Here is a 57,369-nt window from a genome sequence, read left to right as displayed (position 1 = left end):
CGAGCGGCCAGAACTGGTGGGTGAACCAGATGCCCTCGGACACATGGAGCAGCGTGTTCGGGAACAGCACGCTCAGCTCGAAGGCGAAATCGGGCCGGTGATCGGGATTGATCGTCGGCGGCAGCATCGACTCGCCGCGCTGCGAGACGAGGCTGGCGCCGGCGATCCGGTTGGCAATGCCGGCCACCGGGGTCGGCTTGGCGTCGAGCGTCAGGCAGACCGCGCAGGTCCGATGCGGGCCCATCAGCTTGACGTTCTGCAGGCCGCTCGAAAAGACGTTGGGGAAGGAGCCGGCATGGATGGTGTCGACATGATAGGCCTCGGCGAAGGCGTCGTGCGCGACCTTCCAGTTGCACTCCAGCTCGGTCCGGTAGGTGAAGCCGAAGTCGAGCTCCTCGAACGGGAAGCCGCGGAAATGCTCGGCATAGTCGCCCAGGAATTCCGCCAGGCTGTGCTCGGGTTTCTCGGCGACGTTGATGAACAGGAAGCCTTCCCAGGTGTCGAGATGGATCGGTGCGAGGCCGTTCTCGCCCTTGTCGAAGCAGGAATAGAAGCGCTCCTGGCTCGGCACGCTGCGCAGCGCGCCGTCGGCGGCGTAGACCCAGCCGTGGAAACGGCAGGTGATCACGCCGGCCCGGTTGCGGCCGTAGGTCTCCTGTCCGCTCTCGGTGACGACGGTGTTGCCGCGATGCGCGCACATATTGTGGAAGGCGCGGATCTGGCCGTCCTTGCCGCGCATCACGATCACCGAGGTGTTCGCCGCCTCGATCCGCTTGACCTTGTAGTCGCCCGGGCGCGGAAGCTCGTTCGCGCGGCCGACGCACAGCCAGACCTTGCTGAAGATCTTCTCCTTCTCCTTCTCGTACCATTCGGGCGAGATATAGGGTTCGGTCGAGATCGGCCCGGAGCCGAGCTCCGGATAGGCTTCGAGCCAGCGATGTTCAGCGTTCATGGTTCACTCTCCGATGGTGCCGCGATCGGGCTCGCTCACTCGACGAAGATGTCGAGCGGGATCACGGCGGAAACGATGATGTTGGGGACGTCGACGAGCTGGCCGATGCGCAGGTCGACGGCGGCGGCGCAGATCGCATAGGCCTGCTCGCGGCTGTAGCCCCTGGTCTCGGAAATCCAGTCGATCATCCGCAGCAGCGCGTCGCGCGCCGCCAGGGTCAGGTCCTCCGACAGGTTGGTGAGGGCAGCGACCTTGGGGCTGTCGAGATAGGCGAGGTGGGGCGGCACCTCGCCCTTCTTCTTCACGGGCATGCCGACGATCGCGTGGAAGCGGCCCGGCTCGGTGTTGCGAAGCTGGCCGTTGCCGGTGACGTGCGGGAAGACGATGTTCTTGCCGCCGCCCTTGATCACCTCGCACTTCAGGGTGACGCGCGCCGCCATCTCGACCGCGGTGCCGCAGACCTCGCCGTCGCCCTGGGCGAAATGAATGTCGCCGGTCCACAGCCCCGCGCCGTCGACGAGCACGGGGAACAGCACGGTGGAGCCGACCTGCATCGCCTTGATGTCCATGTTGCCGCCATTTTCGCGCGGCGCCACGGTGCGCAGCCCCTCGGCCGCATAGGGCGCGCCTTCGGCGAACAGCGCGGCGGGGAGGGCGCGGGCCGGCTCGGGCATCAGCGCGAAGCCGCCGGCCGCCGCCAGCGCGCCTTCACGTTCGAGCGCGGCGGCGACCTCGGGCTTTCCGGGGAGCACGCCGATCGATCCGGGGAAGGCGCACATCGGCACGCGGACGCCGGGGATCTGGTCCGACACCGCGCAGAGCCGGTCGAGCTTCCAGTTGGCGATGAACGGCCCGGGGATGACGTCGCGCAGGAAGCCGAAGCCGGGGACGATGACGGTATAGCCATAGTCGTAGGGGGCGATGTCGACGATCGTCACCGCCAGCGCGTCGCCGCGCTCGGCGCCCTCGATATGGACCGGGCCGGTCATCGGGTGGACCCGGTTGAGGTCGCAGGCGGCGACGTCGGCCGGGGTGGTCGACCAGTTGAACTGGTCGTCGAAGGCGTCGCGGGTCTCGTAGACGATATAGTCGCCCGGACGGGCATGGGCGACCGGCTCCAGCGCCCAGTGCAGGCGGTTGAAGCAGTTGGGATCGTCCTTCGCCGTCGCCCCGCTGCGCTTGATTTCCACCGTGTTCGCCATCTGCTCCCTCGCGCTGTTCAGCCGTCCGCTATCGGATCGTGGGATGATGATGATCGGGGGCGGGCTCGGGCGGCTATCCCTCTGCCGAGCCTAGTAGCCAGCTACCGCATCAAAGCGGCCGCAATTCCCCTCGGCAGCGGCGCCATGACCGCGCGTATACCCGCGCGCGAGCAGCGATGGGCCCGGAAAATGGGCGTTTTTTCGCACTGTCATTCAATCGCGCTGTGGTGCTGCTGATCGCGCCCTGAGGCTAGCGCATCGGGGGTCCGATGATGTTGCATGCACCTGTCACCAACCTTCGGGTTTCGTGATGGACGGGCGCGCGGGGGCGTGACCCGGACCGGCCCCGAACAGGCGGTGCCGGCGGCAATCGGGAGGAAGGGAAAATGAACATGGCAAGGCAGAACGAGATGGGGGCGATCGTAGCGCCGCGGCGCGGCCGGGGCCTGCTGCTGATCGGCGCGTCGCTACTCGGGCTCTTGGCGCCGGCCGGCATGGCGAGCGCGCAGCAGGCCCCGGCCGAGGCCGCGTCGGCCGACGCGGTCGACGGCGTCGAGGTCATCACCGTCACCGCGCGCCGCCGCGCGGAATCGCTGCAGGATACGCCGATCGCGATCTCCGCGGTGACGTCCGAGGGGCTGACCGCCCGCGGCATCGACAACGTCACCCAGATCGGCGACTTCACACCGAACGTGAAGTTCAACAGCTCTGTGCCGGTCTCGGCCAGCAACGCGACCGCCGCGATCTTCATCCGCGGCATCGGCCAGAACGACTATCAGCTCTCGGCCGATCCCGGCGTCGGCCTCTATCTCGATGGCGTCTACATCTCGCGCGGGGTCGGCAACGTCCTCGATGTGCTCAACGTCGAGCGGATCGAGGTGCTGCGCGGGCCGCAGGGCACGCTGTTCGGCCGCAACACGATCGGCGGTGCGGTCAGCGTCGTCACCAAGAAGCCGGGGGACAAGCTGGCCGGCTCGCTGGAGCTGACCACCGGCCGTTTCAACCGCATCCAGGCGAAGGGATCGATCGACGTGCCGCTCGCCGAGGGTGTCTATTCGAGCATCGCCGGTTTCTATCACAAGCGCGACGGCTATGTGAAAGGCGTGGTCGCGGGCGCGCCCGACCTGGGCGACACCGACCAGCTCGCCGGCCGCTTCGCGCTGCGCCTCGAACCGTCGAGCGACGTCACCATCGACCTGGCGGTCGACGGATCGCGGGCGCGGGAGCAGTCCGCCCCCAACGTCGCCATCGCGATCGACGAGAACGCGCCCGCCGCGCAGGTGTGGAACGCGGCCTATTCCGGCGCGCCCGGCATCTGCGCCAACACCGCCGATCCGAGCCGCTTCACCGACCAGCGCTGCTTCAACAACCAATGGGTGCTCGGGCCCTATCGCCATGGCGGCACCTTCAGCTCGATCTCGGGCGTGTTCACCAACGGCAATCCCCGGCGCTACCAGTCGGCATCGGACCTGAACATCTGGGGCGCATCGGGCACGCTCGAATGGAAGATCGCCGACGGCATCTCGTTCAAGTCGATCACCGCCTATCGCAAGGTCACAGGCTTCTGGACCCGCGATTCCGACCATAGCCCGGCGACGATCGTCGAGACCAACAGCGACTGGAAGCAGGATCAGTTCTCGCAGGAGGTCCAGCTCCAGGGCGACGTCGCGGACGGCCGCTTCAACTGGGTGGTCGGCGGCTATTATTCGAGCGAGAGCGGCAACCACCGCGACCTCGTCAACATCGTCGACGCTGTGTTCCTGAGCGGCGCGGTGCTCGACGGCAAGAGCCTCGCCTTCTTCGGGCAAGGCACCTACGAGATCGTCCGCAACCTGAACCTCACCGCCGGCATCCGCTGGACCGAGGACAAGAAGACCTTCGGCAACGCCAACCAATATGTGGTGGAGGCGGGCTTCCTGACCGGGGCGCCGTTCAACCCGGACGGCTCGGGCCTGCAGAACGGCGATCCGCTGATGGGCCCGCTGGGACAGCGGTCGACGGTGAAGGACACCGCCTGGACGCCGATGGCCAGCCTGTCCTATCGCTTCAGCCCCGAGCTGCTCGGCTATGTGTCCTATTCGGAAGGCTTCAAGGGTGGCGGCTTCACCCAGCGCGTCTTCCCGCCCTTCGCCTTCATCCCGTCGTTCAAGCCGGAAACCAGCACCACCTATGAGATCGGCTTCAAGTCGGACCTGTTCGGCCGGCGGCTGCGGCTGAACGGCGCCGCCTTCCTCAACGACTATGACGACCTGCAGATCACCGTGAACGACCCGACGCTGGGCTTCGCGCCGATCATCCAGAATGCGGCGAAGGCGCGGATCAAGGGCTTCGAGCTCGAGATGCAGGCGCGTCCGATCGGCGGGCTGCAGATCGACGCGGGCCTCGGCTATCTCGACGCCAAGTACCGCCGGGTCGACATCCGCGCGCTCAACGCCGGCGTGACGACCTCGACCAAGCTGCAGAACGCGCCGAAATGGACGCTGAGCGCCGGCGTCGCCTACAATATCCAGGCGGACGGCATCGGCAGCTTCCAGCCGCGCGTCGACTGGTCCTATCGGTCGCGGGTCTACAACGACGCGGTCAACACCCCGCTGCTCGTCCAGGACGGCTATCATCTCGTCAACGCCTCGGTCGCCTGGACCGACGAGGACAAGCGCTGGGGCATCACCGCCGGCGTCAAGAACCTGACCAAGGAGGTCTATCTCGGTTCCGGTTATGCCGACTCGTTCGGTGGTCTGGTCGAGGGCGTCTATGGCCGTCCGCGCGAATGGTATCTCAGCGCGCGCTATTCCTTCTGATGATGACGGGGCGGGCTTTGCCGGGCCCGCCCCCTGTTTTTTTCGGAGCGTGGCGATGGAGACACTGGAACGCAGGATCGAGAGGCTGGAGGCGCTGCGGGCGATCGACGACCTGATCGCCGATCTCGGCCGGGCGTTCGACGCGGGGCCGTCGGCGGCGGCGCTGCGCGATCTGTTCGCCGACGATGCGGCCTTCCTGATCGATCGCTATGGCGAGCTGCGCGGGCGCGACGCGATCGCGGAGGGCGTCGCCGGCAATGCCGATCGGGGCTTCCGCTGGACGCTCCACTATCTGGTGTCGCCCAAGGTCGTGCTGGCCGACGACCTGCTGTCCGCCGATATTGAATTCTACCTCTGGGAGGTGGCGACCGCCGCGAGCGGGCGCGCCTATTGGATCGGTGGGCGCTATGTCGCCGAGGCGCTGGCCGACGGGCCACGCTGGCGCTTCCGGCAGCTCGAGCTGAAGGCCGAGCTGATCTCCCATTATCCCGATGGATGGTCGCCCAAGCCGGCGGCCCTGGCCGATGCCTGATCGGCCGATTTTGACGCAAGGAGAGCAGCAATGAACGCAGAGGATCCGACGCTGAGCCATATCGGCCGCTCGATCGCGGAGATCCGGGCCGAACTGGGCGTCGATCCGGTGTCGGTGGAGGCGATCCGCGACCCGACGGTCTACGAGCTGGAGCGCGAGAAGATCTTCCGTCGCGCATGGCTGAAGGTCGCGACCGCCTGGGAGATACCGGAGATCGGCGACTACAAGGTCAAGGAGATGCCGGTCGCAGACACCTCGGTACTGATCGTGCGCGGCAAGGACGGCAAGATCCGCGCCTTCCACAATGTCTGCACCCATCGCGGCAACAAGGTCGTCCCGAACAGCGATTTCGAGAGCTTCGGGCGTGCCCGCGCCGGGGTGGTCACCTGCCGCTTCCACGGCTGGGTATTCGGCACCGACGGCCCGCTCCGCTCGGTGCCGATGGAGGAGGGGTTCGGCAAGCTCGACAAGAGCTGCCTGGGCCTGCGGGAGATCGCCTGCGACACCTGGGAAGGCTTCGTCTTCATCAACTTCGCCGACCCGCCCGAGCAGAGCCTGCTCGATTATCTGGGCGACTTCGCCCGGCTGTTCGGCGGCTATCCCTATGCCGAATCGACCACCGTCTTCCGCTATTCGACGGTGCTCGAATGCAATTGGAAGGTCGCGCACCAGGCCTTTTCCGAGGGCTACCACGTGCCGACCATCCATGCCGGATCGCTGCCCGGCTTCCGCGGGGTCGAGCATACCGACTTCAAGCTGATGGGGCCGCACGCCTCCTCGACCATCTACGGCGCGGGAATGGACACCGCGGCGTCGACCGCCGCCTTCGCCGGGGTGCTGCATGCCAGCGAACCGCATCGGCCGCGTCCCGACCAGCTCCCGCCCGGGATCAATCCGACGCGACGTACCGACTTCCAGTTCGAACTGCCCAACCTCTTCCCCAACCTGATCATCCATCTTTCGGCAGGTTGCGGCTATCCGGGCATGTCCTTCTTCACCCACCAGTTCTGGCCGCTCGATCATGGCCGGACGCTCTGGGAGGGGACCAACTATTTCCGCCCGGCCCGGAACGCGGCGGAGCGGGTAGCGCAACTCCACGTCAACGCCCTCCATCGCAACGCATGGCTGGAGGATACCGCGACGATGGAGGACACCTTCACCGGCATCCGATCAGGCGTGATCGACCAGATGTATCTGATGGACCAGGAATTCCTGATCCGCCACGCCGTCCGCGTCCACGACGACTTCCTGACGGCCTGAGGAGCCTCGACCATGACCGAAGACAAGAGCCTTCCCTCGGGCTTCGAGCCGTTCGCCGACCTCGCCGCGCGCTGGGCGCGGCCGACCGAGGGCGAGCGAAGCCAGATTCGCTGGGCCGCTTCGAAGCAGGACTTCGCCGACTTCTACACGGCGTTCATGCCCAAGCTCGACGAGGCGCTGCGGCTGCTCGCCGACCAGCCGCTCGAAGGGCTGAGCGGCCCGATGGCCAATCTGTTCGAGCTGGTCTGCGCCTTCGCCGAAGCGACGCCGCACCACGAACTTTATGGCGGCAGCGCCGAGGTGCCGTTCAGCTTCTCCGCGCGGCGTTTCGTCCCCGCGCATCGCGACCGGCCGAGCGCCAGCCCCGTGCTGCGCTGACTGGCTCGCCCCCGTCCGTCATCGGCCGGGGACGATCTCCGCGATCTCCAGAGCCGCCGCCCGCGCGAAGATGTCGCGGACGAGCGGGTCGCGTTCCTGCGCCCGGATCGCGGCGTGGAACGGGATGGTGCGGTCGAGGTCGGGACGCAGCCGGACGAGCGTGCCGCGATCGAGATGGGGCCGCGCCATTATCTCGGGCACGAAGCTGATGCCGCCGCCCGACAGCACGATGTCGATCAGCGAACGGACGTTGTTGCAGCTGTTGATCGTCGCGTCGCCATGCCCCGCCGCTTCGAGGCTGGCGCGCGCGACGCCGTGGATCGGCGAATGGCGGTGGAGCAGCCACAGCGTGGGGCAGGGGCCGTCGAAGCCCTGGCCGCCCAGTGCGGGACTCGCGATCCACATCATGTCGACCGCGCCGATCGGGACGGTCTCGATATTGGGGCTGACGATCGGGCCGGCGAGGAAGATCAGGTCGCAATTGGCGCTGAGCAGCTTCTGCAGCAGGCCGTGCGACAGGTCTATCTCCATCTCCAGCGTCACGCGCGGCATATCGGCCTTCAACCCGGTGAAGAAGGACGGCAGGCACGTCGCCGCCGCGATCTCGCCCGCGCCGATCCGGACGATTCCCGACGCGCCCTCGAACCGGCCCGATTGCAGGAAGGTGCGCTCGATCGAGGTCCATAGCGGCTCGCACTCGCGGACGAATTCGCGCCCGCGCACCGTCAGCGCCATCGTCCGCCCGGCGCGTTCGAACAGCCGGAAGCCGATCTGATGCTCCAGCTCGCGGATGCGCGCGGACACGCCCGGCTGGGTGGTGTTGAGCCGTTCCGCCGCCGCGCCGAACGTGCCGAGACGGCTGATCCACAACAGCGTTTCGAGATGGTAGAGTGAGATGCGTCTCATAACAGATGGCTATGAGTAAACCAAGAAAACTACAATTGGATTTTATGATTTCGGTCCTCTAGCCCCGTGTCAGGGAGGAGCCTTCCATGACCAAGATTTACCCGAACGCCGCAGCGGCGCTTGAGGGATTGCTGTTTGACGGAATGACGATCTCCGCCGGCGGTTTCGGCCTGTGCGGCGTTCCGGAACGTCTGATCGACGCGATCGTCGCCTCGGGCGTGGGCGGCCTGACCGTTGCGTCCAACAATGCCGGCATCGACGGGGAGGGCCTCGGCAAGCTGCTGCGCACCCGCCAGATCAGGAAGATGATCAGCTCCTATGTCGGCGAGAACAAGGAGTTCGAGCGGCAATATCTGGCTGGCGAACTCGAGGTCGAGTTCTGTCCGCAGGGCACGCTGGCCGAGCGGATGCGCGCCGGCGGCGCCGGCATTCCGGGCTTCTACACCAAGACCGGCGTTGGCACGCTGGTCGCCGATGGCAAGGAGACCAAGGAGTTCGACGGCGAGACCTATGTGCTCGAACGCGGTATCCGTTCCGACCTGGCGATCATCAAGGGCTGGAAGGCGGACGAGAGCGGCAACCTGATCTTCCGCAAGACCGCGCGGAACTTCAACCATCCGGCGGCGACCTCGGGCAAGGTCTGCGTGGCCGAGGTCGAGGAGATCGTGCCGGTCGGCAGCATCGATCCTGATCACGTCCACCTGCCGAGCATCTATGTGAAGCGCATCGTCCTCGGCGCGCCCTACGACAAGAAGATCGAGTTCCGCACGACCCGCGCGAGGGAGACCGCATAATGGCCCAGGAAAACAAGGGTTGGGACCGCAACCAGATGGCGGCGCGCGCCGCGAAGGAACTCAAGGACGGCTTCTACGTCAACCTGGGCATCGGCATCCCGACCCTGGTCGCGAACAACATCCCCGCCGGAATGACCGTGACCTTGCAGTCGGAGAACGGCATGCTCGGCATCGGCCCCTTCCCCTATGAGGAGGAGGTCGATCCCGATCTGATCAACGCGGGCAAGCAGACGATCAGCCAGCTTCCCTCATCGAGCTTCTTCTCCTCGGCGGACAGCTTCGCGATGATCCGCGGCGGGCATATCGACCTGACCGTGCTCGGCGCGATGGAGGTGTCGGAGGGCGGCGACATTGCCAACTGGATGATCCCGGGTAAGATGATCAAGGGCATGGGCGGCGCGATGGACCTCGTCGCCGGCGTCAAGAAGATCATCGTCGTCATGGAACACACTGCCAAGGACGGCAGCCCGAAGTTCATCCCGGCCTGCACGCTGCCGCTGACCGGCAAGAACGTCGTCGACATGATCGTCACCGATCTGGCGGTGTTCCAGCGGCCCGATCACAGCTCGCCCTTCAAGCTGATCGAGATTGCTCCCGGCGTGACCGCCGAGGAGGTCGCCGCCAAGACGACCGCGCATTATCTGAGCTGAGGCGACCTTCCAAACCCCTCTCCCGCTAAGGCGGGGGAGGGCGGGATCAGGCGGTCTGGACGTCGAAGGCGAACCAGGCGCCCTGGCCGTGATCGTAGAGCTGCACGGCGCGGTCGGTCACCGTGACCGAATAATGGGTCGAAGAGCCGCGATCATATCCCTTGGCGGTCCGCCCATCGATCTCGATCGAGACGAAGCTCTTGTCGGCCGCATCGTAAAGCTCGGGCAGCGTCCCGCCGAACTTCGCCGAGCGATCGCCGTCGAAGCCCTGCAGATGCTCGCCCCGCGCCTCCGCCGCGATCCGCAGATGACGTCCCGCCGCATGATCGTAGATGCCGGCGACCTTGGTCTGGGTGATCAGGGCGTGGGCGGCTGCCGCCACCATGGCGCGTGTATGGGAAAGCATGGGGGCACCTGACATCCTCGACCGCGGGAAATCAAGCGGATGTAGGGCGCATTGGGCGTTTCTCGTTCGTCTACGCCGTTTTCCGCTTCAGCAGCGCGGAGCGCAGGCACTCGCAGACCGTCTCGTCGCGCTGGTTGATCAGGCGGTGACGGAAGGTGACGATGCCGGCATCGGGGCGCGAGCGGGATTCGCGCAGTTCGACCACTTCGGTTTCCGCGCGCATCGTGTCGCCGATGAACACCGGCTTGGGCATCACCAGCTTGTCGTAGCCGAGATTGGCGACGAGCGTGCCGAGTGTCGTGTCGCCGACCGACAGGCCGACCATCAGCGCGAAAGTGAAGGTGCCGTTGACCAGAATCTGGCCGAATTCGCTCGCCTTCGCCGCCTCCAGGTCGATGTGGAGCGGCTGCGGATTATGCGTCATCGTCGAGAAGAGCAGGTTGTCGGTCTCCGTGACGGTGCGGCGGACCTCGTGCCGCAGGCTATCCCCAACCTTCCATTCGTCAAACCAACGGCCGGCCATCGCGTATCCTCCCTCTGATCAGCAGAGGCGATGTATCGCATGCGGCGATGCCGGGAAAATCGAAATGCCGAGCGGCAGTGCATAGGCCGCGTCTATGGATACGGCGCCGTTCAGAGGTCTAACGCAGTAACGAGGATCTCGGCGCCCCTATCGCCGCGCGTGACGAAGCCCTCGCGCGCGAGGCGTATCGCCGCATCGCCGATCCTCTCCCGCTTTTCCTCGAGAATACGGTCCAGTTCATCATGGGTCGCGCGTCTGGCGAGCTTGAATATGGCGCCGCTGTCGAGTTCGACGATGGCGGGCTCACCGTCGAGCGACGCTTGGAAGCCGGGGGGACCGTCCCCTGCGAGACGGGAGCCGAGTATTAGAGACATGAAGCTCCCGGAGGCTGCGAGCGTGCCGTAGCGGCAATCTTTCGGTGCAGCCTTCGGGGCCTAACCCATATCGCCACCCGGGGTGTATAATCCAGATTAGTATCCAGGCCAGCTCCGCGTCCGTGTTCAGGCGGCATCGGGATCGAGATAGAGATAGGAAGCGTCGAACTGGCCCCGTGCGGCCAGCCAGTCGGGGCGGAGAATCTCGACATGGGAAGAACGGACGACGCAGAGCCCCTCCTCGCGAAGCTGCCGCAGGATACGGTTCATGTGGATGCTCGTCACCCCGCAGATCTCGGCGAGGTCGTTCTGAGTCAAGTCGAGCGCGAAGCGCCGGCCGTCGCTGAGCCCCACGGCGCGGAGCCGGGCGTTAGTCTCGCACAGGAAATGCGCGACCCGGCCCATCGCGTCGAGCCGGCCGAGCCGGAATAGCCAGGCGCGGTGCATCGCCGCGTCGAGCAGCGTCGCGAACCAGAGCTTGCGCGCCAGCGTCGTGTCCGCGACCAGCGCGTGTATCCGGTCGTGAGGCACGATCGCGACGCGCGCATGCGTCACAGAGGCGATGTCATGTTCGAGCTGGGACAGCGCATAGCTGTGCAGGTCGACGAAATCGCCCGGCAGGTGCAGACCGACGAATTGGCGCAGGCCGTCGCGGTCGGAAATGGTGCGGCCCATCAGTCCATCGATGACCAGGGCACTGTGGCGCAGCGTCTCGCCCGCCTCGACCATCACGGTGCGCGCCGGTACGATCTTGATCTCGCTCACGGCTTTCTCGATCGCGGCGTGCTCGGCGGGGTCGAGCATCATTCCCCGACGTCCCTTGAGGAACTTCTCCGTAATCATTCCGCGTGCCGTCACCCCCGAGCGCAAGGGCCGCCCGTCCGGCCCCGCAAGATCGATGGTGCTCCTCCTAATCCGGAACTTCCGGAATGAGATTGCCGTAGGTTAGTTTTGCGGAAGAATTGCAACTTCCTTGTAATCAAAGGGTTTTGGTTGGCGATGTTCACCGCCCGCGGATCGCCTCGCGGGCTCTTGGGAGCCGGGCGGGAGGCCATGCCGCATTTCTATTTCCACGTTTCCAATGGCACCGGGGAAACCCGCGACGAGGAAGGTGTCGACCTGCCCGACGTCGCGGCGGCCCATGCCCAGGCCCTGTCGGGAATCCGGTCGATCCTGCGCGAGGAGCTCGGCCGGGGGGTGCTGGACTTCGGCGGCATGATCCGCGTCACCGATCCGCAAGGGCGGCTTGTCCTGGAGGTGCCGTTCGACAGTGCGGTCGAGGTGCGGCATGATGACCGCCGCCGCTGAGCGGGACCCTTTTGCCGGGGCCGCGCCCTGGGCCGATCGCTTGCTGATGAAGCTACGGCAGCGTGACGATATCGACGCCGAGGAAGAAGCCGCGCTGCGCTCGATCATCGAGCCGCCGCAAGCCTATCCCGCGCGCCGGGTGATTATCGAGGAAGGCGAGCCGCTCGAGCGGTCGGCGCTTCTCGTCGAGGGGCTGCTCGCCCGGTTCAAGGACATGCGCGATGGCCAGCAGCAGATCAGCGAACTGCACGTTGCGGGCGACTTCGCCGATCTGCACAGCTTCACCCTCAAGCGGCTCGACCATGGGATATTGACGCTCACTCCCTGCCGGATCGGCTGGGTCGGCCATGACGCGTTGATCGCGATGTTCGAGCGCTTTCCCCATCTTGGCCGACTGTTGTGGTTCTCGACCAATCTCGACGCGGCGATCCATCGCGCCTGGACGGTGTCGCTCGGCCGCCGCGACGCCGTCGCACGGCTCGCCCATCTGCTGTGTGAGCTGCAGGTCCGGCTGGAGATCGTCGGGCTTGCCGATCCGACCGGCTATCCGTTGGCGCTGACCCAGAACGACCTGGCCAATTGCCTCGGCCTGACCTCGGTCCATGTGAACCGGGTGTTGCGCGAACTGCGCGAGCGAGAGCTGGTCACCTTTCGCGGCGGCCATGTCACCATCGCCGATCGGGCAGGGCTGTGCGACCTTGCCGAATTCAGCGCCGATTATCTGTTCCTCGAGAAGCGGCCGCGCTGAGCCGCGCCGGGATGGGGGTGACATTCGCCGAACCGTCGCCCTATCCTTCCACCCTGCAGGATGAGGACGGAGAAGGCGATGGCAAGGGGATTGGGACGCATCGGCATCTGGTCGATAGAGCTTCGTTTCGGCGATCCGATCGAGGCGGGCCGGGCGGCGGCCGAGCTGGAAGCACTCGGCTTCGGCGCGATCTGGGTTCCCGGCGCGATGGACGACCGTATTCTAGCCGATGTCGACCGGTTGCTCGACGCGACCTTGGCCGTCGCGATCGGTACGGGAATCATCAATGTCTGGAAGGTCGCCGCGGCCGATGTCGGCCGTTGGTGGCAGACGCTGCCGGCGGAGCGGCAGGCGCGGCTGATGCTCGGCTTCGGGGTCAGCCATGGGCCGGCGATCGGCGCGCAATATGGCCGGCCGCTCGCGACCATGGCCGCCTATCTCGACGGGCTCGACGCCGCAGGCGTGCCGGCCGAGCGCCGCTGCCTCGCCGCGCTCGGCCCGAAGATGCTCGATCTCGCCCGTGAACGAACCGCCGGGGCGCATCCCTATCTGGTCACCGCCCGGCACACGGCCGAGGCGCGCGATCGGCTGGGACCGGGGGCGCTGCTCGCGCCCGAGCAGGGGGTGATCCTCGAAAGCGATCCGGCGCGGGCGCGCGCGATCGGACGCGCGGCGCTGTCGAGCTATCTGAACTTCCCCAATTATCTGAACAACTGGCGGCGGCTCGGCTATAGCGAGGAGGACGTCGCCGGCAGCGACCGGCTGATCGACGACCTTTTCCTGTGGGGCGACCGCGATCGCATCGCGGCGGGCGTGCAGGCGCATTTCGACGCGGGCGCGGACCATGTCTGCCTGCAGCTCATCCGCGGCGCGGTCGGCAGCGACATGGCGATGCCGATCGAGGGGTGGCGAACGCTGGCGAAGATGCTGCTCTAGGACGGATCGGCGCGTGGAACATCGAGCGTTTCATTTGGCGCCCCTAGCTCAGTCCCTGCTAGGCTGACCGGAAAGTGCCTTACCGCTCATCCTGAGGAGGGACGGAGCCTGGCGAAGGCCCATATCGAAGGATATTTCCAGCCTTGAACGCCCCTTCGAGACAGCATTTCGACTAGGCTCAATGCCTCCTCAGGGCGAGCGGGGACTTTTGAGTCAGATTCTCAGGATGTGCGGGTTTCGATGCTCTAGCCTTCGAGGAAGTCGAGGAAACTGCTGACGGCGCGGCTGCGATGTCGTTCGCGGTGGAGGAGCAGGCTGAAATTGCGTTCGGGCAGGGCGCAGTCGAGCCGCTGGATCAGGCCGGCCTTGCGACGCGGTGCGGCAGCCGCGTCGGAGATCGGGGCGATCATCGCGCTGCCCTCGACCGCCGCCAGCACCGCGCCGTTCGACGGCAGTTCGAGCCGGATATCGAGATCGCCGATCGCCAGGCCATGATCGGGGAGCACCGTCGCGAAATGATCGCGCGTGCCCGAACCCGGCTCGCGCATCACCCAGACCGCTTCCAGCAGCTCCGCCCGGCCGATCGGGCGGCCGGCGAGGCGATGGTCGATCGCGGCATAGAGGCCGAGCCGGTCATGCCCGACCGTCCGCACGTCGAGCAGCGGATGATCGGTCCGTCCCTCCACCACCGCCAGGTCGGCATCGCCCGCGAGCACGGCTGACGCGGCCTGCGCGGTGTTGCCGTCGGCCATCGACAGGGTGATCCCCGGCCGCGCGGTGGCGAAGCGAGCGAGATAGCGCGGCAGCCAATAGGTCGCGACCGTCTGGCTGGCGGCGATGCGGACTTCCCCTCGGATCAGCCCCGACAGATCGTCGAGCAGCTGCCGCGCCTGCTCGGCGCGCGCCAGCACCGCCTTCGCCTCGGGCAGGAACAGGCGACCGGCGCTGGTCAGCTCCAGCCGCCGGCCGATCCGGTCGAACAGCCGGCTGCCGTGCCTCCCCTCCAGCGCGGCGACGGCGGCGCTGACGGCGGGTTGCGACAGATGGAGCAGGGCGGCGGCGCGGGTCATGTTCGACGCCTCGGCGACGGCGACGAAGATGCGGAGCTGGTCGAGGGTCATTCGATAAATTCAATCTATCGTTTCGCTCCAATCAATCGATTGGACTTGGGGGTTTGTCAAGCCGATCTATCAGGGATGATAGTTGGGCTTTCGACATCACCTCTCGGCCGGCTGCTGCCGGGCCTTGCTCTGAGCATCGCCGTGGCCGCCGCGGCGCTGTTGCTGGCGCGGGTCGAGGCGGTGGCGGTGGGTCATAGCTGGCTCGAACCGCTGGTGCTGGCGATCCTGCTCGGTACGGCTCTGCGCACGGCATGGACGCTGCCGGCATCGTTCGCGCCGGGCATCGATTGTGCGGCCCGCACCGTGCTGGAGGTGGCGGTGATGCTGATCGGTGCGACGATCAGCTTCGGGACGCTGATGGCGGCGGGGCCGGCGCTGCTCGGCGGGATCGTCGCGACGGTGGTCTGCGCGATCGGCCTGTCCTTCCTGATCGGGCGGGCGTTCGGCCTGCCGTCCAAGATGGCGACGCTGGTCGCCTGCGGCAACGCGATCTGCGGCAATTCGGCGATCGCCGCGGTCGCCCCGGTGATCGAGGCCGACAGCAGGGACGTCGCCACCGCGATCGCCTTCACCGCGGTGCTCGGCGTCGGCGTCGTCCTGCTGCTGCCGCTGCTCGCGGCGGTGCTGCATCTGTCGCCCGCGGCTGGCGGCGCGCTGGCCGGCCTGACCGTCTATGCGGTGCCGCAGGTGCTCGCCGCCGCCGGACCGATGGGCGGCGTCGCGGTGCAGGTGGGGACGCTGGTGAAGCTGACGCGGGTGCTGATGCTCGGGCCGGTGCTGTTGCTGCTGTCGCTGGTCGCGCCGCGTGCCGGGGCGGCGGCCGGTTGCCGCGCGTCGTTCGATCGAGGGCGCTTGGCATTGATCCTGCCCTGGTTCATCGTCGGTTTCTTGCTGCTGGCGGTGCTGCGGTCGGTCGGGCTGCTGCCGGCAGCAGCGGTCGGCGCGGCGGATCATGTCGCAGGGCTGCTGACGGTCGTCGCGATGGCGGCGCTGGGGCTAGGGGTCGACCTGCGCAGCGTCGCGGCGGCGGGCCCGCGCGTGACTGCGGTGGTAACGCTGTCGCTGTGCCTGCTGGCGGCGATCGCGCTGGGGATATTGTGGGCGACCGGGCTCGCCTGGAACGGTTGATGGAGCGGAAGGACGATGGATCGGTTCGATGCGATGATGACGGCGCCGCTCGGCCGCCGGCAGATGCTGGCGGGAACGGCGGCGATGCTGGCGGTGCCGGCCGGCGCGCAGGGGCTGGTCGACCTGCGCCTGCCGGGCGGCCCGTCGCAGCGGCCGCTGGCGGGCGGCTTTCCGGGCAAGGGCGAGATGATCGTCCAGCGCATCCATCCGCCGCTGCTCGAAACGCCGATGGAGGTGTTCGACAGCGACGTCTTCACGCCCAATGACCGCTTCTTCGTGCGCTGGCACTGGTCGGATTTCCCCACTTCGGTCGATGCCGGGGCGTTCCGTCTCGCGGTCCGTGGCCGGGTGCGCCGGCCGCTGTCGATCGGCCTTGCCCAATTGCTGCGCATGCCGCGCGTCGAGCTGGCGGCGGTGAACCAATGTTCGGGCAATTCGCGCGGCCTGTTCGAACCCCGCGTCCCCGGCGCGCAATGGGGGCATGGCGCGATGGGAAATGCCCGCTGGACCGGCGTGCGGCTTCGCGACGTGCTCGACCAGGCGGGGGTATTGTCCGATGCCGTCGCGGTCCGCTTCGCCGGGCTCGACGGTGCCACGGTGGAAGGGGCGCCGCGCTTCGAGAAGGCGCTCGCCATCGACCATGCCCGCGACGGCGAGGTCATGATCGCCTTCGCGATGAACGGGGAGCAACTGCCGCTGCTCAACGGCTTCCCGATCCGGCTGGTCGTGCCCGGCTGGTATTCGACCTATTGGATCAAGATGCTGTCCGACATTGAGGTGCTGTCCGCGCCTGACGATCGTTACTGGATGGCCAAGGCCTATCGCATACCGACCACGCCGGGTGCGGACATTGTCCCCGGTACCAAGGATTTCCCGACCGTGCCGATCGGCCGGATGGTGCCGCGCTCGTTCGTCACCAGCCTGCGCGAAGGGCAGGCGGTTCCGCTCCGCCCGACGATGCCGGTCGGCGGGATCGCGCTGGGCGGCGACCGGAGCGTCGCCCGGGTCGAGCTGTCGGCCGACGGCGGACGGAGCTGGCAGCCCACGAGGCTTGGTCCCGACCATGGCCGATACAGCTTTCGTCGCTGGGATGCGGAGCTCCCGCTGGCCGGGCCCGGGCCGCTGACGCTGATGGCCCGCTGCACCAACGATGCCGGGGAGGGGCAGCCGATGAAAGCGATCTGGAACCCGAGCGGCTTCATGCGCGGCAATGTCGAGGCGGTGTCGGTCGAGGTGCGGGCCGATGCGTGACCGGACCTGGCTGGCCGCCGGACTCTGCGCCCTCGTCGCCGCGACCGCCCTCTCGGCCGTATCGCGCGCCGCGCCGCGCTTCACCGTGAAATCGACCTCGGTCGAGCTGCCCTATGACGAGACGGCCTACCCCGAGGGACCGGGGGCCGAGGTGATGAACGCCAATTGCGCGTCGTGCCATTCGGCGAGCATGGTGCTGCTCCAGCCGAAATTGTCGCGCGAGCAATGGACCGGGATCGTCCGCAAGATGCGCGACGTCTACCGCGCCCCCGTCGCGGACGAGGATGTGCCGGCGATCATCGACTATCTGGCGAAGCTATCGCCGCGTTGAGGCCTGCTCGGCGCGCATCCGGCGCACCGAGGCGTCGAACACCATGTCGGAGAAGCTGGCCGAGGTCGCCAGCCGCAGCGCATCGTCGGCGCAGCGCTGCCGGACCGTATCGTCGAGGATTGTGTCGGGGCCGCCGGCCTGGCCCGCCATGCACTGGATCTCGGCCGCGCGCTGCACCGTCCACAGCAGCATGAAGGTCGCCGGGATCGACCGCTCGCACACCGCGATGCCGTGGTTGCGCAGCACCAGCACATGCTTGTCGCCGATGCTCTCCAGCATCCGCCCGCGCTCGTCGTCATAGAGGGTGATGCCCTCGAAATCATGATAGCCGACCCGGCCGAAGAGCTGCGCGCCGTAGAAATTGTCGTGGCTGATCCCCTCGCGCTTCATCGCCACCGCCGACACGGCGTTGCTGTGGGTGTGCGCGACGCAGGCGACATCGGGGCGGTTGGCATGGATCACGCCGTGCAGCGCGAACCCCGCCGGATTGCCGGGATAGGGGGATGGTTCGACCAGCTTGCCGTCGATCCCGACCTTGATCAGGTTCTCGGGCGTGATCTCCTCGTAGAGCAGGCCGAAGGGATTGACGAGATAATGGTGCTCGGGCCCCGGAAGCCGGACCGAGATATGGTTGAAGATGATCTCCGACCAGCCGAGATGGACGACGAGGTGGTAGAAATCGGTGAGCTGGCGGCGAAGCGCGGCTTCGTCGAGCGGTTGTGCGGAGCCTGTGACCATCTGGCAGTTCCCGGTAAGCTTCGGTGGGGCGGACCGGCCACGGGTCTAAAATCCCCATGGTTCGCTGTAAAGGCGGAGGGGCCGGCTGGCACCGCGCCATTTGGCAGTTGACGCGAAAATACACTGCTGTATTTATCAGGGCGGTTTCCATCGGTCCACCATCGCGGAGCAGGGCATTCTCGTGACGAAAGGCGCGGCACAGTCGAAGGCCACCGCCAAGCGGTCCTGGGTGCGGACGCCACCGCCCGAGCAGACCCTGTCGACCGAGGACTGGGTCCGGCTGGCGCGCGAGGTGCTGATCAGCGAGGGTATCGTCGCGGTCAAGATCGATCGGCTCGCCAAGCTGGCCGGCGTCACGCGCGGCGGTTTCTACTGGCGCTTCCAGAGCCGCGACGAACTGCTCGACGCGCTGATTGCCGACTGGCGCGACCGGAACACCACGCCGATGCTGCAGGTCCTGCGCAGTGGCGCGGCGCCCAAGGACCGGATGCGCGGCCTGGCCGAGCTCTATATCGAGGGGCGGGGGTTCAGCGAGGCCTATGACAGCGCCGTGCGCGCCTGGGCCGCGCTGTCGCCGCCGATCGCCGAGATCGTCCGCGCGGTCGACGGCATCCGGCTCGAGGCGCTCGAGGAGCTGTTCCGCGACGTCGGCTTCGATGCCGACGAGGCGATGATCCGCGCGCGCATCACCTATTTCCACCAGGTCGGCTATTATGCGATCGGCATGCAGGAAACCGCCGCGGAGCGCTGGGCCCTCGTCGATCGCTATACCGACGTGCTGTTCGCCAACCTGTTGAAATAAATACCCGTTCTCCGAAGATTTTTCAGGCGTCACGTGCTTACCCAAGAAATACACAACTGTATTTGTGAGAGATGAAGATGCGCTATTCGGCGTGGACAGTGTTCAGGCAGGGGCTGGGCGGCCAGCGCGGCTGGAAGCCCGCCTGGCGGTCGCCCGATCCGAAACCGGACTATGAGGTCATCATCATCGGCGGCGGCGGCCACGGGCTGGCGACGGCCTATTATCTGGCAAAGACCTACGGCATCCGCCGCGTCGCCGTGCTGGAGAAGGGCTGGATCGGTGGCGGCAACAGCGGCCGCAACACCACGGCGATCCGATCCAACTATTATTACCGCGCCAGCGCCCGGATGTACGAGCATTCGCTGAAGCTGTACGAAGGCCTGTCGAAGGAGCTGAACTATAATGTGATGTTCAGCCAGCGCGGCATGATCTCGCTGGCGCATAGCCCGCACGATGTCGAGCTGGCGCATCGCCAGGCGGGCGCGATGCGGCTCAACGGGGTGGACGCGGACTTCCTGTCGCCCGGGGAGATCGCCCGGCGCGTGCCGATCCTCGACATGTCGCCCGAGGCACGCTTCCCGGTGTTCGGCGGGCTGCTCCAGAAGCGGGCGGGCACCGCGCGGCATGACGCGGTGGTGTGGGGTTACGCCCGCGCCGCCGACGCGCTGGGCGTCGACATCATCCAGAATTGCGAGGTGACCGGTTTCCGGCGCGGCGCCGACGGTGCAGTGATTGGGGTCGAGACCTCGCGGGGACCGATCGCGGCGACGCGGATCGGCGTCGCGGTCGCCGGCCATTCGAGCCGCCTCGCCGAGATGGCGGGCTTCCGCCTGCCGATCACCAGCTATGCGCTGCAGGCCTTCGTGTCGGAGCCGCTCAAGCCGGTGCTCGACACCGTCATCCTGTCGCCGGCGACCGGCGTCTATATGAGCCAGTCGGACAAGGGCGGCCTCGTCATCGGCGGCGGGCTCGACCTCTATCCCTCCTATGCGCAGCGCGGCAACATGCCGGTGATCCGCAACGTGCTGGGCGCCGTCGCCGCCCAATATCCCTCGCTCGGCCGTGTCCGTCTGCTGCGCCAATGGGCCGGCATCGTCGACGTGGTGCCCGACAGCAGCCCGATCATCGGCGCGTCGCCGGTGCCGGGGCTGTTCCTCGACTGCGGCTGGGGCACCGGCGGGTTCAAGGCGATCCCGGTCGGCGGCACGATGCTGGCGCACCAGCTCGCCACGCTGACCCCCCACGAACTGGCGGAGCCCTTCTCGCTCGAACGCTTCACCACCGGCGCGCTCATCGACGAAGCCGCCGGCTCCGGCATCGCGCACTGAGGATCGATCATGCTGCAAATCTCCTGTCCCTGGTGCGGTCCCCGCGACGAGATCGAATTCCGCTGCGGCGGCCAGAGCCACGTCATCCGCCCGGGTCCGCCCGAAGAGGTCGATGACGCGACCTGGGGCCGCTATCTGAGCGAGAAGATCAACCCGCGCGGCGACCATCTCGAACGCTGGCTGCACGCCGCCGGCTGCCGCCGCTGGTTCAATGTCGCGCGCGACACCGCGACCCACCGCATCCGCGCGGTCTACCATATGGTCGAAGCCGCCCCCGCGATCGGCGACGAGGGGAGTGCGCGATGAGTCAGCCTTTCCGCCTCGCCGCCGGCGGGCTGATCGATCGCGGCCGGCCGCTGTCCTTCCGCTTCGAGGGGCGCGACTATCGCGGCTATGCCGGCGACACGCTCGCCTCCGCATTGCTCGCCAACGGCGTCCGGCTGGTCGGTCGCTCGTTCAAATATCACCGCCCGCGCGGGATATTGGGGTTCGGACCCGAGGAATCCAACGCGCTGATGCAGCTCGGCACCGGCGCGCGCGCTGCGCCCAACCTGCGCGCCACCGAGATCAGGCTGCACGACGGGCTGGAAGCGAAGGCGGTCAATTGCTGGCCAAACGTCCGCTTCGACGTCGGCGGGGTGAACAACCTGCTGTCGCGCTTCCTGGCGGCGGGCTTCTACTACAAGACTTTCATGTGGCCACACTGGCACGTCTATGAGGGCGTGATCCGGCGGGCGGCAGGGCTCGGCAAGGCGCCGAAGGCGGCCGATCCCGACCGCTACGAGAACCGCTTCGCCCATTGCGACGTGCTGGTGGTCGGATCGGGCCCGGCCGGCCTCGCGGCGGCGCGGGCGGCAGCCGGGACCGGCCAGCGGGTGATCCTGGCCGAGCAGGATCATGTGCTGGGCGGCCGGCTGCGCTGGGACGGCGGCGAGATCGACGGCCTGGCCGCCGACCGCTGGGCCGACGAGGCGATCGCGGCATTGGGGGCCATGCCGAACGTCCGCATCCTGCCGAACACCGCCGTCACCGGCTATTTCGACCATGACGCGCTGGCGATGATCGAGGCGGTGTCGGGCGACGACCCCGCCGCCCCGGCGCAGCTGCCGCGCTACCGGCAATGGCAGGTGCGGGCGGGCAGGGTGGTTCTCGCCGCCGGCGCGATCGAGCGGCCGCTGGTGTTCCCCGGCAACGATCGGCCCGGCGTGATGCTGGCGAGCGCGGTGCGCCATTATCTGGCGCGCTACGGCGTCCGCGCGGGCAACCGGGCAGTGATCTTCACCAACAATGACGAAGCCTATCGCACCGCCATCGCCTTCCATGCCGCGGGGGGCACGGTGGCGGCGGTGGTCGATACGCGGGCCGATGTCGATCCGGCGGTCGCGGCCTCGGTCGAGACGCTCGGTATCCGGTTGCTGCGCGGCGCGTCGGTGGTGGCGACGCGGGGCGCCAAGGCGCTGCGCGACGTGGCGGTCCGCCGGGCGGACGGCGGCACGCTGCGTCTCGCCTGCGACCTGCTGGCGATGTCGGGCGGCAGCAATCCGAACGTCGGCCTCTTCTCCCAATCGGGCGGGCGGCTCGCCTTCGACGAGCAACTGACCGCCTTCCGCCCCGCCCAGTCGGTGCAGAACGAACGCTCGGTCGGCGCCGCCGCCGGGCTGCGGACGCTCGACGAGGCGCTGGCGAGCGGCCATGCCGCCGGGGCGGGCGACGGCGCCGCGCCGCGCGCGACCGACGCGCATCCGGCGGCGGAGATCACCGCCTGCTGGCGGATCGACGCGCCGGGCAAGGCCTTCGTCGACATGCAGAACGACGTCAGCGCCGACGATATCGGCCTCGCCGCGCGCGAGAGCTACCGCTCGGTCGAGCATCTCAAGCGCTACACCACGCTCGGCATGGCGTCGGACCAGGGCAAGACATCGAACGTCAACGCGCTGGCGATCATGGCCGGCCTGACCGGGCAGGGCATCGCCGAGACCGGGACGACGCGCTTCCGCTTCCCGTTCGTGCCAGTAGCGCTCGGCGCTTTCGCCGGCCGCGCCCATGGCGAATTGCTGCGGCCGCTGCGGCGGCTGGCGCTGCACGACCGCCATGTCGCGCTGGGGGCGATCATGGAGGATTATGGCTGGCTGCGCCCGTCGGCCTATCCGCGCGCCGGCGAGACCCGGTTCGAGGCCGAGCAGCGCGAGGCGCGGGCGGTGCGCGACGGGGTCGGCATCTTCGACGGCTCGCCGCTCGGCAAGATCGAGGTGCGCGGGCCCGACGCGGCGAGACTGCTCGACTTCATCTATGCCAGTACGATGTCGACGCTGAAGGTCGGCAAGGTCCGCTACGGGCTGATGCTCAACGAGCTGGGCGTGGTCATCGACGACGGCGTCTGCGCGCGGCTGGGCGAGGATCATTTCCTGGTCGGCGCGTCGAGCGCGGGCGCGGACCGGATCGCGGCCTGGCTGGAGGAATGGCTCCAGTGCGAGTTCGTCGACCATGACGTGCTGGTCGCGCCGGTGACGACGAGCTGGTCGGTGGTGACGCTCACCGGCCCGCACGCCCGCGACCTGCTCGCCGAGGCGGGGGCGAGCTTCCCGCTGGGGCCGGAGGCCTTCCCGCATATGAGCTTCCAAGAGGGCATGGTCGCGGGGATCGAGGCGCGGGTCATGCGGGTGAGCTACACCGGCGAGACCTCCTACGAGATCAACGTCCCGACCGGCCGCACCGCCGAACTCTGGGACGTGCTGATGCGGCTCGGCGGCCGCTATGGGCTGACCCCGATCGGCATCGACGCCTGGAACCTGCTGCGCCTGGAAAAGGGCTATCTCCATATCGGCGCCGACACCGACGGGACCACGACGCCGCTCAACATCGGCTGGGATCATGTCCTGCGGCGCAAGGGCGACTTCGTCGGCAAGCGATCGCTCATGCTCGCGCTCCATCGGGATCCGGCGCGGCTCCAGTTCGTGGGGCTGCGCGCGGAGGGCACCGAGCCGCTGCCGATCGGCGCGCATCTGGTGCGTGGCAAGGGCGCGGATCGCGCGAGCGACGGCTTCGTCACGTCGAGCGCCTACAGCCCGGTGTTCGGCCGGGGCGTCGCGCTGGCGCTCGTCCATGGCGGGACGGGCCGGATCGGCGAGACCGTCGCCCTGGAGCATGACGGCCGCCGGCTGACCGCCACGATCGCCCAACCCACCCTCTACGATCCCGAAGGAGCGCGGCTCAATGGCTGACACCTGGCAGGCGGCGGCCGCGACCGTCGCGGTGCGCGAATGCGCGCCCGGGCCGATCGCCACATTGCGGCTGCGGCGTCCGTCGGCGGACGACCTGGCGCGGATCGCCGCGCTGATCGGCACGGCCCTGCCGACCGTCCCCAACCGAATCGCCGACGGCGCGGTGCGGGTGGTCTGGATCGGCCCCGACGAGTGGCTGATCATCGGCGACACCGCGCCCAACGCCACGATTGAGGCGGCGGCGACCGACGCCGCGGCGGCGCTGTGCGTCAGCGTCGGCGACGGCCGCTGCATCTTCGAGGCGACCGGCCCGGACGCCGCCGAGCTGCTTGCCAAGGCGACGTCGATCGACCTCCACCCGGCCGTGTTCACCGAGGCGATGTCGGCGATGACGCTGTTCGCGCAGGTCAACGCGATCGTCGATCGCCCGCCGGGCCTCGACGGGTTCCGGCTGATCTTCGACGTCAGTGTCCGCGACTATCTCTGCCGCTGGTTCGGCGACGCGGTCGTCGAGTTCGGCTGAGGCCACGGCCCGCCGCCGCCTTCTTCCTCCATCATCCCGATCATCGAAGGGTTGCCATGACCGCCGCCTATGTCCTGACTCTGTCCTGCCCCGATCAGCCGGGGATCGTCACCCGCGTCACCGCGGAGCTGTACAGCTATCGCGCCAACATCGTCGAAGCCGCCCAGTTCGAGGATGCGGAGACCGGCCGCTTCTTCATGCGGGTGGTGTTCAGCGTGCCCGAGGGCGTCGCGCCGGACATGGTGCGCGACACCTTCACGCCGGTCGCGCGCCATTACGACATGCACTGGGCGATCCGTCCGCGCGACCAGCGGCGCAAGGTGCTGCTGCTCGCGTCGAAGTTCGATCATTGCCTGGTCGACCTGCTCTACCGCAACCGCATCGGCGAGCTGAACATGGAGGTGGTCGGGATCGTCTCGAACCACCCGCGCGAGACCTATGGTGATCTCGGCGACGCGCCCTTCCACCATTTCCCGATCACCCGCGACACCAAAGCCGAGCAGGAGGCGCGGATCAAGGCGGTGGTGAACGAGACCGGCGCCGAGCTGATCGTGCTCGCGCGCTACATGCAGATCTTGTCGGACGACCTTGCCGCCTTCCTGGCCGGGCGCTGCATCAACATCCACCACAGCTTCCTGCCCGGCTTCAAGGGCGCCAAGCCCTATCACCAGGCGCATGCGCGCGGCGTGAAGATGATCGGGGCGACCGCCCATTACGTCACCGCCGACCTCGACGAAGGGCCGATCATCGCGCAGGACGTCGAGCAGATCAGCCATGCGGACTCGCCGGAGGCACTGGTGCGCAAGGGCCGCGACATCGAGCGGCGCGTGCTGGCGCGGGCGGTGCGCCACCACCTGGCCGACCGGGTGCTCCTCAACGGCGCCAAGACCGTGGTCTTCACGGACTGATCCGATGGCGGCCATCATCGACGGCAAGGCGATCGCGGCGACGATCCGGACCGAGGTCGCGGCCGGCGTCGCGGCGCTGACGGCGGCGGGCGCGGCCACGCCCGGACTGGCCGTGGTGCTGGTCGGCGAGGACCCGGCGAGCCTGGTCTATGTCGGTCGCAAGATCGCGCAGACCCGCCAGGCGGGCATACGGTCGTTCGAGCACAGGCTGCCCGCGGAGACGAGCGAGGAGGAGCTGCTCGGCCTGATCGGGCGGCTCAACCGCGACGGCGAGGTTCATGGCATCCTCGTCCAGTTGCCGTTGCCGCGCCACATCCGCGCGGATCGGGTGCTCGACGCGATCGACCCGCTCAAGGATGTCGACGGCTTCCATCCGGTCAATGTCGGCCGGCTGTCGATCGGCACCGACGGGCTGGTGCCGTGCACACCGCTCGGCTGCATGCTGCTGCTGGAGACGGTGATCGACGATTTCCGAGGGCTCAAGGCGGTCGTCATCGGCAAGTCGAACATCGTCGGCAAGCCGGTGGCGATGCTGCTGCTCGAACGCGAATGCACGGTGACAGTGACGCACATCCTGACCCGCAACCTGCCCGACATCGTCCGCACCGCCGACATCGTCGTGGTTGCCGCCGGCAGCCCGGGGCTGGTGCGCGGCGACTGGGTAAGGCCCGGCGCGGTGGTGATCGACGTCGGGATCAACCGCGTCGGCGAACCGGGCAGGGACAGCCGGCTGGTCGGTGACGCCGCCTTCGACGAGCTGGGCCATGCGGCGGCGATCACGCCGGTTCCGGGCGGGGTCGGTCCGATGACGGTCGCCTGCCTGCTGCGCAACACGCTGGTCGCCGCGCGCAAGCAGCAGGAGGCGGGCGCTTCGCCTAAAAAAGGCGCCTGACCGCCTCTGGTCCCCCGATGTCATCGGATTATGCCTGACCGGGAAGGGACCTGCCGCGGGGCAGGGTGACATCGATTCCTGTCGGAGGTTGGACGTTCGAGCGATGCAGCAGCAGGCGCGGGTAGTGATCATAGGCGGCGGCGTGATCGGCTGCAGCATCCTCTACCATCTCACCAAGCAGGGATGGACCGACGTGGTGCTGCTCGAGCGCAAGGAGCTGACGGCGGGATCGACCTGGCACGCGGCGGGCGGCTTCCACACCATCAACGGCAACGCCAACGTCGCCCGGCTGCAGGCCTATACCTGCGGCATCTATCGCGAGATCCAGGAGCTTTCGGGGCAGGACGTCGGCGCCCATTATGTCGGCGGCCTGCTGGTCGCGGCGACCGAGCAGCGCTGGGAATTCCTGCGCGCCGAACATGCCCGCCACCATGTGCTGGGGATCGAGTCCGAACTGCTCGGCCCGGCGGAGATCGCGAAGCTCGTCCCGATCATGGAGATGAAGGACGTGATCGGCGCGATCTACGATCCGCTCGAAGGCTATCTCGACCCCTCGGGCGCGACCTATGCCTATGCGGGCGCGGCGCGGGCGGCGGGCGCGACCATCCACCGCCACACGATGGTCGAGGGGCTGGCCCGTCGGCCGAGCGGCGAATGGGAGGTGCGGACCGACAAGGGCACGATCGTCGCCGAGCATGTCGTCAACGCCGCCGGCCTCTGGGCGCGCGAGGTCGGCCGCATGGCCGGGGTCGAGCTGCCGCTGGTGCCGATGGAGCATCATTACCTGATCACCGACGACCTGCCGGAACTGAAGGGCAAGCCGGAGATGCCCTCGGTCGCCGATCTCGACGGCGGGCTCTACCTGCGGCAGGAGCATGACGGCATGCTGCTGGGCGTCTACGAACGCGACGCGGTGCCGTGGGCGGTGGCGGGGACGCCGTGGGACTATGCCGAGAACGAGCTGCTCATCCCCGACCTCGACCGGCTCGGCGAGGATCTGACGCGCGGGTTCGAGCGCTATCCCGCGATCGCCAATGCCGGGATCAAGCGGATCGTCAACGGCCCCTTCACCTTCTCGCCCGACGGCAATCCGCTGGTCGGCCCGATCGCCGGCCTGCCCAATTACTGGGTCGCCTGCGGCATCATGGCGGGCTTCGTCCAGGGCGGCGGCATCGGCCGGTCGCTGGCCGAATGGATGATCGACGGGCAGCCGTCGATCGACGTCCACGGCATGGACATCGCCCGCTTCGACCCCAAGCTGCCCGAGCCGGTGACGATCGCCCGCGCGCGGGAATTCTACGGCCGCCGCTTCGACATCCCCTATCCCAACGAGAGCTGGCCGGTCGGCCGCCCGCTGAAGACTTCGCCGCTCTATGCGGCGCACGAGGCGAAGGGCGCGGTGTTCATGAGCAGCTTTGGCTTCGAGGCGCCGGCCTATTTCGCCCCGCCGGGCGCGCCGTTCGAGGAGACGCCGACCTTCCGCCGCTCGAACGCCTTCGCGATCATCGGCGAGGAATGCCGCGCCGCCCGGTCCGCGGTCGGTGTGGTCGACATGTCGGCGGTGTCGAAGTTCCAGGTGGAGGGGCCGGCGGCCGAGGCTTTCCTGCGCAGGGTGATCGCGTCGCCGCTGCCGGCGGTCGGCCGCACCCTGCCGGCGCTGCTGCTGTCGAAGGTCGGCCGGATCATCGGCGACCTCAACGTCAGCCGGCTCGCCGGGGATCGCTATCTGCTGACCGCGCCGACCTTCATGCAGGCGATCTACATGCGCTGGTTCGAGGAGCATGCGCGGGGCCTCGACATCGTGCTGCGCAACGTCACCGACGAGCTGGGCGGGCTGTTCGTCGCCGGCCCGCGCGCCGCCGCGCTGATCGACGCGCTGAGCGCCCGTCATCGCATCGGCAGCACCGTCGCGCCGGGCGAGCTGGCGGAGGCGGCGATCGGCTATGCGCCCTGCCACGTCCTCGCTTCCGACCGGATCGGCCAGCTGGGCTTCGAGCTCTACACGTCCACCGTCCACCTCTATCCGCTCTACTGCCAGATCATGGCGGCGGGCGCGGGGATGGGCGTCCGCGACATCGGCATCCGAGCGTTCAGCACGCTCGTCATGGAGCATGCGCCGGGCACCACGCTGCGCGAGATGTCGCAAGACCACACCGTCGCCGAATGCGGCTATGGCGATCTGCTCGACCGGACGCGCGACGATTATGTCGGCTGCGCGGCGGCGCTCGCCTCGCTCGAGAGCGAGCCCGAATATCGGCTCGTCGCGTTGCGCGTCGACACGGCCGATGCCGATCCGGCGGGCGAGGAGCCGGTGTGGGTGGGCGACGCCTATGTCGGCGCGACCAGCTCGGGCTATTACGGCCATACGGTGGGCTATGCGATGGCGATGGCCTTCCTCGACGCCGCCGGGCGCGCCGAGGGCGCAGCGCTCGAAGTGTCGGTATTGGGCGAGCGGCGGCCGGCACGGATCGTATCGCTGCCCTTTCCGAGGGGGTGAAGCATCGGGAGGCGGCCCATGCCGCCGGAACAGGGGAGGTCATCATGCGTCGTCGATCCTTGGCTGCGGCCCTTGCATTGGTCGCCCTGCTGTCGGGCACGGCCCCGGCGGCGGCCCCGCAGGCGCCGGTCGACCTGCTCGACCTGATGAAGGTCCGCGGCGCCGCGACCGTGCAGCGCGGCGTTCCGGTCACGCTGCGCGACGGCACCCGGCTGTTCGCCACCCTCGTCACGCCGAACCGGCCCGCCGGCGAGCGACTGCCGACGATCCTGATCCAGTCGCCCTATGATCCGTCCTGGGAGCTGGGCGGGGCGACCGTCTCCCGCCTCGTCCATGCCGGCTATGCGATCGTCGTCGTCAACGCGCGCGGCACCCAATGGTCGGAGGGCGAATATCACTGGATGAAGGGCGCCGCCGACGACGGCGAGGACAGCGTCAAATGGGTGACGTCGCAGCCCTGGTCGAACGGCAAGGTCGGCGCCTATGGCTGCTCGTCGAGCGGCGAGGTGCAGTTCGCCCTCGCCAAGCGCAATCCGCCCGGTCTGAAGGCGATGGTGGCGATGGCGGCGGCCACCGGCATCGGCGTCATTCCCGGCTTCGCCGACCAGGGCATTTTCTATACCGGCGGCGTGCCCTCGTTCGACTGGGCGGCCTGGTATCGCAGCCAGGGACACCGCTATCATCCCAAGCTGCCGGCCGGGGTCTCGCAGCGGGAACGGGAGGCGCTGATCGCCACCTATTCGGCCGCGGCGAACCCACCCGAAGGATGGGACTGGGCGCAGCACCTGCCGAGCCGCGACGTGCTCAAGGCGACCGGCTCGCCCGAGTCCGAGTTCGACCGGCTGATCACGATGAAGCCCAACGATCCGCGCTGGCGCGACTATGATTTCCTCAACACGGGGGACAGCACCCGCGTGCCGATGCTGCACGTCGATAGCTGGTACGACACGCTGGAAAGCTACGGCACCGCCAAGGTCTTCGAATATCTCTCGCGCAATTCACCCGACCAATATCTGATCATGGGCGGCACCGCGCATTGCTCGATGGGGACCGAGACCGAGAACACCAAGGTTGGCGAGCGGCCGATCGGCGATGCCCGCTTCGACTATGAAGGCCAGATCCTGCGCTGGTTCGACCATTGGCTGAAGGACGACGGCAAGGGCGACCTGGCGATGCCGCGCGTCCAATATTATCCGCTCGAATCGAACCGCTGGGTGAGCGACAAGGCGTGGCCGCCGCGCTCGACGCCGCGCCGTATGTTCCTCGACAGCAAGGGCGACGCGAACGGGCTGGCGGGCGGCGGCAAGCTGATCGACCGGCCGGGCCGGGGAGCGCCCGACCGCTTCGCCAGCGATCCGATGAACCCCGTGCCGACCCATGGCGGCGGCTGCTGCGACCGCAACGTCTCGCGCGATCAGAGCGCGATCGAGCGGCGCGACGACGTGCTCGTCTACACGACTGCGCCGTTCGACAGGACGCTCAAGGTCGCGGGCTATGTCAACGCCACGCTCTATCTGTCGACCTCGACGCCCGACGCCGACGTCGCGGTGAAGCTGGTCGACGTCTATCCCGACGGCAAGGCCTACAACATCTACGACACGATCCAGCGGCTGCGCTATCGCGACGGGATCGACCGCGAGGCGCCGATGGAGGCCGGCCGTGTCTACAAGGTCGAGCTGAAGCAGATCGTCGCCGCTTCGCATTTCGCGCCCGGCCATCGCCTGCGCATCGAGATCGCGGGCACCAATTTCCCGCAATATGAGCGGAACATACACCGGGGCGGCGCGAACCATGAGCAGAGCGAGCCGGTGACGGCGCGCACCACCCTCTATCACGACAAGGACCGCGCCTCGTTCATCGAGTTGCCGGTGGTCCCTTGATTCCGACGACGAAAGGGGAGGGAATAATGAAAGGAACCGGGACGGCGATGCTGGCGGGCCTGATGCTGGTCGCGATGACCGGCGAGGCCGTCGCCGCCGACACGGCGAAGGCGTTCACCGCGCCGATCGAGGGCGGCACGCTCCATTATGAGATGATCGGCGGCGGTGACCAGCCGCCGTTGGTGCTGGTCAATGGTGGGCCGGGGCTGGACCATCGCTATTTTCACGGCAGCCTGGTCTGGGACGGCCTGTCGAAGCGCCGCCCGGTCGTCTTCTACGACCAGCGCGGCATGGGACGCACCACCTCGACCATCGCCGTCGACCGGTTCACGGTCGACATGATGGTTGCCGACCTGGAGGCGCTGCGGGTCAGGCTCGGCGTTCCGAGGATCGCGCTGCTCGGCCATAGCTGGGGCGGGCTGCTGTCGATGGCCTATGCGACACGCCATCCCGACCATGTCTCCCGCCTCGTTCTGGTCGGGTCGGGCGCTCCGAAGATCGCGGCGCACGAATATCTGTTCGACAAGCTCTATCCCGAGATCGCGGCCCGGCAGGTGCCCGACGACAGCCCGGCGGCGAAGATGGGATGCAAGGCCGACAGCCTCGAGGATTATGGGCGGATGGCCTATTACGACCAGCGCAACCAGCCGCGCCTGGCCGTCGAGGACAACAGCGCCTTCTCGCAGGAGGTCTGCACCGCGGTCATGCTCGACGCGATGAAGCTCGACCTCTTCCCCAGGCTCCGTACGCTCCACGTGCCGACGCTGGTGATCAACGGCCGCTTCGACGCCAATGTCGCGCCGACGGTCGCCTATGCGATCAGCAAGGCGATCCCCGGCGCGACGCTCGACTATTTCGAGCATAGCGGCCACCAGCCGTTCGAAGAGGAGCCCGACCGGTTCGAACTGGTGGTCGAGCGCTTCCTCGATCAATAGCGCGATCGATCAGGAGAAGCGGCGCTCGATCCGGTTCTCCTCGGTCTTCTCGAACACCACCTTGTCGCGTTCGAAGGCCTGCATCGTCTCGGTGACGATGAACTCGCGGCTGGTCATCCGCAGCTCGGTGGTGGCGAGGGTACGGAAATCCCAGTCGGCGCGCGTCGAGCCCCAGCCCGCCGTCACCCGCCACACCGAGCTGGTCGGGTCGCCGTCGACGATGCTCAGCTCCATGCGGGTCTGGCCGGTGCGGTCGGTCGCGATGTCGTCGATCGTGAACCGCGATGCGGGATCGTTGCGGATCACGGTCACCTTGCCGTCGGCGTCGGGGCCGGTCTGCCGGATCGTCTCGCCCTCGACCGACATGAAGCCGATCTTGGCAGACTGTTGGCGGTCGCGCAGCAGCGCCGGCAGGTCGCCGACGCTCTCGCCGGCGCGGTAGGGACGAACCGGCAGCTCGAGCCGCGACGCGCCGGTGGTGACGGCGAGCGTCACCGGCTCGGGCGAGGGCGCCAGCATCGGCCACAGCGCCTCGGAGATCGCCACGCGGATGCGGCTGCCCTTCTTGAAGCGGTGCGCGCCATAGGCGAAGGGCACCGTCACGTCATAGGCTTTGCCGGGTTCGAGCAGGCTCGGATCGCTGTGGCTCTCGCGGTGGGTGAGGTTGAGCACGCCATAGGTGACGGACCAGCTCTTGCCGTCCGGCAGTAGCTCGTTGACCCGCACCACCACCTTGGCGACCGGGCGATCGGCGGCGATCCGCAGCCTGGCCTTGGCGATGCCGAGCATCTCGACATCCTCGGCCAGCGGCGCGCTGTCGAACACCAGCGCGAGGCCGTCGTCGTGCGACTGCTCGCCGGGCAGGTCGAGCGCCATGTTGAAGGGCAGCCATTCGCGCTTCGCGGTGCCGAGCGTCTGGTGGGGAGCGATCGTCCGTTGCGCCTCGGCGCCCGGCTGCGCGGCGAGGCCTGCTTCGTTGAGGTGCCAGACCCGGTTGCGGATCGCGGGCGAGGGCCATTGCGCCTCGGCCACCCAATGGCCCGGCGTGTCGGCCGGCCACACCTCGCTGGGGGTGCGCTCGTTGATATAGGCGCGCAGCATCGGCTCGCGCATGATGCCGGTGTCGACGCCGTGCAGCCAATGCGCCCACCAGCGCACCTCCTCGACCACCCAGTCGAGGCCGGGGCCGGGGTTGCCGCCGTCCGGGAACTGGTGGCCCCAGGAGCCGATCAGCCCCTTGCGCGGTGCGCTCAGCCCTTCGAGCAGGCGGGGGATGGCGGCCGAATAGGCGTCGACCTGGCCGCCGACCGCATAGACGGCGCACTTGATCGCGCCATAGTCCTGCTCGACCGAGCCGTGCTTCCAATAGGCGTCGTAGGTCGCGTGGCGGATCCATTCGGCATGGACCGCGGGCAGGTTGCGTAGCCGGTCCATCCACATGTCGCGCCAGCGGTCGCCGACGATTCGGGGATCGGGCGCGTCGACCAGCACGTTGCGGAACATCGTCCCCCAATGGAGGCAGGTGAGGCCGAGGACGCCGCCGATATAATGGGCGTCGTCCATATAGCGGTTGTCGGTCGAGCAGGCGGTGACGATCGCCTTGAGCGCAGGCGGGTTGAGCGCGGCGACCTGCAGGCTGTTGAAGCCGCCCCAACTGATCCCGCGCATGCCGACCGAGCCGTTGCACCAGGGCTGCCGCGCGAGGAAGGCGATCGCGTCGACGATGTCCTGCTGTTCCTGCGCCAGATATTCGTCGTGGAGCAGTCCGTCCGATTCACCGGAGCCGCTCAGGTCGAGCCTGGCATAGGCGAAGCCATAGGGACAGAATTGATCGGCCCAGGCATTGTCTCGGCCGCGCGTTCCGTCGCGCTTCGAATAGGGCAGCGCCTCCAGCACCACCCCGACCGGCGCCTTGTCCGCGCCCTTCGGCACCCAGAGGCGGCAGGCGAGCCGGGTGCCGTCGCGCACCGTCACCCAGATATTCTCGGTCATCTCGACCGGTCGCTTCTCGGGCAGCGGCCAGGCGGCCTCGGCGGTCCAGGGCAGCAGGCTGCCGAGCGTCACCGCCGAGGCCGCCTGGAGCAGCGCCCGCCGCATCGGTTGATTGCAATTTTCGGCGGTCATCGATCCGTCCCCTCTTTATCCCTGGCGGAATGCTACCAGTCAGGGCGCGGGTGCGTATTCAGTCTATCGGTCGGGACTTTCATGCGATCGGTCGGTCGCGGCGGCCCGCTGCCGCAAGGTGCGGGCGACGATCGGCATGCAGACCGGGATGGTGATGATGCAGCTCGCGAAGCCGAGCAGGCCCAGCATGCCGAACGAGCCATGGTCGACGATCAGCCCGCCGATCGGCGCGCCCACCGCGAAGGCGAGCCGTTCGCAGCCGCCGCCGAGCGTGCCGAGCCGCCCTTCCGCGTCGAACATCGCCGCGGTGCCGAGGAACAGCGCATATTGGTACATGTAGAAGATCCAATAGGTCAGCACGCCCAGCGCGAAGCTGACCGTCCCATCGGCATAGCCCATCAGCACGCAGGACAGCGCGGTGCCGGCGAGGCCGACCAGCATCGCCGGCACGCGCGGCAGGCGGCCGCCGATCAGCGCCGCGACGACGCTGCCCAGCACGCCGCAGGCCGTGCTGGCCGACAGGATGGTCGCGATCATCTCGGGATCGATGGCGAGGCGAGTGCCGATCCGTTCGGCGAAACTCCAGAGCGCGCCGGTGCCGAGCGAATAGCAGGCCCACATCACCAGCAGTGCGATGGTGGCGGGTTGCGACAGGACGCGCGCCGGCGGCGGCGTCAGCAGGGCGGGTCGCGATCGGAAGCGCAGCATCGCCGGTGCTACGATCAGGATCAGCGCCGCGATCGCCGGGAAGGCACCCATCGCGCCGAGCCGCGCGCTGGCGAGCGGGATGATCATCATCATGACGACGATGAACAGGATCGCCCCGACATTGCCCAAGGCATAGACCCGATCGGGATTACGCGCGGTCGACGCGCCGGTGATCGCCGCCGCGAACACCAGGCCATAGCCGATCCCGGCCAGCGTCGCGCAAGCGAGCAGCGGTGGCAGGGTCGTCGGGATCAGGAACATGATCGCATGGGCGAGCGCCGCGAGCGCCGCGCCAGCCAGCGAGATGGTGACCGAGGAGAAGCGGTGGACGACCGGTGACAGCAGGATCATGGAGATCGCCAGCGCGCCGATCTCGAACAGGCCAAACACGCCAGCCAGGCTGGCACTGAGCCCGCGCCCGTCCATCAGCGCGCCGACCTGGAACGGCATGGTCGAGGTGCCGAGATGGGCGATGCCGCTCGCCACCGCGACGGCGAGGATGAGCGCGATGCTGTCGGACGTTCGGGCAGCGGAAGCAGAGGTCATGGCGGTGCTTTCGAAGGAGGGCCCGGCCCTCAGGCCTGGGCGGAAAGATGGCGTTCCGCAGCGGCGATCGCGGCACGGAGCGGTTCGTTCGGGTCGGCGTCGCCGGTGAGGCCGGCCGTGCCGAAGCGCTGAAGGGCGATCTCGTGCCCCACGAGCAGGTCGAGCGCCGGCCGGTCGGCAGCCGGAGCGGCGTCGCGCAGCCGGACGAACGCGTCGACATGGCCGTCCAGCCGGTGTGCGGTATGGTCGATGAAGGCTGTCCACGTCGCCAGACGGTCCGCCTGCGCTGCGCCGCGCCGTTCGGCTTTGTTGATCGCGTCGCGGCTCGGCCGGGCTTCCATCAGCGGCTCGACGACGCGAGCGGTCGCCGTCTCCAGCCGCTCCATCAGCGCGCAGCTTTCGCGTCCCCCGGGCGTGCGGTCGCGGTTCCCGAAGGCGCGCGCGAAAGCGGCGCCGCCGAGCTCGCCGAGATAGGCCCGCCGCAGCCCGTCGAGATAGTCCCCCCGGTCCACCTCAACAGGCGCGGGACGCGTCGGCCAGGATCATCGGATCGCGCCGGTAATCCTTGGGCAGCACGTTGAACTGGCGCCGGAAGGCGACCGTGAAGCTGTTCTGATATTCATAGCCCAGCATCTCCGCGACCAGCAGGATCGGGATGTCGGACTTGCGCAGCAGCTCCAGCGCATGGTCCATGCGAAGGTCGTTGGCATATTGCGAGATGCTCTTGCCGAACAGTGCCTTGAAGCCGCTCTTGAGCTTGGTGGCGCTGAGGCCGATGGCACGGGCGATCTCGTCGATCGTCGGCGGCGGGGTGTACTGGCTGCGGATCAGGTCGCGGGCCTTGCGCAGGCAGCGGACGTCGGTGTCGGAAAGGCGGCACAGGCTGGTCGAATCGTCGTGTGCGTCCTCCAGCATCGAGACGACCTCGCACAGGATCATCATCACCAGCGCCTCGGCACGGACCAGCCCGCGGCTTCGGGCGATGTCGAGCGACCACAGCTCGCGCACCAGCTCGATCAGGCGCGGGTAGCAGGCCATGCGCAGGAAGAAGAGACCCTTGCTCTCCGCGCCCAGCCCGACCGCGACATTGGCCGGCAGTGTGGCGGCATAGTCGCCGAAATAACGTTCGAGCGCCGAGGGCCGCAGATAGATGGTCATTGAGCTTTCGCGCTCGTCCGCCTGCAGCCGCTCCATGATGTTCATGCCCTGCGGCTGGCGCCAGACGAGCAGGCTGCCCTTGTCTACATCGACCGTCTCGATGCCGTCGCCCTCGGGATAAAGGCTGAGCCGGCCCGACAGGCGGAAGTGCAGCTCGATGAAGTCCTCGCCGATGACCGGGCAGAGCGCGTCCTGCTGGAAGGAAAGGTTGGTGTTGAGCACGAACAGGTCCGATGCGAGGCGGACCAGCCCGCAATGGCCGGTCTCCGAACCCGTACGGAACTGGTGGCTGGCGCCGACCAGCGTCTCGTTCGGGCGGACCAGACGCGAGACGACGGCTCCCTTTGGATCGTCGCCCAGCACGTCGAACACGTCCTGGAGGAACACCGCACCGCCGAGGCGGCCCTGGCGGACCGAGAAGGGAGCACAGGGCGACCGATCCAACTGCACCATTGCGTCCATCAACATCTCTCCTGATGTCATGGGATAGTGGGAGGCTGTGCGGCCGGCGGCTGCGCGTGGTCCCGACGTACAAGAATACGCTACTGTATTGTGTTGTCCAGCGGCTTTCTGGTGAGAGCGCGTAACGGCGGTTTTCCGGGGTTCCCGGTGGTCAGGCCGCGTCGGGGCGGCCGAGAATCCAGCGGCGGAACAGGTCGACCACCGGGTCTCCGGCCCCGTCGGGCGTGACGACGAGATAATAGCCGAAGTCGAGCTCGGCGATATCGTCGGGGAAGGGCGCGACCAGCGGGGCGGGGGCGGGCGCGCCCGCGTCGCCCAGCGCGATGCCCGATCCGCCGGCGGCATATTCGGCCGCGAAGACGAAGCTTTCGAAGGTCATGCCCTGGCCGGCCGGAATCGGCACGCCGCGTCGTGCGCCGAACTCGGTCCAGAGATGGTCGTAAGCCTCGCCATCGACGAGCACGTGGAGCAGTTCCTCGCCGGCGAGGACGTCGGCGAGCGGCCGGCCCGCTGCGCGGGCCGCCACCTCGGGCGCGCACATCGGGGTGAAGCGGATGCGGCGCAGCAGGTGTCGGTCGGGCCGGTCGCCGCGGACATGGTCGAACAGGATCGCGACGTCGACCTTCTCCTCGGGCGAGCCGGTGACGTAGCTGCTGCCGACGCGGATCGCCACGTCGGGATGCTCCTTCCGGAAGGCGCGTAGCAGCGGCATGCCGATCGCATTGGCATAGGCCGGCGGCATATGGACCCGCAGCGTCCGCGACGCGCCCATCAGGTTCATCGCCGCCTGGATGTCGTCGAACGCCTGCTCGACCACGGGTAGCAGCGCCTCGCCCTCCGGCGTCAGGCCGAAGCCCTGCGCCGAGCGCTCGATCAGCTTGCGGCCGATGATGTCCTCGAGATTGGCGACGTGGCGGCTGATCACGCTCTGGGTGACGCTCAGCTCCTGCGCGCCGGCGGTGAAGCTGGCCCGGCGGGCGGTGGCTTCGAACGCCCGCAGGGCGTTGAGGGGGAGCTGTCGTCGATCGATCATTCCAAAATGCCATGCCGTGCTTGGTGATTTGGCATTGGCGCGCGCCGGGGGGTCCGCGTCAATATTCGATCAGGGAGTATTTTCATGATCGAAGCATCTCGGATCCAGTCACTGCTCGACGCGCGCAAGCCGCACCACAGCCTTCCGCAGCCCTTCTACCGCGACGCCGACCTGTTCGACGTGGACATGGAGGCGATCTTCCACCGGACCTGGCTGCTGGTCGGATTCGAGGCCGAACTGGCCGAACCGGGCAGCTATCTCGCGCTCGCCATCGGCCGCTCGCCGATCCTGCTGGTGCGGCAGAAGGACGGCACGATCGCCGGGTTCTTCAATAGCTGCCGGCACCGCGGCGCGCAGATCTGCGCCGACGGCCATGGCCGCACGCCGCGCCTCGTCTGCCCCTATCACCAATGGACCTACGGCCCCGACGGCCGGCTGCTGACCGCCGCGCGGATGGCGGCCGATTTCGACAAGGATCGGCATGGATTGAACCCGATCGGCGTCGAATGCGTCGGTGGCTGCGTCTATGTCTGCCTCTCGCCCGCGCATGCGCCCGACTTCGCGCCGTTCCGCGCGGCGCTGGAGCCGATGCTGGCGCCGCATCGGCTGGCGGAGGCCAAGCTCGCCACCAGCATCGCCATCGTCGACAAGGCGAACTGGAAGCTGGTGATGGAGAATGGCCGCGAATGCCACCATTGCGCGGCCTGCCATCCCGAGCTGAAACTGTCCTTCCCGCTGAGCGCCGCGGACAGCACCGAGAAGGACGAGGTCGAGCTGTTCGCCCGTTATGCCGAGCGCATGGCGGCGGCGGGGCTGGAGGTCGGCCCGCGTAGCGGCGACTGGTGGCACGTCGCCCGCTTCCCGCTGAACCCGGGCGCCAAATCCTTCTCGCTCGACGGCTCGCCGCTGGTGGCGAAGCCTATGGTGGAGGCGTGCGGCGGCGACATCGGCACGCTGCGCTGGGCGACCGAGCCGAACAGCTTCTGCCATGCGGCAGGCGACAACGCCTTCATGTTCTCGGCGATCCCGACCGGGCCGATGGAGACCACCGTCGTCGCCAAATGGCTGGTCCACAAGGATGCGATCGAAGGCGTCGACTATGATCTCGACCGCCTCACCCATGTCTGGATGGAGACCAACCTGCAGGACCGGGAACTGGCCGAGAACAACCAGCGCGGCGTCAACGGCGCCGGCTATGTCCCCGGCCCCTATTCGCCCGAGGCCGAGGAATATGTCGACCGCTTCGTCGGCTGGTACTGCGATCGGCTGCGCGAACAGCTCGCGATCGACGTCGCGGCCTGAGAGTCTGTTTGGAAATGCGCCGACGGGTGCATTCACAAACAGACTCTGATCGCGTCCGACTCCCTCAAAATTAGGTCGGGTCGGATGATTGGTGCGCTCCCAACTCGGCTAATGATCTGAACGGAGAAAGCCAAGATCGGCGAGACAAGCGATAATAAAGGGGACGTAAAGATGGGGAAATCAATTCTGGCCTTCGCCTCGATCGCCGCGATCGGCACGGCCCTGACGGCGGCTTCCGCCCAGGCGCAGGCGGCATCGGGCGAGGCGCCGTCGGGCGACGACATCATCGTCACCGCCAACCGCCAGGGCAGCCAGTCGATCCAGCGGGCCGCGCTCGCCATCTCGGCCATCAGCCCGACCGCGCTGGCCGACAAGGGGCAGGGCGGCCTCGCCGACATCGCCAACGTCGCCCCCTCGATCAACGTCCAGCAGACCCAGCCGGGCGTGAACCGCGTCGACATGCGCGGCATCACCACCGGCACCATATCGGTCACCAACGTCCAGGACCGCCCGCTGGTCGCGATCTACCTCGACGACGTGCCGCTCGCGCTGCAGAGCGGCAACCCCGAGCTCAAGGTGTTCGACCTCGAACGGATCGAGGTGATCCGGGGGCCGCAGGGCACGCTCTACGGCGCCGGATCGATGGCGGGCACGATCCGCTACATCACCGCCAAGCCGGACACCAACGGCTTCTCCGGCTCGGCCGAGGGCATCCTGTCCACGACCAAGCGCGGCAATCTGAACTATGGACTGCGCGGCATCGTCAACGCCCCGATCAGCGACACGCTGGCGGTCCGGATCGGCGGCTATCAGGGGCGCAATGCCGGCTTCATCGACAACACCGGCCTTGGCAAGAAGAACGCCAACAGCGACGAGAGCACCCAGGCTCGCGTCGCCGCGCGCTGGACGCCGTCGCCGGCGTTCACGCTCGACGCCAGCTTCACCTTCGCCAAGCTCGACGTGAACGGCACCAATGCCGGCTATGCAGGTCGTTCGCGCTACAGCTACATCACCGCGGTGCCCGAGGTCTTCGACGACAATCTGAAGATCTACAACGTCACCGGCGCCTATGATTTCGGTTTCGCCACGCTGTCCGCATCGACCTCCTATGTCGACCGCAAGACGCACAACACCAGCGACTATGGCGACACCGCCGCGCTGTTCGGCATCCCGTCATTCGTCTCGCTGGGCATCGTCGACAACCGGGTGAAGGATTTCTCGGAGGAGGTCCGGCTGGTGTCGGCCAAATCCGACCGGTTCAACTGGACGGTCGGCGCCTATTACCAGAAGACCAAGCGCCATTATTACCAGGACACGCCGACCACCGATTTCGACTCCACCTTCGGCGCGATCATCGGCGATCCGACCTTCAACAGCCAGACCGACTATCAGGCGTTCCAGCCCAACGACGTCTTCTCGGGGCTGCAGAACATCAATGAGCATCAGTTCGCCCTGTTCGGTGAGGCGACGCTGACGCTCGGCAAGTTCGACCTGACCGGCGGCCTGCGCTATTTCGACTTCAAGCAGGATTTCGACCTGTTCTACTCGGGTGTCGCCGGATCGCTGGCGCCGGGTCAGCCGCTGACCCAGGCGGGGACCGAGAAGGCCAACGGCTTCAACCCGCGCGCCGTGATCGCCTATCGCCCGCAGGAGAACCTGATGCTCTATGCCGAGGCGGCGCGCGGCTTCCGCTATGGCGGCGTCAACCAGCCCGTGCCGGCGTCCTTCTGCGGCGCGGCGCTGGCGGCGGCGGGCCTGACCAGCGCACCGCTCACCTTCGGCCCCGACAATCTGTGGAGCTACACGGTCGGCGAGAAGGGGCAGTTCTTCGATCGCCGGGTGACCTTCAACGTCGCCGCCTTCTACGTCGACTGGAAGAAGGTGCAGACCAACCGCAACCTCGACTGTGGCTATTATTTCACCCAGAACGCCGGCAAGGTCCGCAGCATGGGCCTGGAGCTGGAAAGCCGCTTCAAGCTCAGCGATGCGCTGACCATCGGCGTCAACGCCTCCTACACCGATGCGCAGGCGAATGGGGCGATCCCCAATGCCGGAGCGGTCGACGGCGATCGGGTGCCCTATTTCCCCAAATATACGGTGGCCGCCAACGCCGCCTATGTCGTGCCGCTGGAGGACGGATCGCTGACCTTCTCGGGCGATTTCCAGATGCGCGGCAACAGCTATACCGAGTTCAACGAGACCGATCCGCTGCGCCGCAAGATTCCGGCCTACCAGACGGTCAACGCATCGGTGACCTACGACAAGGGGCCTTGGGAATTCAGCCTGTTCGGCACCAATCTGAACAACAGCCGGATGATCTCGCTGGTCACCCGATCGCGCCCGACCGCGATCGCCGATCGCTATTATTACGGCCGTCCGCGGACCTTCGGCGCGCGGGCCAAGGTGCGGTTCTGAGCCTGATCGTTTGACGCGGAAGCGCCTTGCGCTTCCGCCGATACGCGCCGCTACCGAGGCTGGGCCCCGGCGACGGCGATGTCCGGATAGTCTCCGTCTATCCGTCCGCACCGGACGAAATCGGTCATCATCCGGAAATAGGTTTCGGGCTGTCGGGTGGAGAGCCGCTCGCCGCCCGCGCTCAATTCATATTCGAAGATGCCGTGCTCGGTGCGGGGAAAGACCGCGAGCGTGATCGGGCGGCCGTCGGCGATCAGCCGCCGCAAACGCCGCGATGTCTCTCCGCTTGGTGCGTCGAGGTCGTCGGCGGCGAGCATCCAGAGCTGAGGGGTGTCGAGGTTGCGCAGGATCGGCATCGGATCGTGGTGGAGCGGGATTCCTGCGAACAGGGCGGGACCCCGGGCGCGCAGCTCCGCCTCGGGCGTTTCGAGGAATATATGCGTCACGTCGCCACGGACGAAGCGGAACCAGGGTTCGTCCTTGTATCGTGCGCGCGCCGCCTCGAGCCGGTCGAAGCCAGCGGTGAAGTTGCTGCTGAGGATGGCGATGCTGGCTTCGGCGAAGGCGAGCGCCTTGGCGACGACGTCCGGTCCATAGCCGCCAAGCTTGATGCCCTCGGCAATGGCTTCGCGCTCCTCGTCGAGCGGCGATACCGCCAGGCCGAAGCCGACGATGACGAAATCGACTGGCTCGATCTTCGCCGCGAGAGGGGCTACCCAGCCGCCCTGGCTCCCGGCCTGATAGCCGAGCCGTCCCACGCGATCGCCGGCGAGCCGCCGCGCCTCGCGCGCCGCCGCGATCGCGTCCTCGGCGAGGACGAGATAGTCTTGCGTATAGGTCCCGCCCGAGGTGCCGGTGCCGCGCTTGTCATATACGAACGCGCCGATGCCGGCCGCGGGGAACAGGCGCTGGAGCGCGTAGAAATCGCGCGCGGAATCATGCTCGGATCCATGGACGAGCACCACGATCGGCACCTTGCCCGCGCCCTTGGGCAGGATCAGGCGTCCGCTGAGCGTGGCGTCTCCACTTGCGAAGCGCGCCTCCCGCATGTCGAAATCCAGGCGGCGGCCAGCGGCGCCGTCGAAGCGGATCGCACTGTCGCCGCAGGCGCCGAACACGGCATCCTTTCCGTCGGGCCGGTCGGTCCAGCCGAGCGTACTGCGCCAATGGCCACCCTCGCCGGGCGTGAGCAGGCCGGTGCGGCCGTCCATTTTCCGCCACCGGAGCTTGGCGCCCGGCGCCTTGCCGATGTCGACGATCGATCCGTCGGTCAGCCGATAGGCGCCGACATGGCAGGCAGGTGCGGCCTCCTGCGCGGCGAGTGGAGACGCCGCCACCAGGCCCATCGCGATCGCCGCCAGGATCCCCAGCAATTTCATGGCCGGATATTCCCCGTCTTTCATCGGAAAGCCCCGAATTGTTCGGCACAGGATCGCAGTGCCCTGCCGTTCTGCTCCACCTTGGCGGCTAATCGATCCAGAGGCCATGCGATCGATGCCAGTCCTCCAGCGCGTTGTCGGGATATTCCTCGAAGCACTGGTCGTCCGGGCCGATCTCCGCTTCGACCCATGAAGCCTTTGATGCGAGCATCATGTGGACGAGCGACGGAGCTTTCGGCAGCTCGCTATCGATGGCCGAGGCGAAGGGATGGAAGAGCTCGGGATATTCAGGGCTGAACACCCATAGCGCGCTGCCACAGGCCGGACAGAAGTGCCGCTCGCCGCTGCTGACACGGCATCCGCCCCGGCCGTCGTCCAGCTCGGCGTGGAAAATGGCGGTCTCGCCCTCGACCTTCAGCGTCCGCTTGTCGGCATGGAGGTTGATCGCATATCCGCCGCCACCTGCGGTCTTGCGGCATATCGAGCAATAGCACCGCATGAATGGCACCGGCGCGTGGCTGTCGGCGGAGAAGCGGATCCTGCCACAGCGGCACGATCCGTCGAGCTTCAGGGGCATGGCCAGTTCCTTTGCGCGCTGAACCGCCGAGCGATGGCCGGGTTCCCCCTCCCGGCCCGGCGTGGCAGCATCCCGGCCATATCCTGCGTTGATCAGCGGGGAATCCGCTGATAGCCAATGATCGACCGGTCGGTCGATCGTGGGGCAAACGCGACGTCTGCGGGCCGTGACGATTAGGGAGGGAAGCGATGTCCGATGCCGTGATCACCCGTCGAGCATTCGGACGGATGGCGGTAGTGGCCGCGACGATTCTCGCCGGCGGCCTCGCACTGCCAGGGGTGGCCATGGCCGGGCAGGGGCCGATGCACCCCTTCGCCGACAAGCTGCTGTTCCTGGAAGGCGCGGATCAGGTCTACGCCTTCTCCCACATCGACAAGCTCTATGCCACGCGGGTCATTTCCGCCGGCGGCAAGATCCATGATTTCAAACAGGCGACAACCGGCTTCGACGTCACGTTCGATCATCTGGGCGAGCAGCTCGACACGGCCGCCTTCGTGAAGGCGAGCCGGGTCGCCGCCCTCGTCATCGTCCAGAACGGTACGATCCTTCGCGAGGACTATGCGCTCGGTCATGGCCGGGCGGGCAAGTGGATGTCCTTCTCGGCCGGCAAGTCGATCCTCTCGACAATGGTCGGCGCGGCGATCCACGACGGGCATATCAAGTCCGTTACCGATCGGGTCGCGAAATATGTGCCGGTGCTGAGGAATACCGCCTTCGACGACGCCACGATCCGCGACCTGCTGCGCATGTCGGGCGGCGAAGCCTGGAACGAGAATTATCTCGATCGCACGTCCGACATCAGCAAGCATCTCGCCATCATCGCGGCGCGCAACCAGCCGGGCGCGATCCTGAAGCATATGACGGGCCTCAAGCGGGCTTTCCCGACCGGCATGTACAACCAGTACCGCACCGGCGAGACCTATTTGCTCGGCGAGGTCGTTGCCGCAGCGGTCGGCGCTTCGCTGTCCTCCTATCTCAGCGAACGGATATGGAAGCCGTTCGGCATGGAGGCCGACGCCTATTGGATGCTCACGGCCGAGGGCGGCATCGAATATGGCGGCGGCGGTACCAACGCCACCACGCGCGACTATGCCCGTTTCGGTCAGTTCATGCTGGAAGGCGGCATGGCCGGCGGGCGGCAGGTCCTGCCCGAGGGATGGATCGCCGAAGCCACCATTCCCTCGGCGCCCGCGCAGCAGGCCGGCAAGGCCTCCGGCTACGGCTATCAGTGGTGGATCGACACGCCCGGCACCTATACCGCGCATGGCGTGTTCGGGCAGCTCATCCATGTCGACCCGAAGCGGAAGCTGGTGATCGCAATGAACCGCGCCTGGAGGACCCCAGGTGAGGAGAGCGACTACGCCCTGTCGAGAGCTTTCGTCCAGGCGGTTTCCGCTGCGCTGCCCTGATTGTGGGACAGCGACCGGGATCAGCCGATCAGGCGCCGATAGGGCTTGACCGCCAGCGCCAGCAGCGCAGCGCTGACGCTGGCGGCGCAGACGGTTACGATCGTGACCGAGTTGCGCACCGCCAGTTCGTCGCCGAAGCCGTAATCGGTGCATAGCGCCACCAGCGTCGGGCCGCCGCCCATGCCGACCAGGTTGATCAGCAGCAGATAGAGCGCGGTCATCTGGCCGCGCAGCCCATTGGGCGTGACGCTTTGCAGCGCGGCCGGGGCGAGGGCGATCGACATGCTGATGCAGAAGCTGGTCAGCCCGACCAGCGCGAGCGCCGCATAAGGGGATGCCGCCAGCCCGGCCGCCAGCGCGAAGGGGACGGCGGCGACCGTGCCGACGACCGACAGCCCGAGATGGGCGTCGCGCCGCCCGCGCATCGCCAGCCGGTCGGCGACCATGCCCGCCAGGATCATCCCGCCCGATCCGAAGACGAGCATGATGGATCCATAGGCGATGCCGATCTCCTTCGGGCTCCAGCCCCATAGGCGGATGAAGCTGGTCGGAAGCCAGGCGGTATAGGCGAAGGTGACGATCGCCAGCACGGCATAGCCCATGATCGCGGGCGCATAGAAGGCGCGCCGCTCGACAAAATGGCCGAACCCGCCCTCGCTGCCTGCCAGTTCGCGCCGGACCGGCTCGCGCACCGTCAGCATCAGCGGTACGACCAGCAGGCCGGGCAGTGCGACGATGACGAAGGCGAGCTGCCAGGGCTTGAACGATCCCAGCCCCGGCAGGGCGACTGGGCCGGCATCCTTGGTCGCCGCGATCACCAGGCCACCGACGATGAAGGCCAGGCCGGAGCCCAGATAGACGCCCAGCGAATAGAGGCCCATCGCGCGGCCGCGGCGTTCCGGCTGGAAATAGTCGGCGAGCATCGAATAGGCCGCCGGCGACAGGCTCGCTTCACCCACGCCGACGACGATGCGGGCGAGGAACAGCGCGCCGAGGCTGCCGGCGAAGCCGCAAGCGGCGGTGGCGAGGCACCAGATGGCGATGCCGGCGATGATCAACGAGCGGCGGTTGCAGCGATCGGCGAGCCGGCCGAGGACGAGGCCGACCAGCGTGTAGAAGATGGCGAAGGCGAAACCGTGGAGCAGGCTGATCTGCGTATCGGTCAGCTGCAGGTCGCGTTTCACCGGCTCGACCATCAGGCTCAATATCTGCCGGTCGACATAGGACAGGGTATAGGCGAGCAGCAGGATGCCGGTGACGTAATAGCCATAAGCGGGGCGCGGCCAGGGGCGGGCGGCCGACGCCGCGCTGTCCGCCGTCATGCCGGCCAGACCTCCCGGAACAGCCGGTCGAAATTGCCGCCGAGCACCTTCTCGATCACGCGCGGCGGATATTTGGCGCGGTCCATCTCGGCGGCGATGATCTCCATCCGACGCGCGCTGTTGAGGTCGGGCACGGCGACGGGGCTGTCGGCTTCGCCGGGGGCGCCGATGCCGGCCTTCTGCCGCGCCTCCGCCGTCCTGCGGACGATGTCCATATAGGCCGGCGAGATGTCGACCGGCGTGATGCTCTGGTCACTGCCGATGCCGACATGATCCTCGCCGCATATGTCGAGCGCATGGCGCAGGTGGCGGACGAACAGCGCCCGCGACGCCGCGACCGGATCGCGGCCGAGAAAGGGCATCAGATAGATGCCGACCACGCCGCCCTTTTCCGCCACGGCGCGCAGCACCGTGTCGGGCTGGTTGCGCTGGCTGGGGAACACCGTGCGCGATCCTGTGTGCGAACAGGTGATCGGCCGGGTCGAGGCGGCCACGGCATCCAGCGCGGTCCTCGGATTGGCGTGGCCGGTGTCGACCAGGATGCCGCGCGCGTTCATCCGCGCCACCGCTTCCCGGCCGAGCGGCGTCAGGCCTTCGGTCTCCGGCAGCGAACTGCCGGCCCCGAGCGCGTTGCGGTCGTTATAGGTGAGCTGCATGATCTTCACCCACAGCCCGTCGAACATGTCGATCAGGCTCAGATCCTCGCCGATCATGCCCATGCCCTGGAAGCCGAAGATGATCCCCAGCTTCTTCTCCGCCTTGGCGGCGGCGATGTCGGAATGGCGTTTCACCAGCCGGAAATAGTCGGGATGGTCGTCGATATGCTGCAGCCAGGCCGCGATCTCGTGCAGCGTTGCGGCGAGGTTGCCGGGCTTGCCGACCGTCAGGTTGATCGCCGTGATCCCCGAGGCGCGGACATTGTCCAGCTTCTGTTGCGTCATCTCGCCGGGGGGAGGGAAGGGCACGTTCCAGCTGTCGGGCGAGGCGAGCGCGTCGATCACGGTCACCTTCTCGTAGAGCGCCTTGATCGCCGGCGGGATGGCCGGTTCGGGCGCCAATGCCGCCCTCGCGGCGCCGCCGGCCAGCGCGCCGAGCGCGAGGCCGCCGGCACCCAGGGCGAATCCGCGCCGATCGATCGTGAGGCGGTCATCCGTCATGTCGGTTTCCTCCCGATCGAAATCAGCGTGCCGCCGCGACGGCATGGACCAGGTCGACGTAGAATTTCTCCGCGTCGGTGATGCCGGCCAGCTTCGATCCCGGCTTGGGATCGATCACGATGAACTCGTTGGGCGCATGCGCGCCGGTGCCATAGCCGATCCCGGCGGAGACGATCGGCAGCTTCAATATGTCGGTGAACACATAATAGGGCGCGCTGCCCGCCAGCCGCGGCATCACGTCGGGGGTGATGCCATATTTGCGATAGGTGCCGATCGTCGCCTGCACCAGCGGCGCCTTCACTGAGGATTGCGCCGGCGGATAGCCGGACAGGCGGGTCAGCTTGATGTCGGTGAAGCCCTTGGCGTCGAGATGGGCGCGGATCAGCCGTTCGGATTCGTCGGGCGTCTGGTTCGGCACCAGCCGCGAATCCAGCTTGGCGGTGAATTTGTGCGGCAGGATCGTCTTGGTGCCTTCGCCCGAATAGCCGCCCCAGATGCCGTCGATGTTCAGCGTCGTGTCGAACAGATATTCGGTGAGGGCCTCGCGGCCGCTCAGGCCGTCGATCCACTTGTCGACGCCCAGCGACTTGCGCAGCTCGGGCTCGCGCGCGGTCCAGCCGGGCACGACGCCGTTGATCAGCTCCTGCTCCTCCTGGTTGGGCTGGCGGATCGAATCATAATAGCCGGGCACGACGATGGTGTTGCCGTCGGGGCTGGTCAGGCTCGCCAGCGCCTGGGCGAGTCGCCAGCCAGGCGCGTCGACGATCGCCTTGAACGAGCTGTGGACCTCGGCGTCCTTGGGGCCGCCCTGCGGGCCGCCCTGCGCCTCCAGCTCGAAATAGATGTTGCCCTTCACGCCCAGCGTCATCTGCACGCCGCCCGACGGTGCCTGGCTCATCATCGGGAAGACCACACCGCCCTTGGCCTGTTTCAGCCGGTCGGCATATTTGGCGATCAGGTCGGGATAATGGGGCGATCCCAGCTCCTCCTCGCCCTCGGCCAGCAGCATGATGTTGACCGGCAGCTTCTTCTCGGTCGCGATGATAGCCTGCAGCGCGTTGAGGAAGATGCGCTGCGGCCCCTTCTGGTTGGTCGCGCCGCGCGCCATCAGTACGCGGCCGAGCGGATGGTCCTCGACGATCGTGCCGGCGAAGGCGTCGACCTTCCATCCGGTGGGCTCGATCGGCTGGACGTCGTACATCATGTAGACGGCGATGGTGGTCTTGGCGCCGGCGTCATAATAGCCCCAGACGCCGGGATGGCGCTTGGTGGGGACCAGTTCCGCTTCCTTGAAGCCCAGCGCCTTGAGGTCGTCGCGCAGCATCTCGGCCATCTGGACGACGCCGTCGTTCTGCGCGCTGATCGAGCGCTGGCGCACCCAGCGCTGGACGTTGGCGACGTCGCGGTCCTTGTTGGCGTCGATATAGGCGTAGGCGGCGGCGTGCTTGCCCTTGTACGGCGCGACCTTCGATGCGTCATAGGCGACGTCGGTCGTGAACGGGAAGCTGGGCCGCTTGGGTTCGGCGTGAGCGACGGCCGTCATCGACAGCGCGGAGAGGACGAGGGCGAGGGCGGTGGTGCGGATCATCGATATTCCCCTGAAATACTGCGGAAGGCGCGGGCCGAGGTTGCCCCCGTCGGCCCGCGAATGATGTGTCTTACGGCGCGGCCGTCGGTGGCGGTCCCGGCGGGGTCACGTCGGTCAGGCCGAGCTGCTTCCAGTTCAGGACGGCGTTGTAGAGCATGCGGAACTCGCCCCAGTTCTGCCAGCGCCAGATCGGGTTGGTAGCGAACATCAGCAGGCGGCCCTGGCCGTCCGGCACATTGATGATCGCCGGGCGATCCTTCACCTGGTCGGCGCCGCGCATGAAGCCGCTCATCACCCCGTCCTTGCCGCCGGGGAATTGCATCAGCACGCGGTCCTTCAACCGCTCCGGCACGGTATAGAGCGCATTGGACGCCCAGCGCACCGGCATGGTCGTCTCGTCATAGCCGTAGAAGACCGGGTTGGCGGGCTTCAGCACCTTGGCGCTGACGATCGGGCCTGGCGCATAGAAATTGCCGGTCGTGCGCGTCACGGTCACGTCATCGGCAATGCCGAACTCGACCGGCACCGCGCTCGCATCGCCTGTGGTGATCAGCGTGCCGCCTTCCTCGACGAACTTGCGCAGTTCGACCAGGCCTTCGAGAGCCATGCCGCCGCGCGTGTCCTCGGTCGATCCATAGTCGCCCGAGAAACGGTATTTGCCGGTTTTGGTATAGGGCAGCGGCTTGCCCTTCATCGGCACGTCGAACACGATGTCCTTGGTCGACCGCCCCTGCGTCGGCAGGATGATGACGTCATATTTCGCCCGCAGGTTGCCGGCGCGGACCTGTTCCTTGAAGATCAGATCATAGGGCATCTCGTGCTGGTCGAACGCATAGCGCACCCAGCCGACCTTCTCGCTGGATCCCCAGGTGCTGAACAGCGCAGTGCGCGGCAAGGTGCTGTCGTGCGTCGCGGCGCCGGGATTGCCCGAAACGGCGATCGCTTCCAGCCCCAGCTGTTCGACCGCCGGCTTCAGCGTCGCATAGGCGGCGCCATCCACCAGGAAGGAGCCAGCGGGGACGGTTTTGCCGCCGGCCTTGAACGGCTTCTCGACGATCTTCACCGCTGCGTCCTTGAGGCGGAAGCGCAGCGTCGCCATGGCGACCGCGCCATGATCGAGCACCGCATAGGTCCGCGCGCCCGATGCCGCGATCCGGCCCTGCGGCGCGAAGCGATCGATCGGCGTCACCGGCACGTCGAGCGCGGCCTTGTCGGCGACCTCGACGATGTTCGTGTGGGTCATCATGCCCATTGTCCATGCCGCGTCGTCGTAGGTGGTGAGGTTCTCGTCCGGATAATCGTCCTGCTTCTTCAGCAGCATCTTGGCGAGGCGCCCATAAGGCTGGTTCAGCTTGATGACGAGCGAGCCGGCCGGATAGCTGCCCTCCTTCACCTTCACCGGCTGGGTCGCGCGGCCGATTTCGATCCCCTGCAATTGGAGGATATTGGTGACGAAGGCGATGCGGGTCGGATCGGCCTGGTCGGCCGGGATGATGTAGGCATAGGGCGCCTTGGTCGCGCCGGCCTCGATCGCGTTGGCGCTCTTCTTGTAGAAATTCTCGAGGATGGTCGTGGGGAAGCGCGCCGCGAGATCGAGCGCGGTCAGCACGCCGGTCTCCATATAGTTGGTGTTGTTGCGCATCGACCAGACAACCTCCTTGTAGGGAGGCAGCGGCCGGTACCAGTCGCGCTTGGTCCAGTCGCCGCCGCGCACGCCGCTCTGCACCTCCGGGGCGACGTGACGCAGCATGGTGGTGGCGCCGGCATTGCCGAACGTCTCGTACATCCGCAGCATGCCGTTGTGGTTGGACGACATGAAGGCGAGATAGCCGGGCGTCCACGCATCGACGAAGCCGTGCGTCCACACGCCCGGCATGCCGTATTTCGTCATCTGCGCCATCTCGAAATTCGAGAACCACGGCAGTTCGCCGAACAGGATCGGGTCCAAGTCGGGGTTCTGCGGCGCCTGTCCGCTATAGGTGTACATGAACGGCACGGACTCGTGCAGCTCGTGCATGATCGGCGGGTGCCAATCGAGATAATATTTGATCAGGTGACGTGCGCTGACATCCGAATAATTGATGTCGCGATTATTGTCGTGATAGATGTATTTGCCCCAGTAGGGCGGGCCGCCGGGCTTATTGCGATCATCCTTTTCATTGATCAGGTTGCGATAATACCAGTCGACGTAACGATCGCGGCCGTCTGCCTCCAGCACGGGGGTGATCGCGACGATCAGGTTGTCGCGGATACCGCGGATCATCGGGCTGTCCTCGGTCAGCAACCGATAGCTCAGCTCCATCAGCATTTCGGGCGGGCCGGTCTCGGCGCTGTGGAGGCCGCCGGAGATATGGTAGATCGGCTTGGTCGCGGCGATCACGCCCGGAGCATCGGCGGCGCTGAGCTTGCGGGGATCGGCCAGCAGCGCCAGGTTCTTCTTGTAGCTGTCGAGTTTCGCCAGATTTTCCTCGGAGGAGATCATGACGACGATGTTCTCGCGGCCTTCCTCGCTCTTCCCGATCTCGATGATCTTCACGCGGGGCGATTTCGCTGCCAGCGCGCGATAATAGCTGATGATCTGATCATAATAATGCAGCACGTTCGGTGCGCCGATATGGTTGCCCAGGACCGACTTCGGCGACGGGACGGTCGTCGAGACCGGCAGGTGATCGACCAGGGGACTCATGAATTCCGGCTTGGTCGTCCATGTCTTGATCGTGTCGGCAAAGTCCGGGTCCATCGTCTGCGCCGATGCGGTTCCGCACAGAAGCATCGCGATCGCCGCGCCCAGCACTTGTTTTCCCACCACCCTGTTATTCCCCTCTGTTCGTCTGGCGGACACCCGGTCTGCCCCGGGCATCCGTTGGATCAGCTCGTTGCCCAAGCCGGAATCGGCTATCCCCTTGTGGAGAATGGGCTTCATGGAATCGGATCGTTCCTGTTTCCTGGCCGGAGTGCAACACCCCTCGTGCGATCGAACGTCGTCGGCACGAAGCTCCACGCACGTGATTTGCATTTTTCCGCCGTGGGGCGAAGGGAAATGCATTGCGCGCGCATGAAGGCCCGCGCGTCCGCACGTTGATTGCGCATTATTGCTGGAAAATAAAATCCTGACCCGTTTACGGCCGTCTGGACGCATGTTTTATGTTGACGCTATGGCACCGCTATTACAGGCTGCCCCGGCAAAGGGCTATTCGGCATCAGTTTAAGGGGATGATGAGAATCCGCGCTGCCTTGCAGGAGGGGAATGGAGCAATTGTGTGTCTTTGTGTGACGGGGGCATGTTTCCCCGGATCATGAAGAACATCGCCGGCCAGGACGATCGGCCGGTGCGGTAGCGGCGTGCCGATCGCGCCGGAAAACAGGGAGAAAAATGGTGGGTCTCGACACTCGATTGGTGAAAATCGCGCGCGGCAAGCGCCTCATGCTTCTGACCGCCACGGCTCTTGCGGGAATCGGCGGCCCCGCTTTTGCCCAGGCGACGACAGCGTCGGCCGATACCGGCGGCGACGAGATCGTCGTGACGGCGTTGAAGCGCAGTACGAACCTGCAGGACACCCCGATCTCGATTTCCGCCGTCACCGGTGAATCGATCGCGAATTCCGGCGTGCAGAGCATCGCCGATCTCAATTCCTCGGTTCCCAGCCTAGCCTTCGTGGACGGTGGCCCGTCCAACCGCCGCGTCGTCATCCGCGGCATCCAGGCCGCCGGCGAGCCGACGGTCGGCACCTATTATGACGAGACTCCCGTCACCGGCGCGATCGGCGCCGGCAACGACGCCGGCGGCTCGACCCCGGAGCTTCGGCTGTTCGACGTCGAGCGCGTCGAGGTGCTGCGCGGCCCGCAGGGCACCCTCTACGGATCGGGATCGATGGGCGGCACGCTGCGCGTCATCTATCAGAAGCCGACCTTCGCCACGGAAGGCGCCGTCGACCTCAGCCTCTCCGATACGCGCTATGGCGGCCTGAACTATGAAGGCAGCGCGATGGTCAACGTGCCGGTCGTGAACGACAAGATCGCGGTGCGCGCGGTGGGCTTCTACCGCAATGCCAACGGCTTCATCGACAACACCGCGCTGAACATCAAGAACATCAACGACCAGAAGAGCTATGGCGGCCGCTTCCTCGTGCGCTTCACGCCCACCGAGGCGCTCACCATCGACGCGGCGGCGTATATCAACCGCAGCCGGACCGACACCAACGCCTGGACGCTGACCTCCGGCAAGTTCAAGTCGGATGCGCTCACGCGCCAGCCGGTGCGCGACAATCTCGAGCTCTACAGCCTCACCGCCAATTATGATTTCGGCGGCGTCGTCCTGACCGGCGTGGTTTCCTATCTCGATCGCGACCTCGATTCCGTGTCGGACGTGTCGCGCTTCATCCGGTCGACCCGCACGCCGGCCGGTTGCGCGGCTCGTGTGAGCGCCGGGCAGCCTTGTTCGACCGCCCAACTCGACAATTATTATGCGCTGGTGGACTCGCAGTCGACGTCGGCGCTCTTCCCGCAGCAGACGATGAAGAGCTGGACCGCCGAACTGCGGCTCAGCTCGGACGGCAGCGGTCCGCTCAACTGGACGGTCGGCGGCTTCTATTCGGATCGCGACACCTCGGTCGCCAATCCGCAGAGCAACGCCGACCCGGTCACCGGCGCGATCATCGAGCCGCAGCAGATCGCCACGGTCCGCTTCATCGACGACAGCCTGCGGCAGGTCGCGGCCTTCGGCGAGTTCTCCTACGACGTCACCGATCGGCTCAACCTGACGGCCGGCGGCCGCTATTTCCGCTACAACAAGGACATCAGCGGCCAGACGACGATCGGGTCGATCCTGGTGGGCGCGGTCGTCCGTCCGCTCTCCTTCGTCAAGTCGAAGGAGGACGGCACGGTCTTCAAGTTCAACGGGTCCTACAAGGTCACCGACAATGTGCTCTTCTACGCCGAAGCGGCGCAGGGCTTCCGCCCGGGCGGCGCCAACCAGGTCATCGGCCTGGCGCAGGAGCTGACGCCCTACAAGTCGGACAGCCTGTGGAACTATGAAGTCGGCCTGAAGAACACCTTGTTCGATCGGAAATTGTTCCTGAACGTCGATGTCTTCCAGATCGACTGGAGCGACATGCAGATCACCGGGCGGACGCCGAACGGCGCTTTCGCCTTCATCACCAATGCCGGCAAGGCGCGCGTTCGCGGCGCCGAACTGGAAGCCACCATCCGTCCGACGGCTGGCTTCACGATCACGGGCAATGCGTCCTACATCGATGCCAAGCTGCGTGAGAACCAGAGCAACGCCAACGTCAGCGCGCCGGGCTTGAAGGGCGACCGGATCCCCTATGTGCCGAAATTCTCGGCCGGCATCGGCGCGCAATATGTCTGGGCGCTGACGGACACGCTGTCCGGCTTCGCCCGGATCGACGGCAACACGGTCGGCGGTTCCTATTCGGATTTCCGGCCCACCGGCACCTTCACGCGCAAGATCGACTCCTATCAGCTCGTGAATGCGCGCCTCGGCGTCGAAGGACCCGACAATGCGTGGGGCGCCTATCTGTTCGTCACCAACCTGTTCGACGACACGGCGATCACGCGCGCGCAGTCCAGTGCGATCGCGGTCGGGCGGACGCTGGTGAACAGTGCCGCGCCGCGTACCATCGGCGTCAACGTGCGTACCAAGTTCTGATCCCGTGACGGCGGCGTCTCCTTAGGCGCCGCCGTCCTTTCTTTCCCGGAGTTTCCATGGCTGGTTACCTTTCCTCCCGCCTGCTGCGCATCGCGGCGCTGGCCCTGTGCGCGACGACGTCCACGGCGGCGCTCGCGCGCGATGTCGTGGTCCACGCCGGCCACCTGATCGACGGCGTGTCTGCCAAGCCGCGGGACAAGGTTTCCATCCTGATCCACGACGACCGGATCACCGGCGTGCAGGACGGGTTCGTGACGCCGGCCGGTGCAGAGGTGGTCGATCTCTCGTCGGCGACGGTGTTGCCGGGCCTGATCGACATGCACGATCACATCACCGGGCAATATACCGGCAAGAACCCGATCGCCGAGCGCTTCACCACCAACAATCTCGACACCGCCTATGAATCGGTCGCCTATGTGAAACGCACCCTCGATGCCGGCTTCACCTCGGTACGCGACGTCGGCGGCGACACCGATGTCGTCGTCGCGCTGAAGCGCGCGATCAAGAGCGGCGAGATACCCGGTCCGCGCCTGTGGGTTTCGGGTTATCCGCTTGGCCCCAGCGGCGGCCATGGCGATCCGCGCAACGGCATCCGCACTGACCTGGACCTGCACAGCGAGAACAAGGTCGTCGACGGCCCCGACGAGGCGGTGCGCATCGTCCGCCAGATGCACCGCGACGGCGTCGACCTGATCAAGATCATGCCCAGCGGCGGCGTCCTCAGCATCGGCGACGATCCCAACGTCACGCTGATGAGCGACGCCGAGATCAAGGCGGTCGTCGACACCGCCCATAATCTGGGCATGCGGGTCGCCGCCCATGCCCATGGCCAGGACGCCATCGTCCGCGCCTCCGCGCTGGGCGTCGATTCGATCGAGCATGGCTCGTTCGGCGACGCCGCGGCGTACAAGGTGATGAAGGACCATGGCACCTGGCTGGTGCCGACGCTGCTGGTGGCGGACACGGTGGTGAAGGTCGCCAAGGCGCATCCGGAATCGCTGCCGCCGTCCTCCGCCAAGAAGGCGCTCGAAGTCGGCCCGATCACGCTCCGCAATCTCGGCGCGGCCTACAAGGCCGGCGTGAAGATCGCCTTCGGGACCGACCAGGGCATGGCCCCGCACGGCACCAACGGCAAGGAGTTCGCGCTGATGGTCGCGGCCGGCATGCCCCCCATGGAAACGATCCGCGCCGCGACGGTGAACGCTGCGGAACTGCTCGGCGCCAAGGCCGATGTCGGCTCGGTGCAGGCCGGGCGTTATGCCGACATCATCGCGGTATCGGGCGATCCGCTGTCCGATGTCACCGAACTGGAGCGCGTGCGCTTCGTGATGAAGGGTGGCGACGTGGTGAAGCCCTGGAGCGCTAGCGCGCAATAAGCCTGGCGGCCGCTGTTACGCATGCCGAACGCACTGGCGCCGGCATGCTAACACTGCGGTGCCGATCTTCAGTCCAGAGCTTCTTGGGTCCTGCCGACGGTGAATTCGGCGATCCCGAGGCCTTGCACCTCCAGACGGATATGATCGCCCGGCGACAAGGCCTCGGCGGCTGTCGCGCCGCCCGCCAGGATCACGTCTCCGGCCTTCAGCGGCTCGCCCGCCTGGGACGCCAGCCTTGCCGCCGCCACGAGCGATCGAAGCGGGCTGCCAAGGATGGCGGCGCTCGAACCGATCTGCCGGGGTTCGCCGTTGACGGACATGATCATCCCGACATTGGAGACATCGGTCGAGGGAGCGGACCATGGCCCGACTACGAACGACGACGACGAGCTGTTGTCGGCGACGACGTCGGTAACCGAGAAGCGGAAGTCCTTGTAGCGGGAGTCGATGATCTCCAGCGCCGGCGCGATCGCCTCCACCGCCGCGGCGGCGCCCGCCAGCGTCACCGGGCCCGGCAAGTCCCTCTTGAGGATGAAGGCGATTTCCGGTTCGACCCGCGGATGAACATAGCGATCGAAATCGACCGCGCCGCCTTCCTCCACCATCATGCCGTCGGTCAGGCGACCCCAGATCATCTCGCTGACACCCATCTGCACCATCTTGGCGCGGCTGGTGAAGCCCATCTTGATGCCGACGCGGCGTTCTCCGCGCGCATAGCGTCGCTCCAGCAGCGCCCGCTGGACCTGATAGGCGTCGAGGATCGAAAGCGCGTCTTCCAGTTGCGGCGTTGCGCGCGCGAGACGCTGCGCTTCGTCGAGCCTTTCGGCCAATGACTGCAGGTCAGCCATGTGCTGCTCCTTCGCTGGTTTCCGGGGCGAAGCGGACCTGAACGTCCCCGATCCCGTTGATCCGCATGGCGATGCGGTCGCCGGCCTGCACCGGGACCATCGGGCCGAGTGCGCCGGACAGGACGATGTCCCCGGCGGCGAGCGGTCGCCCGATCCGGGCCATCGTCCCGGCCAGCCAGCGCAGGGCGTGCAGAGGATTGTCCAGGCAGGCCGCGCCCGCCCCGAAAGAGGCCGGCTCGCCATTCTTCTCGAGGACCATGCCGCAAAGCCGCAGGTCGATGGCCTCGATCGGGACCGGGCGCGTCCCCAGGACGAACAGGCCCGATGAGGCATTGTCGGCAACGGTATCGAAGATACCGATGTCCCACCTGGCGATGCGGCTGTCGACGATCTCCAGCGCAGGCAGGGCATAGGCGACGCAGTCGAGCAACTCGGCCGTCGTCATGCGGTCGGCGTCGGGCGTCGCATCGAGGACGAACGCGATCTCGCCTTCGACCTTGGGCTGGATGAGCCGCCCGGGACTCACCACCCCGCCGTCGGGGACTTCCATGTCCGCGAACAGGATGCCGAAATCGGGCTGGTCGATACCGAGCTGCTTCTGAACCGCTTTCGCCGTCAGGCCGATCTTCGCGCCGACCGCGACGCGGCCGGCATCGAGCCAATGCGCCGTGTTGCAGTCCTGAATCGCATAGGCGTCGGACAGTCGGGCGGCGGGATATTGGGTTCGCAGCGGCGGGACGGGCTCCATCCGGTCATGGGCTTCGCGCAGCATGAGCGCGCAGCGCTCGATCGCCGATGGGGCGAGGCGGGGATGTCCCTCCGACACACGATCACTCATGCTGCGCCATCCTTGTGGTTTCGTTGCAGGAATGCGGTGAAAGCGGCGATGAAGTCGTCCTTGCGTTCGAGCATGACGGAGGACTGGGTCATGCCCGGGGCGACGAACAATTCGGTGCGGGGTGTCTGCTTGTGCCA

At 67.2% G+C, this 57,369-nt stretch carries 49 protein-coding genes (1 of these 49 only partly in view); 27 read left to right on the top strand and 22 right to left on the bottom strand.

The window, feature by feature from the left end; genetic code table 11:
- Together B5X82_RS06890 and B5X82_RS06885 are read right to left on the bottom strand one after the other, a co-directional pair.
- Positions 1-952 carry the 5' portion of an aromatic ring-hydroxylating oxygenase subunit alpha gene (locus B5X82_RS06890; RefSeq protein WP_079647395.1) on the bottom strand. It extends 242 nt beyond the left edge of the window, so 952 of the gene's 1,194 nt are visible here — the first part of the coding sequence; it begins with the start codon at positions 950-952; its stop codon lies off the left edge, out of view.
- A 35-nt stretch (positions 953-987) separates the two neighbouring features.
- Complete coding sequence (locus tag B5X82_RS06885) at positions 988-2,154, bottom strand: acetamidase/formamidase family protein (protein ID WP_079647394.1); 1,167 nt, start codon at positions 2,152-2,154, stop codon at positions 988-990.
- A gap of 392 nt (positions 2,155-2,546) precedes the next feature.
- On the opposite strand from B5X82_RS06885, the gene B5X82_RS06880 reads away from it, so the two are divergent.
- From B5X82_RS06880 to B5X82_RS06865, 4 genes are read left to right on the top strand one after another with little or no spacing between them, the layout of a single operon-like run.
- On the top strand, positions 2,547-4,952 hold the full coding sequence (locus tag B5X82_RS06880) for a TonB-dependent receptor (protein WP_235862619.1): 2,406 nt from the start codon (positions 2,547-2,549) through the stop codon (positions 4,950-4,952).
- A 55-nt stretch (positions 4,953-5,007) separates the two neighbouring features.
- On the top strand, positions 5,008-5,484 hold the full coding sequence (locus B5X82_RS06875; RefSeq protein ID WP_079647392.1) for a nuclear transport factor 2 family protein: 477 nt from the start codon (positions 5,008-5,010) through the stop codon (positions 5,482-5,484).
- A 30-nt stretch (positions 5,485-5,514) separates the two neighbouring features.
- Entirely contained in the window at positions 5,515-6,744 is a 1,230-nt protein-coding gene (locus B5X82_RS06870) for an aromatic ring-hydroxylating oxygenase subunit alpha (protein ID WP_079647391.1), read from the top strand.
- Between the two features lie 12 nt (positions 6,745-6,756).
- A complete protein-coding gene (locus B5X82_RS06865) occupies positions 6,757-7,122 on the top strand; it encodes a hypothetical protein (protein ID WP_079647390.1) in 366 nt (121 codons plus the stop codon).
- A gap of 18 nt (positions 7,123-7,140) precedes the next feature.
- Here B5X82_RS06865 and B5X82_RS06860 read toward each other — a convergent pair whose 3' ends face one another.
- Positions 7,141-8,028 (bottom strand): LysR family transcriptional regulator, encoded by an 888-nt coding sequence (locus tag B5X82_RS06860; protein ID WP_079647389.1) that lies wholly within the window; start codon positions 8,026-8,028, stop codon positions 7,141-7,143.
- Positions 8,029-8,114: 86 nt separating this feature from the next.
- On the opposite strand from B5X82_RS06860, the gene B5X82_RS06855 reads away from it, so the two are divergent.
- Together B5X82_RS06855 and B5X82_RS06850 are read left to right on the top strand one after the other, a co-directional pair.
- A complete protein-coding gene (locus tag B5X82_RS06855) occupies positions 8,115-8,822 on the top strand; it encodes a CoA transferase subunit A (RefSeq protein ID WP_079647388.1) in 708 nt (235 codons plus the stop codon).
- Entirely contained in the window at positions 8,822-9,472 is a 651-nt protein-coding gene (locus B5X82_RS06850; protein WP_079647387.1) for a 3-oxoacid CoA-transferase subunit B, read from the top strand. Before B5X82_RS06855 ends, B5X82_RS06850 begins: the two co-directional genes overlap by 1 nt.
- A gap of 46 nt (positions 9,473-9,518) precedes the next feature.
- Here the strand turns inward: B5X82_RS06850 and B5X82_RS06845 are convergent, their stop codons facing one another.
- From B5X82_RS06845 to B5X82_RS06830, 4 genes are all read right to left on the bottom strand, one after another.
- Positions 9,519-9,878 carry a hypothetical protein gene (locus B5X82_RS06845; protein WP_079647386.1) on the bottom strand — a complete coding sequence of 120 codons (360 nt, stop codon included), beginning with the start codon at positions 9,876-9,878 and terminating at the stop codon, positions 9,519-9,521.
- 70 nt (positions 9,879-9,948) lie between these two features.
- Positions 9,949-10,401, bottom strand: coding sequence for a MaoC family dehydratase (locus B5X82_RS06840; protein WP_079647385.1), 453 nt, complete (start codon positions 10,399-10,401; stop codon positions 9,949-9,951).
- A 110-nt stretch (positions 10,402-10,511) separates the two neighbouring features.
- The gene (locus B5X82_RS06835; protein WP_079647384.1) at positions 10,512-10,775 is read right to left on the bottom strand and encodes a hypothetical protein; all 264 of its coding nucleotides are present in this window, start codon (positions 10,773-10,775) and stop codon (positions 10,512-10,514) included.
- 126 nt (positions 10,776-10,901) lie between these two features.
- Positions 10,902-11,582 (bottom strand): Crp/Fnr family transcriptional regulator, encoded by a 681-nt coding sequence (locus B5X82_RS06830; protein ID WP_079647383.1) that lies wholly within the window; start codon positions 11,580-11,582, stop codon positions 10,902-10,904.
- Between the two features lie 246 nt (positions 11,583-11,828).
- On the opposite strand from B5X82_RS06830, the gene B5X82_RS06825 reads away from it, so the two are divergent.
- From B5X82_RS06825 to B5X82_RS06815, 3 genes are all read left to right on the top strand, one after another.
- A complete protein-coding gene (locus tag B5X82_RS06825; protein WP_079647382.1) occupies positions 11,829-12,083 on the top strand; it encodes a DUF6894 family protein in 255 nt (84 codons plus the stop codon).
- Positions 12,064-12,831, top strand: a complete 768-nt coding sequence (locus B5X82_RS06820; protein ID WP_235862618.1) for a Crp/Fnr family transcriptional regulator — start codon at positions 12,064-12,066, stop codon at positions 12,829-12,831. The genes B5X82_RS06825 and B5X82_RS06820 overlap by 20 nt, the downstream gene beginning before the upstream one ends.
- Before the next feature lie 78 nt (positions 12,832-12,909).
- Positions 12,910-13,767, top strand: coding sequence for a TIGR03620 family F420-dependent LLM class oxidoreductase (locus B5X82_RS06815; protein WP_079647380.1), 858 nt, complete (start codon positions 12,910-12,912; stop codon positions 13,765-13,767).
- Positions 13,768-14,012: 245 nt separating this feature from the next.
- On the opposite strand, the gene B5X82_RS06810 is transcribed toward B5X82_RS06815, so the two are convergent.
- Positions 14,013-14,888 carry a LysR substrate-binding domain-containing protein gene (locus B5X82_RS06810; RefSeq protein ID WP_079647379.1) on the bottom strand — a complete coding sequence of 292 codons (876 nt, stop codon included), beginning with the start codon at positions 14,886-14,888 and terminating at the stop codon, positions 14,013-14,015.
- A 75-nt stretch (positions 14,889-14,963) separates the two neighbouring features.
- Here B5X82_RS06810 and B5X82_RS06805 point away from each other — a divergent pair, with 75 nt between their 5' ends.
- The 3 genes from B5X82_RS06805 to B5X82_RS06795 are packed head-to-tail and all read left to right on the top strand — an operon-like array spanning position 14,964 to position 17,598.
- Positions 14,964-16,016, top strand: coding sequence for a YeiH family protein (locus tag B5X82_RS06805; RefSeq protein WP_079647378.1), 1,053 nt, complete (start codon positions 14,964-14,966; stop codon positions 16,014-16,016).
- 15 nt (positions 16,017-16,031) lie between these two features.
- Positions 16,032-17,267 (top strand): molybdopterin-dependent oxidoreductase, encoded by a 1,236-nt coding sequence (locus tag B5X82_RS06800; protein WP_079647377.1) that lies wholly within the window; start codon positions 16,032-16,034, stop codon positions 17,265-17,267.
- Positions 17,260-17,598, top strand: a complete 339-nt coding sequence (locus tag B5X82_RS06795; protein ID WP_079647376.1) for a c-type cytochrome — start codon at positions 17,260-17,262, stop codon at positions 17,596-17,598. The genes B5X82_RS06800 and B5X82_RS06795 overlap by 8 nt, the downstream gene beginning before the upstream one ends.
- On the opposite strand, the gene B5X82_RS06790 is transcribed toward B5X82_RS06795, so the two are convergent.
- Positions 17,584-18,336 (bottom strand): class II aldolase/adducin family protein, encoded by a 753-nt coding sequence (locus tag B5X82_RS06790; RefSeq protein ID WP_079647375.1) that lies wholly within the window; start codon positions 18,334-18,336, stop codon positions 17,584-17,586. The genes B5X82_RS06795 and B5X82_RS06790 overlap by 15 nt on opposite strands.
- Before the next feature lie 181 nt (positions 18,337-18,517).
- On the opposite strand from B5X82_RS06790, the gene B5X82_RS06785 reads away from it, so the two are divergent.
- The 10 genes from B5X82_RS06785 to B5X82_RS06740 all read left to right on the top strand — a co-directional run bounded on the left by B5X82_RS06785 (position 18,518) and on the right by B5X82_RS06740 (position 31,322).
- Positions 18,518-19,138, top strand: coding sequence for a TetR/AcrR family transcriptional regulator (locus B5X82_RS06785; RefSeq protein WP_079647374.1), 621 nt, complete (start codon positions 18,518-18,520; stop codon positions 19,136-19,138).
- A 71-nt stretch (positions 19,139-19,209) separates the two neighbouring features.
- Entirely contained in the window at positions 19,210-20,466 is a 1,257-nt protein-coding gene (locus tag B5X82_RS06780; RefSeq protein ID WP_079647373.1) for a sarcosine oxidase subunit beta family protein, read from the top strand.
- A 9-nt stretch (positions 20,467-20,475) separates the two neighbouring features.
- Positions 20,476-20,772: a sarcosine oxidase subunit delta gene (locus B5X82_RS06775; RefSeq protein ID WP_079647372.1), complete on the top strand. Its 297-nt coding sequence runs from the start codon at positions 20,476-20,478 to the stop codon at positions 20,770-20,772.
- Positions 20,769-23,687: a sarcosine oxidase subunit alpha family protein gene (locus B5X82_RS06770; RefSeq protein WP_079647371.1), complete on the top strand. Its 2,919-nt coding sequence runs from the start codon at positions 20,769-20,771 to the stop codon at positions 23,685-23,687. The genes B5X82_RS06775 and B5X82_RS06770 overlap by 4 nt, the downstream gene beginning before the upstream one ends.
- Positions 23,680-24,210 carry a sarcosine oxidase subunit gamma gene (locus B5X82_RS06765; protein ID WP_079647370.1) on the top strand — a complete coding sequence of 177 codons (531 nt, stop codon included), beginning with the start codon at positions 23,680-23,682 and terminating at the stop codon, positions 24,208-24,210. The genes B5X82_RS06770 and B5X82_RS06765 overlap by 8 nt, the downstream gene beginning before the upstream one ends.
- A 56-nt stretch (positions 24,211-24,266) precedes the next feature.
- Positions 24,267-25,118, top strand: a complete 852-nt coding sequence (gene purU / locus B5X82_RS06760; protein WP_079647369.1) for a formyltetrahydrofolate deformylase — start codon at positions 24,267-24,269, stop codon at positions 25,116-25,118.
- Between the two features lie 4 nt (positions 25,119-25,122).
- Complete coding sequence (folD, locus tag B5X82_RS06755) at positions 25,123-26,010, top strand: bifunctional methylenetetrahydrofolate dehydrogenase/methenyltetrahydrofolate cyclohydrolase FolD (protein WP_079647368.1); 888 nt, start codon at positions 25,123-25,125, stop codon at positions 26,008-26,010.
- A 103-nt stretch (positions 26,011-26,113) separates the two neighbouring features.
- A complete protein-coding gene (locus B5X82_RS06750) occupies positions 26,114-28,507 on the top strand; it encodes a GcvT family protein (protein ID WP_079647367.1) in 2,394 nt (797 codons plus the stop codon).
- A 44-nt stretch (positions 28,508-28,551) separates the two neighbouring features.
- Positions 28,552-30,387, top strand: a complete 1,836-nt coding sequence (locus B5X82_RS06745) for a CocE/NonD family hydrolase (RefSeq protein ID WP_079647366.1) — start codon at positions 28,552-28,554, stop codon at positions 30,385-30,387.
- A gap of 26 nt (positions 30,388-30,413) precedes the next feature.
- A complete protein-coding gene (locus tag B5X82_RS06740) occupies positions 30,414-31,322 on the top strand; it encodes an alpha/beta fold hydrolase (RefSeq protein ID WP_079647365.1) in 909 nt (302 codons plus the stop codon).
- Positions 31,323-31,331: 9 nt separating this feature from the next.
- Here B5X82_RS06740 and B5X82_RS06735 read toward each other — a convergent pair whose 3' ends face one another.
- The 5 genes from B5X82_RS06735 to B5X82_RS06715 all read right to left on the bottom strand — a co-directional run bounded on the left by B5X82_RS06735 (position 31,332) and on the right by B5X82_RS06715 (position 37,353).
- Positions 31,332-33,446: a CocE/NonD family hydrolase gene (locus B5X82_RS06735; protein ID WP_079647364.1), complete on the bottom strand. Its 2,115-nt coding sequence runs from the start codon at positions 33,444-33,446 to the stop codon at positions 31,332-31,334.
- Between the two features lie 63 nt (positions 33,447-33,509).
- Positions 33,510-34,700, bottom strand: coding sequence for an MFS transporter (locus B5X82_RS06730; RefSeq protein WP_235862617.1), 1,191 nt, complete (start codon positions 34,698-34,700; stop codon positions 33,510-33,512).
- A gap of 29 nt (positions 34,701-34,729) precedes the next feature.
- Positions 34,730-35,212, bottom strand: a complete 483-nt coding sequence (locus B5X82_RS06725; RefSeq protein ID WP_079647363.1) for a hypothetical protein — start codon at positions 35,210-35,212, stop codon at positions 34,730-34,732.
- Position 35,213: 1 nt separating this feature from the next.
- On the bottom strand, positions 35,214-36,320 hold the full coding sequence (locus tag B5X82_RS06720) for a helix-turn-helix transcriptional regulator (protein ID WP_223811275.1): 1,107 nt from the start codon (positions 36,318-36,320) through the stop codon (positions 35,214-35,216).
- A gap of 151 nt (positions 36,321-36,471) precedes the next feature.
- Positions 36,472-37,353, bottom strand: coding sequence for a LysR substrate-binding domain-containing protein (locus tag B5X82_RS06715; protein WP_079647361.1), 882 nt, complete (start codon positions 37,351-37,353; stop codon positions 36,472-36,474).
- Between the two features lie 84 nt (positions 37,354-37,437).
- On the opposite strand from B5X82_RS06715, the gene B5X82_RS06710 reads away from it, so the two are divergent.
- Together B5X82_RS06710 and B5X82_RS06705 are read left to right on the top strand one after the other, a co-directional pair.
- Positions 37,438-38,655 carry an aromatic ring-hydroxylating oxygenase subunit alpha gene (locus B5X82_RS06710; RefSeq protein WP_079647360.1) on the top strand — a complete coding sequence of 406 codons (1,218 nt, stop codon included), beginning with the start codon at positions 37,438-37,440 and terminating at the stop codon, positions 38,653-38,655.
- A gap of 171 nt (positions 38,656-38,826) precedes the next feature.
- A complete protein-coding gene (locus B5X82_RS06705) occupies positions 38,827-41,070 on the top strand; it encodes a TonB-dependent receptor (protein ID WP_079647359.1) in 2,244 nt (747 codons plus the stop codon).
- Positions 41,071-41,120: 50 nt separating this feature from the next.
- Here B5X82_RS06705 and B5X82_RS06700 read toward each other — a convergent pair whose 3' ends face one another.
- Both B5X82_RS06700 and B5X82_RS06695 read right to left on the bottom strand, forming a co-directional pair.
- Complete coding sequence (locus tag B5X82_RS06700) at positions 41,121-42,449, bottom strand: alpha/beta hydrolase family protein (protein ID WP_235862616.1); 1,329 nt, start codon at positions 42,447-42,449, stop codon at positions 41,121-41,123.
- Between the two features lie 88 nt (positions 42,450-42,537).
- Entirely contained in the window at positions 42,538-43,026 is a 489-nt protein-coding gene (locus tag B5X82_RS06695; protein ID WP_079647357.1) for a GFA family protein, read from the bottom strand.
- Between the two features lie 188 nt (positions 43,027-43,214).
- Here B5X82_RS06695 and B5X82_RS06690 point away from each other — a divergent pair, with 188 nt between their 5' ends.
- Positions 43,215-44,435 (top strand): serine hydrolase domain-containing protein, encoded by a 1,221-nt coding sequence (locus tag B5X82_RS06690; RefSeq protein WP_079647356.1) that lies wholly within the window; start codon positions 43,215-43,217, stop codon positions 44,433-44,435.
- A gap of 20 nt (positions 44,436-44,455) precedes the next feature.
- On the opposite strand, the gene B5X82_RS06685 is transcribed toward B5X82_RS06690, so the two are convergent.
- The 4 genes from B5X82_RS06685 to B5X82_RS06670 all read right to left on the bottom strand — a co-directional run bounded on the left by B5X82_RS06685 (position 44,456) and on the right by B5X82_RS06670 (position 51,311).
- A complete protein-coding gene (locus B5X82_RS06685; RefSeq protein ID WP_079647355.1) occupies positions 44,456-45,757 on the bottom strand; it encodes a spinster family MFS transporter in 1,302 nt (433 codons plus the stop codon).
- Positions 45,754-46,914 carry a dipeptidase gene (locus B5X82_RS06680; RefSeq protein WP_079647891.1) on the bottom strand — a complete coding sequence of 387 codons (1,161 nt, stop codon included), beginning with the start codon at positions 46,912-46,914 and terminating at the stop codon, positions 45,754-45,756. The genes B5X82_RS06685 and B5X82_RS06680 overlap by 4 nt, the downstream gene beginning before the upstream one ends.
- A 22-nt stretch (positions 46,915-46,936) precedes the next feature.
- Positions 46,937-48,502, bottom strand: a complete 1,566-nt coding sequence (locus tag B5X82_RS06675; protein WP_079647354.1) for a M20/M25/M40 family metallo-hydrolase — start codon at positions 48,500-48,502, stop codon at positions 46,937-46,939.
- A gap of 70 nt (positions 48,503-48,572) precedes the next feature.
- The gene (locus B5X82_RS06670; protein WP_235862615.1) at positions 48,573-51,311 is read right to left on the bottom strand and encodes a M14 family zinc carboxypeptidase; all 2,739 of its coding nucleotides are present in this window, start codon (positions 51,309-51,311) and stop codon (positions 48,573-48,575) included.
- A gap of 564 nt (positions 51,312-51,875) precedes the next feature.
- Between B5X82_RS06670 and B5X82_RS06665 the strand changes: the two genes are divergently transcribed.
- Positions 51,876-54,170, top strand: a complete 2,295-nt coding sequence (locus B5X82_RS06665; protein WP_235862614.1) for a TonB-dependent receptor — start codon at positions 51,876-51,878, stop codon at positions 54,168-54,170.
- A 56-nt stretch (positions 54,171-54,226) separates the two neighbouring features.
- A complete protein-coding gene (locus B5X82_RS06660) occupies positions 54,227-55,546 on the top strand; it encodes a metal-dependent hydrolase family protein (RefSeq protein WP_079647352.1) in 1,320 nt (439 codons plus the stop codon).
- Positions 55,547-55,614: 68 nt separating this feature from the next.
- Here B5X82_RS06660 and B5X82_RS06655 read toward each other — a convergent pair whose 3' ends face one another.
- On the bottom strand, positions 55,615-56,394 hold the full coding sequence (locus tag B5X82_RS06655; protein WP_079647351.1) for a 2-keto-4-pentenoate hydratase: 780 nt from the start codon (positions 56,392-56,394) through the stop codon (positions 55,615-55,617).
- Positions 56,387-57,232, bottom strand: coding sequence for a 2-keto-4-pentenoate hydratase (locus B5X82_RS06650; protein WP_223811279.1), 846 nt, complete (start codon positions 57,230-57,232; stop codon positions 56,387-56,389). The genes B5X82_RS06655 and B5X82_RS06650 overlap by 8 nt, the downstream gene beginning before the upstream one ends.
- Between the last annotated feature and the right edge of the window lie 137 nt (positions 57,233-57,369).

The sequence above is a fragment of the Rhizorhabdus histidinilytica genome (assembly GCF_900167915.1).
Taxonomy (GTDB): Bacteria; Pseudomonadota; Alphaproteobacteria; order Sphingomonadales; family Sphingomonadaceae; genus Rhizorhabdus; species Rhizorhabdus histidinilytica.
Note: the sequence above shows the minus strand (reverse complement) of the source record. Positions and strands in the feature narration are given on the sequence as shown.

Coding starts and splice junctions, on each gene's coding strand:
- B5X82_RS06885 (WP_079647394.1), bottom strand. CDS start 2,154: ATGGCGAACACGGTGGAAATCAAGCGCAGCGGGGCGACGGCGAAGGAC.
- B5X82_RS06880 (WP_235862619.1), top strand. CDS start 2,547: ATGGCAAGGCAGAACGAGATGGGGGCGATCGTAGCGCCGCGGCGCGGC.
- B5X82_RS06875 (WP_079647392.1), top strand. CDS start 5,008: ATGGAGACACTGGAACGCAGGATCGAGAGGCTGGAGGCGCTGCGGGCG.
- B5X82_RS06870 (WP_079647391.1), top strand. CDS start 5,515: ATGAACGCAGAGGATCCGACGCTGAGCCATATCGGCCGCTCGATCGCG.
- B5X82_RS06865 (WP_079647390.1), top strand. CDS start 6,757: ATGACCGAAGACAAGAGCCTTCCCTCGGGCTTCGAGCCGTTCGCCGAC.
- B5X82_RS06860 (WP_079647389.1), bottom strand. CDS start 8,028: ATGAGACGCATCTCACTCTACCATCTCGAAACGCTGTTGTGGATCAGC.
- B5X82_RS06855 (WP_079647388.1), top strand. CDS start 8,115: ATGACCAAGATTTACCCGAACGCCGCAGCGGCGCTTGAGGGATTGCTG.
- B5X82_RS06850 (WP_079647387.1), top strand. CDS start 8,822: ATGGCCCAGGAAAACAAGGGTTGGGACCGCAACCAGATGGCGGCGCGC.
- B5X82_RS06845 (WP_079647386.1), bottom strand. CDS start 9,878: ATGCTTTCCCATACACGCGCCATGGTGGCGGCAGCCGCCCACGCCCTG.
- B5X82_RS06840 (WP_079647385.1), bottom strand. CDS start 10,401: ATGGCCGGCCGTTGGTTTGACGAATGGAAGGTTGGGGATAGCCTGCGG.
- B5X82_RS06835 (WP_079647384.1), bottom strand. CDS start 10,775: ATGTCTCTAATACTCGGCTCCCGTCTCGCAGGGGACGGTCCCCCCGGC.
- B5X82_RS06830 (WP_079647383.1), bottom strand. CDS start 11,582: ATGATGCTCGACCCCGCCGAGCACGCCGCGATCGAGAAAGCCGTGAGC.
- B5X82_RS06825 (WP_079647382.1), top strand. CDS start 11,829: ATGCCGCATTTCTATTTCCACGTTTCCAATGGCACCGGGGAAACCCGC.
- B5X82_RS06820 (WP_235862618.1), top strand. CDS start 12,064: ATGATGACCGCCGCCGCTGAGCGGGACCCTTTTGCCGGGGCCGCGCCC.
- B5X82_RS06815 (WP_079647380.1), top strand. CDS start 12,910: ATGGCAAGGGGATTGGGACGCATCGGCATCTGGTCGATAGAGCTTCGT.
- B5X82_RS06810 (WP_079647379.1), bottom strand. CDS start 14,888: ATGACCCTCGACCAGCTCCGCATCTTCGTCGCCGTCGCCGAGGCGTCG.
- B5X82_RS06805 (WP_079647378.1), top strand. CDS start 14,964: ATGATAGTTGGGCTTTCGACATCACCTCTCGGCCGGCTGCTGCCGGGC.
- B5X82_RS06800 (WP_079647377.1), top strand. CDS start 16,032: ATGGATCGGTTCGATGCGATGATGACGGCGCCGCTCGGCCGCCGGCAG.
- B5X82_RS06795 (WP_079647376.1), top strand. CDS start 17,260: ATGCGTGACCGGACCTGGCTGGCCGCCGGACTCTGCGCCCTCGTCGCC.
- B5X82_RS06790 (WP_079647375.1), bottom strand. CDS start 18,336: ATGGTCACAGGCTCCGCACAACCGCTCGACGAAGCCGCGCTTCGCCGC.
- B5X82_RS06780 (WP_079647373.1), top strand. CDS start 19,210: ATGAAGATGCGCTATTCGGCGTGGACAGTGTTCAGGCAGGGGCTGGGC.
- B5X82_RS06775 (WP_079647372.1), top strand. CDS start 20,476: ATGCTGCAAATCTCCTGTCCCTGGTGCGGTCCCCGCGACGAGATCGAA.
- B5X82_RS06770 (WP_079647371.1), top strand. CDS start 20,769: ATGAGTCAGCCTTTCCGCCTCGCCGCCGGCGGGCTGATCGATCGCGGC.
- B5X82_RS06765 (WP_079647370.1), top strand. CDS start 23,680: ATGGCTGACACCTGGCAGGCGGCGGCCGCGACCGTCGCGGTGCGCGAA.
- purU (WP_079647369.1), top strand. CDS start 24,267: ATGACCGCCGCCTATGTCCTGACTCTGTCCTGCCCCGATCAGCCGGGG.
- folD (WP_079647368.1), top strand. CDS start 25,123: ATGGCGGCCATCATCGACGGCAAGGCGATCGCGGCGACGATCCGGACC.
- B5X82_RS06750 (WP_079647367.1), top strand. CDS start 26,114: ATGCAGCAGCAGGCGCGGGTAGTGATCATAGGCGGCGGCGTGATCGGC.
- B5X82_RS06745 (WP_079647366.1), top strand. CDS start 28,552: ATGCGTCGTCGATCCTTGGCTGCGGCCCTTGCATTGGTCGCCCTGCTG.
- B5X82_RS06740 (WP_079647365.1), top strand. CDS start 30,414: ATGAAAGGAACCGGGACGGCGATGCTGGCGGGCCTGATGCTGGTCGCG.
- B5X82_RS06735 (WP_079647364.1), bottom strand. CDS start 33,446: ATGACCGCCGAAAATTGCAATCAACCGATGCGGCGGGCGCTGCTCCAG.
- B5X82_RS06730 (WP_235862617.1), bottom strand. CDS start 34,700: ATGACCTCTGCTTCCGCTGCCCGAACGTCCGACAGCATCGCGCTCATC.
- B5X82_RS06720 (WP_223811275.1), bottom strand. CDS start 36,320: ATGGACGCAATGGTGCAGTTGGATCGGTCGCCCTGTGCTCCCTTCTCG.
- B5X82_RS06715 (WP_079647361.1), bottom strand. CDS start 37,353: ATGATCGATCGACGACAGCTCCCCCTCAACGCCCTGCGGGCGTTCGAA.
- B5X82_RS06710 (WP_079647360.1), top strand. CDS start 37,438: ATGATCGAAGCATCTCGGATCCAGTCACTGCTCGACGCGCGCAAGCCG.
- B5X82_RS06705 (WP_079647359.1), top strand. CDS start 38,827: ATGGGGAAATCAATTCTGGCCTTCGCCTCGATCGCCGCGATCGGCACG.
- B5X82_RS06700 (WP_235862616.1), bottom strand. CDS start 42,449: ATGAAATTGCTGGGGATCCTGGCGGCGATCGCGATGGGCCTGGTGGCG.
- B5X82_RS06695 (WP_079647357.1), bottom strand. CDS start 43,026: ATGCCCCTGAAGCTCGACGGATCGTGCCGCTGTGGCAGGATCCGCTTC.
- B5X82_RS06690 (WP_079647356.1), top strand. CDS start 43,215: ATGTCCGATGCCGTGATCACCCGTCGAGCATTCGGACGGATGGCGGTA.
- B5X82_RS06685 (WP_079647355.1), bottom strand. CDS start 45,757: ATGACGGCGGACAGCGCGGCGTCGGCCGCCCGCCCCTGGCCGCGCCCC.
- B5X82_RS06680 (WP_079647891.1), bottom strand. CDS start 46,914: ATGACGGATGACCGCCTCACGATCGATCGGCGCGGATTCGCCCTGGGT.
- B5X82_RS06675 (WP_079647354.1), bottom strand. CDS start 48,502: ATGATCCGCACCACCGCCCTCGCCCTCGTCCTCTCCGCGCTGTCGATG.
- B5X82_RS06665 (WP_235862614.1), top strand. CDS start 51,876: ATGGTGGGTCTCGACACTCGATTGGTGAAAATCGCGCGCGGCAAGCGC.
- B5X82_RS06660 (WP_079647352.1), top strand. CDS start 54,227: ATGGCTGGTTACCTTTCCTCCCGCCTGCTGCGCATCGCGGCGCTGGCC.
- B5X82_RS06655 (WP_079647351.1), bottom strand. CDS start 56,394: ATGGCTGACCTGCAGTCATTGGCCGAAAGGCTCGACGAAGCGCAGCGT.
- B5X82_RS06650 (WP_223811279.1), bottom strand. CDS start 57,232: ATGAGTGATCGTGTGTCGGAGGGACATCCCCGCCTCGCCCCATCGGCG.